55 protein-coding genes (2 of these 55 only partly in view) are annotated in these 57671 nt (G+C 41.4%); 54 read left to right on the plus strand and 1 reads right to left on the minus strand.

The window, feature by feature from the left end:
* The 3 genes from NSQ17_RS07490 to gerR all read left to right on the plus strand — a co-directional run.
* Positions 1–362: the 3' portion of a DUF177 domain-containing protein gene (locus NSQ17_RS07490; RefSeq protein ID WP_008345010.1), read on the plus strand. Its footprint begins 157 nt before the window's first position; 362 of the gene's 519 nt are visible here — the last part of the coding sequence; the start codon falls outside the window, past its left edge; it ends in the stop codon at positions 360–362.
* A 21-nt stretch (positions 363–383) separates the two neighbouring features.
* Positions 384–557, plus strand: a complete 174-nt coding sequence (gene rpmF, locus NSQ17_RS07495) for a 50S ribosomal protein L32 (RefSeq protein ID WP_008354700.1) — start codon at positions 384–386, stop codon at positions 555–557.
* A 138-nt stretch (positions 558–695) separates the two neighbouring features.
* On the plus strand, positions 696–1235 hold the full coding sequence (gene gerR / locus NSQ17_RS07500) for a sporulation-specific transcriptional regulator GerR (protein WP_017359370.1): 540 nt from the start codon (positions 696–698) through the stop codon (positions 1233–1235).
* Positions 1236–1288: 53 nt separating this feature from the next.
* On the opposite strand, the gene NSQ17_RS07505 is transcribed toward gerR, so the two are convergent.
* Entirely contained in the window at positions 1289–1768 is a 480-nt protein-coding gene (locus NSQ17_RS07505) for an N-acetyltransferase (RefSeq protein WP_007499784.1), read from the minus strand.
* A 209-nt stretch (positions 1769–1977) separates the two neighbouring features.
* On the opposite strand from NSQ17_RS07505, the gene NSQ17_RS07510 reads away from it, so the two are divergent.
* The 51 genes from NSQ17_RS07510 to pyrE all read left to right on the plus strand — a co-directional run.
* Complete coding sequence (locus NSQ17_RS07510; RefSeq protein ID WP_159159609.1) at positions 1978–2871, plus strand: 2-dehydropantoate 2-reductase; 894 nt, start codon at positions 1978–1980, stop codon at positions 2869–2871.
* Positions 2872–2936: 65 nt separating this feature from the next.
* On the plus strand, positions 2937–4556 hold the full coding sequence (gene bshC, locus NSQ17_RS07515) for a bacillithiol biosynthesis cysteine-adding enzyme BshC (RefSeq protein WP_342467991.1): 1620 nt from the start codon (positions 2937–2939) through the stop codon (positions 4554–4556).
* 128 nt (positions 4557–4684) lie between these two features.
* A complete protein-coding gene (gene mraZ / locus NSQ17_RS07520; protein WP_003211163.1) occupies positions 4685–5116 on the plus strand; it encodes a division/cell wall cluster transcriptional repressor MraZ in 432 nt (143 codons plus the stop codon).
* Positions 5117–5182: 66 nt separating this feature from the next.
* Positions 5183–6115, plus strand: a complete 933-nt coding sequence (gene rsmH / locus NSQ17_RS07525) for a 16S rRNA (cytosine(1402)-N(4))-methyltransferase RsmH (RefSeq protein ID WP_007499781.1) — start codon at positions 5183–5185, stop codon at positions 6113–6115.
* Positions 6116–6151: 36 nt separating this feature from the next.
* On the plus strand, positions 6152–6499 hold the full coding sequence (gene ftsL, locus NSQ17_RS07530; RefSeq protein ID WP_025207292.1) for a cell division protein FtsL: 348 nt from the start codon (positions 6152–6154) through the stop codon (positions 6497–6499).
* Positions 6500–6506: 7 nt separating this feature from the next.
* Positions 6507–8657 carry a penicillin-binding protein gene (locus tag NSQ17_RS07535; protein ID WP_024720306.1) on the plus strand — a complete coding sequence of 717 codons (2151 nt, stop codon included), beginning with the start codon at positions 6507–6509 and terminating at the stop codon, positions 8655–8657.
* 125 nt (positions 8658–8782) lie between these two features.
* Positions 8783–10702: a stage V sporulation protein D gene (locus NSQ17_RS07540; protein ID WP_019743279.1), complete on the plus strand. Its 1920-nt coding sequence runs from the start codon at positions 8783–8785 to the stop codon at positions 10700–10702.
* 211 nt (positions 10703–10913) lie between these two features.
* Positions 10914–12389, plus strand: coding sequence for a UDP-N-acetylmuramoyl-L-alanyl-D-glutamate--2,6-diaminopimelate ligase (locus tag NSQ17_RS07545; protein ID WP_039166804.1), 1476 nt, complete (start codon positions 10914–10916; stop codon positions 12387–12389).
* A gap of 136 nt (positions 12390–12525) precedes the next feature.
* A complete protein-coding gene (gene mraY / locus NSQ17_RS07550) occupies positions 12526–13500 on the plus strand; it encodes a phospho-N-acetylmuramoyl-pentapeptide-transferase (RefSeq protein ID WP_007499771.1) in 975 nt (324 codons plus the stop codon).
* Positions 13501–14856: a UDP-N-acetylmuramoyl-L-alanine--D-glutamate ligase gene (murD, locus tag NSQ17_RS07555; RefSeq protein WP_058337373.1), complete on the plus strand. Its 1356-nt coding sequence runs from the start codon at positions 13501–13503 to the stop codon at positions 14854–14856. It begins immediately after the preceding gene.
* 59 nt (positions 14857–14915) lie between these two features.
* Positions 14916–16016, plus strand: a complete 1101-nt coding sequence (gene spoVE, locus NSQ17_RS07560) for a stage V sporulation protein E (protein WP_039166797.1) — start codon at positions 14916–14918, stop codon at positions 16014–16016.
* A gap of 198 nt (positions 16017–16214) precedes the next feature.
* Positions 16215–17309, plus strand: a complete 1095-nt coding sequence (murG, locus tag NSQ17_RS07565) for an undecaprenyldiphospho-muramoylpentapeptide beta-N-acetylglucosaminyltransferase (protein WP_217967243.1) — start codon at positions 16215–16217, stop codon at positions 17307–17309.
* 30 nt (positions 17310–17339) lie between these two features.
* On the plus strand, positions 17340–18251 hold the full coding sequence (murB, locus tag NSQ17_RS07570) for a UDP-N-acetylmuramate dehydrogenase (protein ID WP_058337372.1): 912 nt from the start codon (positions 17340–17342) through the stop codon (positions 18249–18251).
* Between the two features lie 136 nt (positions 18252–18387).
* The gene (locus tag NSQ17_RS07575; RefSeq protein ID WP_058337371.1) at positions 18388–19167 is read left to right on the plus strand and encodes a cell division protein FtsQ/DivIB; all 780 of its coding nucleotides are present in this window, start codon (positions 18388–18390) and stop codon (positions 19165–19167) included.
* Positions 19164–19853, plus strand: a complete 690-nt coding sequence (locus NSQ17_RS07580) for a DUF881 domain-containing protein (protein ID WP_024720312.1) — start codon at positions 19164–19166, stop codon at positions 19851–19853. The genes NSQ17_RS07575 and NSQ17_RS07580 overlap by 4 nt, the downstream gene beginning before the upstream one ends.
* Positions 19854–19873: 20 nt before the next feature.
* The gene (locus tag NSQ17_RS07585; RefSeq protein ID WP_007499758.1) at positions 19874–20599 is read left to right on the plus strand and encodes a DUF881 domain-containing protein; all 726 of its coding nucleotides are present in this window, start codon (positions 19874–19876) and stop codon (positions 20597–20599) included.
* A complete protein-coding gene (locus tag NSQ17_RS07590; RefSeq protein ID WP_003210988.1) occupies positions 20599–20967 on the plus strand; it encodes a small basic family protein in 369 nt (122 codons plus the stop codon). The genes NSQ17_RS07585 and NSQ17_RS07590 overlap by 1 nt, the downstream gene beginning before the upstream one ends.
* 159 nt (positions 20968–21126) lie before the next feature.
* Complete coding sequence (gene ftsA, locus NSQ17_RS07595; RefSeq protein ID WP_007499754.1) at positions 21127–22449, plus strand: cell division protein FtsA; 1323 nt, start codon at positions 21127–21129, stop codon at positions 22447–22449.
* A 33-nt stretch (positions 22450–22482) separates the two neighbouring features.
* On the plus strand, positions 22483–23628 hold the full coding sequence (ftsZ, locus tag NSQ17_RS07600) for a cell division protein FtsZ (protein ID WP_007499752.1): 1146 nt from the start codon (positions 22483–22485) through the stop codon (positions 23626–23628).
* A gap of 306 nt (positions 23629–23934) precedes the next feature.
* Positions 23935–28248 carry a S8 family serine peptidase gene (locus tag NSQ17_RS07605; RefSeq protein WP_342468090.1) on the plus strand — a complete coding sequence of 1438 codons (4314 nt, stop codon included), beginning with the start codon at positions 23935–23937 and terminating at the stop codon, positions 28246–28248.
* A 249-nt stretch (positions 28249–28497) separates the two neighbouring features.
* Positions 28498–29427: a sigma-E processing peptidase SpoIIGA gene (gene spoIIGA / locus NSQ17_RS07610; RefSeq protein WP_017367198.1), complete on the plus strand. Its 930-nt coding sequence runs from the start codon at positions 28498–28500 to the stop codon at positions 29425–29427.
* 59 nt (positions 29428–29486) lie between these two features.
* Entirely contained in the window at positions 29487–30206 is a 720-nt protein-coding gene (gene sigE, locus NSQ17_RS07615; RefSeq protein ID WP_007499746.1) for an RNA polymerase sporulation sigma factor SigE, read from the plus strand.
* Between the two features lie 142 nt (positions 30207–30348).
* A complete protein-coding gene (gene sigG, locus NSQ17_RS07620; RefSeq protein ID WP_003211879.1) occupies positions 30349–31128 on the plus strand; it encodes an RNA polymerase sporulation sigma factor SigG in 780 nt (259 codons plus the stop codon).
* A gap of 150 nt (positions 31129–31278) precedes the next feature.
* A complete protein-coding gene (locus tag NSQ17_RS07625; protein ID WP_024720314.1) occupies positions 31279–32217 on the plus strand; it encodes a sugar-binding transcriptional regulator in 939 nt (312 codons plus the stop codon).
* A 243-nt stretch (positions 32218–32460) separates the two neighbouring features.
* Positions 32461–33705 carry an SAF domain-containing protein gene (locus NSQ17_RS07630; protein ID WP_342467992.1) on the plus strand — a complete coding sequence of 415 codons (1245 nt, stop codon included), beginning with the start codon at positions 32461–32463 and terminating at the stop codon, positions 33703–33705.
* 12 nt (positions 33706–33717) lie between these two features.
* Positions 33718–34149: a transcriptional regulator GutM gene (locus tag NSQ17_RS07635; RefSeq protein WP_008354650.1), complete on the plus strand. Its 432-nt coding sequence runs from the start codon at positions 33718–33720 to the stop codon at positions 34147–34149.
* A 17-nt stretch (positions 34150–34166) separates the two neighbouring features.
* The gene (locus tag NSQ17_RS07640) at positions 34167–34697 is read left to right on the plus strand and encodes a PTS glucitol/sorbitol transporter subunit IIC (RefSeq protein WP_003210918.1); all 531 of its coding nucleotides are present in this window, start codon (positions 34167–34169) and stop codon (positions 34695–34697) included.
* Between the two features lie 13 nt (positions 34698–34710).
* The gene (locus NSQ17_RS07645) at positions 34711–35721 is read left to right on the plus strand and encodes a PTS glucitol/sorbitol transporter subunit IIB (RefSeq protein ID WP_024720315.1); all 1011 of its coding nucleotides are present in this window, start codon (positions 34711–34713) and stop codon (positions 35719–35721) included.
* Between the two features lie 26 nt (positions 35722–35747).
* Entirely contained in the window at positions 35748–36104 is a 357-nt protein-coding gene (locus tag NSQ17_RS07650) for a PTS glucitol/sorbitol transporter subunit IIA (protein WP_007499733.1), read from the plus strand.
* Positions 36105–36232: 128 nt separating this feature from the next.
* Positions 36233–37009 carry an ABC transporter ATP-binding protein gene (locus NSQ17_RS07655; RefSeq protein ID WP_327878347.1) on the plus strand — a complete coding sequence of 259 codons (777 nt, stop codon included), beginning with the start codon at positions 36233–36235 and terminating at the stop codon, positions 37007–37009.
* Between the two features lie 79 nt (positions 37010–37088).
* On the plus strand, positions 37089–37325 hold the full coding sequence (locus NSQ17_RS07660; RefSeq protein WP_008344958.1) for a YlmC/YmxH family sporulation protein: 237 nt from the start codon (positions 37089–37091) through the stop codon (positions 37323–37325).
* 212 nt (positions 37326–37537) lie between these two features.
* Complete coding sequence (pgeF, locus tag NSQ17_RS07665) at positions 37538–38401, plus strand: peptidoglycan editing factor PgeF (protein WP_035700679.1); 864 nt, start codon at positions 37538–37540, stop codon at positions 38399–38401.
* A 6-nt stretch (positions 38402–38407) separates the two neighbouring features.
* On the plus strand, positions 38408–39097 hold the full coding sequence (locus tag NSQ17_RS07670) for a YggS family pyridoxal phosphate-dependent enzyme (protein ID WP_026050091.1): 690 nt from the start codon (positions 38408–38410) through the stop codon (positions 39095–39097).
* A 1-nt stretch (position 39098) separates the two neighbouring features.
* The gene (gene sepF / locus NSQ17_RS07675) at positions 39099–39557 is read left to right on the plus strand and encodes a cell division protein SepF (RefSeq protein WP_017359354.1); all 459 of its coding nucleotides are present in this window, start codon (positions 39099–39101) and stop codon (positions 39555–39557) included.
* 3 nt (positions 39558–39560) lie between these two features.
* Complete coding sequence (locus NSQ17_RS07680; RefSeq protein ID WP_255290858.1) at positions 39561–39845, plus strand: YggT family protein; 285 nt, start codon at positions 39561–39563, stop codon at positions 39843–39845.
* A 54-nt stretch (positions 39846–39899) separates the two neighbouring features.
* A complete protein-coding gene (locus NSQ17_RS07685) occupies positions 39900–40676 on the plus strand; it encodes an RNA-binding protein (RefSeq protein ID WP_017367204.1) in 777 nt (258 codons plus the stop codon).
* A 26-nt stretch (positions 40677–40702) separates the two neighbouring features.
* Positions 40703–41197: a DivIVA domain-containing protein gene (locus tag NSQ17_RS07690; RefSeq protein WP_008344947.1), complete on the plus strand. Its 495-nt coding sequence runs from the start codon at positions 40703–40705 to the stop codon at positions 41195–41197.
* Between the two features lie 356 nt (positions 41198–41553).
* Entirely contained in the window at positions 41554–44319 is a 2766-nt protein-coding gene (ileS, locus tag NSQ17_RS07695; protein WP_008344945.1) for an isoleucine--tRNA ligase, read from the plus strand.
* 160 nt (positions 44320–44479) lie between these two features.
* Entirely contained in the window at positions 44480–44854 is a 375-nt protein-coding gene (locus tag NSQ17_RS07700) for a hypothetical protein (protein ID WP_008344944.1), read from the plus strand.
* A gap of 94 nt (positions 44855–44948) precedes the next feature.
* Positions 44949–45416, plus strand: coding sequence for a signal peptidase II (lspA, locus tag NSQ17_RS07705; RefSeq protein WP_008344942.1), 468 nt, complete (start codon positions 44949–44951; stop codon positions 45414–45416).
* On the plus strand, positions 45413–46327 hold the full coding sequence (locus NSQ17_RS07710) for an RluA family pseudouridine synthase (protein WP_007499719.1): 915 nt from the start codon (positions 45413–45415) through the stop codon (positions 46325–46327). Before lspA ends, NSQ17_RS07710 begins: the two co-directional genes overlap by 4 nt.
* Positions 46328–46499: 172 nt before the next feature.
* Positions 46500–47042: a bifunctional pyr operon transcriptional regulator/uracil phosphoribosyltransferase PyrR gene (gene pyrR, locus NSQ17_RS07715; protein WP_007499718.1), complete on the plus strand. Its 543-nt coding sequence runs from the start codon at positions 46500–46502 to the stop codon at positions 47040–47042.
* 155 nt (positions 47043–47197) lie between these two features.
* The gene (locus NSQ17_RS07720) at positions 47198–48526 is read left to right on the plus strand and encodes a solute carrier family 23 protein (protein ID WP_024720322.1); all 1329 of its coding nucleotides are present in this window, start codon (positions 47198–47200) and stop codon (positions 48524–48526) included.
* 130 nt (positions 48527–48656) lie between these two features.
* Positions 48657–49580, plus strand: a complete 924-nt coding sequence (locus NSQ17_RS07725; protein ID WP_041507330.1) for an aspartate carbamoyltransferase catalytic subunit — start codon at positions 48657–48659, stop codon at positions 49578–49580.
* Positions 49564–50850, plus strand: coding sequence for a dihydroorotase (locus NSQ17_RS07730; RefSeq protein WP_342467993.1), 1287 nt, complete (start codon positions 49564–49566; stop codon positions 50848–50850). The genes NSQ17_RS07725 and NSQ17_RS07730 overlap by 17 nt, the downstream gene beginning before the upstream one ends.
* Complete coding sequence (locus tag NSQ17_RS07735) at positions 50847–51941, plus strand: carbamoyl phosphate synthase small subunit (RefSeq protein WP_019743288.1); 1095 nt, start codon at positions 50847–50849, stop codon at positions 51939–51941. The genes NSQ17_RS07730 and NSQ17_RS07735 overlap by 4 nt, the downstream gene beginning before the upstream one ends.
* Positions 51926–55141: a carbamoyl-phosphate synthase (glutamine-hydrolyzing) large subunit gene (gene carB / locus NSQ17_RS07740; protein WP_039166760.1), complete on the plus strand. Its 3216-nt coding sequence runs from the start codon at positions 51926–51928 to the stop codon at positions 55139–55141. The genes NSQ17_RS07735 and carB overlap by 16 nt, the downstream gene beginning before the upstream one ends.
* Positions 55138–55914, plus strand: coding sequence for a dihydroorotate dehydrogenase electron transfer subunit (locus NSQ17_RS07745; RefSeq protein ID WP_274660260.1), 777 nt, complete (start codon positions 55138–55140; stop codon positions 55912–55914). Before carB ends, NSQ17_RS07745 begins: the two co-directional genes overlap by 4 nt.
* The gene (locus NSQ17_RS07750; protein WP_017359348.1) at positions 55908–56840 is read left to right on the plus strand and encodes a dihydroorotate dehydrogenase; all 933 of its coding nucleotides are present in this window, start codon (positions 55908–55910) and stop codon (positions 56838–56840) included. Before NSQ17_RS07745 ends, NSQ17_RS07750 begins: the two co-directional genes overlap by 7 nt.
* Positions 56812–57516: an orotidine-5'-phosphate decarboxylase gene (pyrF, locus tag NSQ17_RS07755; protein ID WP_342467994.1), complete on the plus strand. Its 705-nt coding sequence runs from the start codon at positions 56812–56814 to the stop codon at positions 57514–57516. Before NSQ17_RS07750 ends, pyrF begins: the two co-directional genes overlap by 29 nt.
* Positions 57517–57523: 7 nt before the next feature.
* Positions 57524–57671 carry the 5' end (the start) of an orotate phosphoribosyltransferase gene (gene pyrE, locus NSQ17_RS07760; RefSeq protein WP_017359346.1) on the plus strand. 491 nt of this gene lie beyond the right edge of the window, so only the first 148 of its 639 coding nucleotides appear in the window; its start codon is at positions 57524–57526; the stop codon falls past the right edge of the window.

The following is a 57671-nucleotide window of genomic DNA, read 5'->3' on the forward strand; positions in this document are numbered from 1 at the left end:
TCGCATTTGATTTAACCATCACAGGTGAAATGACATTGCCTTGTTCAAGAACGCTTGTTGATGTAAATTATCCATTTGCGATTTCAACAAAAGAACTATTTGTACTTCATAAGACAGACGATATAGAAGATGAAGACGTATCTGTTGTAGAAGACGATATCATCGACTTAACGCCTATAGTCAAGGAAGAAATTCTTCTTGAAGTGCCCATGCAAATCTTTTGCGACCAAGCTGACGTAAAAGGTGCTGCACCACAGGAAGGGAATGACTGGGCGGTCATTTCGGAAGATGCACATCAAAACCGAATTGATCCTCGTCTGGAAGGCTTGAAGAAGCTCTTAGAAGAAAATAATGAATCTTAACTCTTTAAGGAGGTGGGAATAATGGCTGTACCTTTTAGAAGAACTTCTAAAATGAAAAAAAGATTGCGTCGTACGCATTTCAAACTACAAGTACCTGGTATGGTAGCTTGCCCAGAATGCGGTGAAATGAAAATTTCTCATCGTGTCTGCAAATCTTGCGGAACATACAAAGGCAAAGACGTAAAAAGCAACTAATGCTTGATAAAAAAACGTGAGGGAATCTTCCCTTGCGTTTTTTTATTGATCTATTTTTTAGGTTTCTCTCCTGCAAATAGTCTATCTACTCTAGTAAGCGCATATGATGTGGTATTCAGATTCAGGGGGGATGATGAGTTGACGATTACACGGCAGGACGCATGGACACAAGATGAAGATTTACTTTTAGCAGAAGTTGTTTTAAGGCATATCCGAGATGGGGGTACCCAGCTTTCAGCATTTGAAGAGGTTGGAAAAGCATTGTCAAGAACAGCAGCAGCATGTGGATTCAGGTGGAATTCTTACGTCAGAAAGCAGTACCAGGCAGGCATTGAGCTTGCCAAAAAACAGCGAAAAGAACTGCGTAAAAAAATTGGTATCCATTCTTCGGGTTTACCGCAGCATGCGTTCACCATAGAAGAGAAGGCATCTTCTGATCAGACTGAACTGACGCTTCGAGAAGTAATTCGGTTTCTAGAGCAGCTTGAGAAAGAACCATCTGGTCCAGCTTATTTACGGGAGGAGCTTAAAGATGCACAGCATCAATTAAAATCACTCACCGAAGAAAATGAACAGCTGAAACGTCAATTAAAAATGACAGAAGAAGATTACCGGGCACTTATTGGTATTGTTGAAAGAGTCAAACAGAATATCAGCTTAAAAGATTACGCAAAATAAGAAAACGCCCCTCATAGATGGAAAGAGGGGCGTTTTCTTAATGATTAAAATGATTAAGCGGACTCACCTGTGTTCTTTTGAATATGTGCAGGCTCCCAAATGAGTGGGTTTTCTCCTTTATCGCGTTCCATATCATATTTCACCGCTTCAAAGCCCATTTTATCCCAAAAACCGGCGGATTTGACGCGTGGATTCGTTCGGATTGGAAGGCCAAAAGATTTTGCGAAATCAACAAGTGCTTCGCCGTATCCTTTACGTTGATATCCTGGCAACACTTCTAGCTTCCACAGCTCTAGATAATCATGATTATGGTCAAAATACGTCGTCGTCGAGCCATCTACTTGATAGAGGCTCATACGTGCCACAAGCTTATCTCCAAAGTAAATCCCATAAAATGGAGAGTTGCTGTCATTTTCAATCATATTACTTTCTAGGTCTTCAAGCATGGAAAGTTCTTGTATGCCATATTCCTTAAATTGTTTAAATTCCTCTAATGTTTTGTAGTTAATCAGAAGACGTTTTACTTGTGTCATGTGATCTTCCCCCTTACACACATAATGTCGACAGTGATGTCATTGAAGGCGTTTTCATCCCATCCGCCTAAAAAGTTTTTACACTTATTATTATAGTTTTTTAATTAAAAAAATTCAATCATAGCGCGTTATCTGCTTTTTGCATCGTAGCACTAAACTGGTAAAATGGTTGATAACATGAAGTAAACAGAAAAAAGGAAGTGCGGCAATTGAAAATTGGAATCATTGGCGGTGGTGCGATTGGTCTGCTTTGTGCCAGTTATTTATCAGAGCATCATGACATCACCGTCTTTACAAGAAGAAAACAGCAGGCAGAAGAAATTCGAGCATTAGGCATCGAACGAATGGTAAGAGGGGAAACCATTCAATCAGCTGTTGGGGCCGATACGGGGGTCAAAGGAATATTTGATTTGCTGATTGTGACAGTGAAGTATCATCATCTGCAAGATGTTCTAGGGGAATTATCGGGACTGCCTCGTCATCGGATCTTATTTTTGCAGAACGGAATGGCCCACCTCGTCGATTTAAAGAACTGGAAAACGGCACATCAGTTATATATTGGTGTAGTAGAGCATGGCGCAATGAAGGTGTCTGATCGCGCAGTAAACCATACAGGAATTGGTGTCATCAAGTGGGGAGCATTTCTGCATGAGGAAAAAGAACCTATGGGTAGTGAACTATCAACGGTCGATTTTCAAATGGTTTATACAGATGAATGGAAGAAAGTACTGGAGGAAAAACTGCTCGTCAATGTGTGTATTAATCCGTTGACGGCTTTATTACATGTGAATAATGGGGAATTGGTATCGAACCCGTCATATGAACATATGATGACATGTGCATTTGAAGAAGCGGTTTCCATTCTAGGGTTGCTTGAGAAAGATCGTCTATGGGCTCATGTGAAATCAATTTGTCATCAAACGGCTGCCAATCAATCGTCGATGCTGCAAGATATCGTCAAAGGCCGCCAAACTGAAAGAAAAGCAATCATTGGCTACCTTTTAAAAAAAGCTCAAGGTCAAGGGATGACGCCGCCATTCCTCACTTTCTTGAATAGAAGCTTGGAAGTATTGGAAAAAAAGCAAACAAAATCTTTTGAGTGAGCTCATTTACATGCTATACTTTTTTCGGGAAACTAACTATTTATTGAAGAAAGGAAGTTCTAAACATGCAATTGACTGAACTTTCCATCCGAAGTCAGAATTTATTCATACGTGATTATATAGAAGAAAAAAAAGAGATGACTGCTTTTTTTGATTATGATATACATTCTGAGCACACATGGAAAAAGAGATACGACGATCTCATGGAAAGGAGCTTCCCGCGCGAGGCTTTAGCGGATTATATGAGCGCATATCATGCAAAATTTGATTCGGCTGCGATGCGTGAGAATATTGAGAAGATCCGTGATGAACGGAGCGTCATGGTGGTTGGAGGACAGCAGGCAGGCCTACTGACAGGTCCGCTTTATACCATACATAAAATCATTTCCATTATTCAGTTTGCCAAAGAAAAAGAATCAGAGCTTGGCGTTCCTGTTATTCCGGTCTTTTGGGTAGCGGGTGAAGATCACGACGTAGACGAAATTAACTTTGTGTACACGTCTGGCGAAAAAGGCCCAGTCAAACAAAAGCTTCCATTACATCATGTGAAAAAAACAGCTGCGAAAAGAACACCTCTCCACCAAGAGAAAACAGAGAGATGGCTTCGTGATGTATTTTCAACCTATGAGGAATCTGCTTACACAAATGACTTGTTTGATCAGCTTCTTCGATGTTTACGCAAATCAGAAACGTTTACTGATTTCTTTGAGTGGATTGTTTGCGATCTATTTGAAGAAGATGGACTGCTGTTATTGAATTCAGGAGACTTCGGCGTGAAGCCACTTGAACGTACGTTATTCAAGCAAATTGTGGAGTCGAGTGATGCGATCGTGGCTCACTTAAATAACACGCAGGCTGCCATGGAACAAGCGGGGTATCAGCCGATTATTGAAGCTGGTGACCATCAAGCCAACTTGTTTTACGAATATGATGATGAGCGTTTCCTCATTGAACAAGAGAATGGCCAATTTTCTATATCTGAAGTGGGGCTTACTTGGACAAAAGATGAGCTTTTGCAGGAAGTCGAGGAGCACCCAGAGCGGTTTAGCAATAATGTGGTGACCCGTCCATTGATGCAGGAAACCCTTCTTCCAACGCTTGCTTTTATGGCTGGACACGGTGAAGTGAACTATTGGGGTGAGCTGAAAGGCATCTTCGAGTACTTCGATGTCAAAATGGCACCCGTTCTTCCAAGATTGCACGTCACCATTCTTGAAAGGCATATTGATAAGAAGCTGCCGATAAGAGAATTGTCGGTTGAAGAAGTGCTGACAAAAGGCGTGAAAGAAAAGAAGGATGCGCACTTTCAGCACAGTCTTCCAGACAGCTTCGTTCAATCGGTTCAACATGCTAAACGTGAATTAGCGAATGTTCACGAGGCCATGAGACAAGAAGCGCTAGAGATCGAACCAAGCTTTGAACAGCTATTAGATAAAAATTCCAAATTTATAGAAGACCAGCTTCAATTTGTTTATCAAAAGGTTGCAAAGCGTGTGGAAGAGAAGGAAGGATACATCCTTCGAGATTTTGAACGGATTGAAAATAGTTTAAAACCACTCGAAGCACCACAAGAAAGAATTTGGAATATCATGTACTTTTTAAACAAATATGGTCTAGAATTCTTCAAAACGTTCAAAAATCTGCCATTTTCATTTCAAAACAAGCAACAAATTGTCAAACTTTGAAATAAAGTTTTAATGAACCCTGACTAGTTCAGGGTTTTTTTTTATGTAGAAACAGTGTAAAATAAGTTTTGTGGAGAGAAGTGGTGGATAGTGGAGAGTATAGGTGAGAAAGTGGGGCTCTGATGATCATGTTCATGGGTGAATACCAACATACGATTGATACAAAAGGGCGCATGATCATCCCTGCTAAATTTAGAGACGGTCTCGGAGAACAGTTTGTGCTGACGAGAGGGCTTGATCAATGTTTATTTGGCTACCCTATGAGTGAGTGGAAACTAATTGAAGAGAAACTCAAAGCACTGCCGCTAACGAAAAAAGATGCACGTGCGTTTACCCGGTTCTTCTTCTCCGGCGCAGTTGAATGTGATCTGGACAAGCAGGGGCGCATTAACATCGCATCCAACCTACTCCAATATGCAAAACTCGAAAAAGAATGTGTGGTCATCGGCGTTTCAAATCGAATTGAGTTGTGGAGTAAGTCGATCTGGGAACAATATACAGAAGAGCAAGAAGATTCTTTTGCTGAAATTGCTGAAAACATGATTGGATTTGATATATAATAATCCCTTGTGCAGCAAGCTTTCTACACATTCATTTCTATTTGAAAAAGGTGGGACCATATCATCATGTTTCAACATGAGACAGTATTATTAAAAGAAACAGTTGACGGTTTAAACGTCAAAGAAGACGGTACATATGTGGACTGCACGCTAGGCGGCGCAGGTCATAGCTCATATTTACTATCTCAATTATCAGAAAAAGGTACATTAATTGGGTTTGACCAAGACGATGCTGCACTGGATCATGCACGAGAGAAGCTCGCACATGTTAAAGCGAACATTCTTTTCATAAAAAGCAACTTCCGATATTTAAAAGAACGTCTGAATGAACAAGGAATTACAAGCGTAGACGGTGTGATTTTTGACCTTGGGGTTTCATCACCTCAGCTTGACACACCAGAGAGAGGCTTTAGTTATCACCATGATGCACCTCTTGACATGCGAATGGATCAAACCGCTGCTTTGTCGGCAAAACAAGTGGTGAATGAATGGCCATTTGAAGATCTAGTTCGGATTTTCTACAAATATGGGGAAGAAAAGTTCAGCAAGCAAATCGCACGCAAAATTGAAGAAGCCAGAAAAAAAGCGCCAATTGAAACAACAGGAGAGCTTGTCGACATTATTAAAGAAGGAATTCCCGCACCTGCAAGACGAAAAGGCGGACATCCAGCGAAAAGAGTATTTCAAGCGATCCGAATTGCCGTAAATGATGAATTGAAAGTATTTGAAGAAGCACTAGAACAAGCAATAGAGTTACTCAATCCGAAGGGGAGAATTTCTGTCATTACATTCCATTCACTTGAAGATCGGATTTGTAAAAGTACATTTAAAGAAATGTCTTCTCTTCCAGAACTTCCGCACGGACTGCCAGTGATTCCAGAAGGACTTGAACCAAAACTGAAGCTGATCACGAGAAAACCAATCGTTGCATCAGAACAAGAGCTGGAATATAACAACCGTGCCCGTTCAGCGAAGCTCCGAATTGCAGAAAAAAAGTAAACGACACCATAGATGATGATAAAAAGGAGGTTTCTTATGAGTAATTTGGCTTACCAAAGAGAAGTAAAGCAACATCAAACCGAGCAACAAGGTCAATCGGTTGTGATTAGAAGAAGAGGTTCTATTACACTTGGTGAAAAAATCTTACTTGTCATGTTTGTCATGGCTCTCATGTGCAGCTCGATCCTCATCATTTCGAAAGCCTTTGCTGTTTATCACGCAAATATCGAAGTGCAGAAACTAGAACAGCAAGTGTCTTTAGAATCGAAAAAGATCACTGAACTGCAAAAGCAAAAAGATTTACTAAGTGAACCAGAGAGAATCATTGAAGCCGCTAAAAAAGCAGGCTTAAGCATGTCGAAAGATGTTAAGAAGGTCGATTAACATGGCGATGCCTAAAAAGAATAAAATGATGAACAGAGGCGCGGCAATTGCGAGTATTTGCTTCGCCCTGTTTTTCTTTATCATCCTTGCACGTTTTATTTATATTCAGATTACGGGAACCGTCGATGGACAAGTGTTAGCTGCAAAAGCCAATGAACAATATCAATCGAAAAAAACACTTGAAGCCAAAAGAGGGTCCATTTTAGACAGAAACGGAAATGTGATTGCAGAAGATACATCTGTGTATAAACTGATTGCGATCATGAGCAAGAAAATGACGGTCGATCCAAAGCATCCGATGCATGTCGTTGACAAAGAAAAGACAGCAAAAGAGCTGTCAAAAGTCATTGATATGAGTGAGAGTGAAATTTTAAAGCGTCTGAATACAAAAGATGCGTTCCAAGTCGAGTTTGGTAAAGCCGGAAAGGATATTAGTTTTTCAACTAAGGAAAAAATTGAAAAGCTAAAACTTCCTGGGATCGCCTTTGAAAAAGATACAAAGAGGTATTATCCAAACGGCATGTTCGCTTCGAACTTAATCGGTTATGCTAGATTAGATGAAGCCACCAAGGACATGTCAGGCGCAATGGGTCTAGAAAAGGCTCTGAATAAATATTTAAAAGAAAAAGATGGCTATGTAACGTATAACAGCGACAGAAGCGGATGGGCACTTCCGAATAGTAAAGAAGACATCGTTGCCCCGAAAGACGGGAAAAACGTCACACTGACCATCGACCAAAAAATTCAAGCATTTCTTGAAGAAAGTATGACGCAGGTCGCTAAAAAATATAAGCCGAAGAAAATCATTGCGACAGTCGTTGATCCGAAAACTGGAAGAGTTCTTGCAATGGGACAGCGGCCAAGCTTTAATTTAAATGAACTCGACATTACGAATTATAACAACGATGTCATTTCTTACGCATTTGAACCAGGTTCAACGATGAAAATTTTCACACTTGCTGCTGCTATCCAAGAAGGAGTGTACCAAGGCAGTGACAAGTATCAGTCTGGTACTTATAAAGTAGGCGGCGGTCTTGTAAGAGACCATAACAACGGAAATGGCTGGGGAAAAATTGATTTTCATGAAGGTGTTCTACGTTCTTCAAACGTAGCTTTTGCGAAATTGGCAAAAGAAAAATTAGGTTTCACACGCTATGAACAATACTTGCAAAAATTCCATTTCTATGACAAAACAGGCATAGACTTGCCGAACGAAGCGTCTAGTAAAATCAATTTCAGATACGAATATGACAAAGCATCGACTGCTTATGGTCAGGCGTCCGCGATTACCCCAATTCAGCAAATTGAAGCGGCGACAGCCATTGCAAACGGTGGAACGATGATGAAGCCATATGTAATCGATCATATTACAGACCCGAACACAAACAAAACAATTTTACAGCACGAACCAACAGTAGCAGGAAAACCAATTTCTTCTGATACAGCGAAGCAAGTCCGTGACATTTTAGGTGAGGTCGTTTCCTCAAAAATTGGCACTGGACAGCCATACCAAATCAAAGGTTTTGATGTCGCTGGGAAAACGGGTACAGGACAAATTGGCGGTGCTGGCGGCTACCTTCAAGGGAGAAACGATTACGTCTTTTCATTTATGGGAATGGCACCAAAAGATGATCCGAAGCTGCTCGTTTATGTGGCTGTCCAACAGCCTCAGCTATCTGAAACACAAACAGGCTCTGCCCCTGTTTCAGAAATCTTTAACCCTGTGATGAAAAATAGTTTGCTCTATTTAAATATCGCACCAACAAAAACAGACGATAAAAAATCTGGCAAACAGAAAATAAAACAAGAAACAATGCCGTCATTCCTAGATTTAGAAGTGAAACAGGCAGAAACAGAAGCAAAAAACAAAAAGTTATCACCTGTTGTTATTGGTGACGGTTTATCCATTAAACGCCAATGGCCAAATGCGGGCTCTGAATTCTCTGAAAGCCAGAAAGTCTTTTTGAAAACAGCAGGGAAAACCATTAAAATGCCTGATATGACAGGCTGGTCCAGAAGGGAAGTTCTTCAATATGCGTCTATTTCAGGTGTGCATATTGAAACAAATGGACAGGGATATGCTGTCAAACAAAGCGTGAAAAGTGGAGCAGAGATTTCAGATAAAGTCGTCACAGTGACCTTCAAAAGTCCAAATTAACTTAAAAACCTAGCAAATCATTTGCTAGGTTTTTTTCTTTTGCTTGAGCGATGGACGAGATCGTTCTATAAAAAGACGAGCCTGCATATGATGAAAACAAGCCATATGTAAGGAGTGAACCGGGCGTGCGAGTGTCAAGTGTAACAGTGAGAAAACGATTGCTTTTCGTGCTGCTGTTTGGGGTGATCATTTTTTTCATCATAGATACTAGATTAGGATATGTGCAGTTTATTATGGGCGAGAAGCTGACTAGTTTAGCGAAAGATTCATGGAGCCGTAACCTTCCATTTGAACCAGAACGAGGAGATATTTTGGACCGAAATGGGGTGGAGCTTGCGACGAACAAAAGTGCTCCCTCTATTTTAGTCGTGCCGCGGCAAGTGAAAGACCCAGCAGAAACAAGCAAAAAATTAGCTGCAGTACTGAATATGTCTGAGGAGAAAGCGTACAAGCATGTCACCAAGAAAACGTCTATAGAGCGGATTTCTCCAGAGGGGAGAAAAGTATCTCATGAAAAAGCAAAAGAAGTCAGAGAGCTCGATTTAGATGGAGTCTATGTAGCAGAAGACAGCATCAGACATTACCCGTTTGGAAGTTTCTTATCTCATGTATTAGGTTTTGCTGGAATTGATAATCAAGGCTTACTTGGACTAGAAGCGTACTATGATGATGACCTAAAAGGTGAAAAAGGCTCTGTGAAATTTTATTCTGATGCAAAAGGGCAGAAAATGCCAGATGAAGCAGATGATTATACACCGCCTAAAGATGGGCTTGATATGAAATTAACAGTTGATTCAAAAGTGCAAACCATCATCGAACGAGAACTAGACAATGCCCAGGCAAAATATAACCCAGATGGCATGATTGCCATTGCCATGAATCCGAAAAATGGTGAGGTGCTGGGAATGTCGAGCAGACCTGACTTTGATCCGGCTGACTATCAATCAGTTGATTCAAAAGTATTTAACCGAAACTTACCGGTGTGGAGCACATATGAGCCAGGATCGACGTTTAAAATCATTACACTGGCAGCTGCCCTAGAAGAAAATAAAGTAAATTTAAAACGTGATCAATTCTTTGACAGCGGATCTGTGACAGTGGATGGCGCAAGGCTCAGATGCTGGAAAAAGGGAGGACATGGATCACAGTCGTTTCTAGAAGTGGTACAAAACTCTTGTAACCCAGGATTCGTCGAGCTAGGCGACCGTCTTGGAAAAGATAAATTATTTTCTTATATTAAAAATTTCGGCTTTGGTCAAAAGACAGGCATCGACCTTCAAGGAGAAGGTAGAGGAATTTTGTTCCCGCTTGATCGTGTTGGTCCTGTAGAACAGGCAACAACAGCCTTTGGTCAAGGTGTATCTGTTACGCCGATTCAACAAGTAGCTGCAGTGGCAGCCGCAGTAAATGGAGGAACGCTGTACACGCCGTATATTGCAAAAGAATGGATCGATCCAATTACAAAAGAGGTGGTGAAAAAGCAATCACCAATTGCCAAGAAGAAAGTCATTTCAGCGGAGACGTCTAAAGAAATCAGGTATGCCCTTGAAAGTGTAGTCGCTCAAGGAACTGGCCGGAATGCATTCGTTGAAGGATATCGGGTGGGCGGAAAAACAGGAACAGCACAGAAAGTAAAAGACGGAAAGTACATGGAAAATAACCACATTGTGTCATTTATCGGGTTTGCACCTGCGGATGATCCAAGCATTGTTGTATATGTAGCAGTAGATAACCCAAAAGGCACGATTCAATTTGGTGGGACAGTAGCAGCACCTATTGTGGGCCATATTATGCGAGACAGTCTGCCTGAAATGGGCGTGAAAAAAAGAAAAGGACAAATTGAAAAGAAGTACCAATGGCTGGACACAAAAACCATTGAGGTACCGAATCTTGTAGGAGGATCTGTTTCTGACCTTGAATCACTCCTGATTAATTTAAAGATTGATGCTTCAGGAACTGGCAGTAAAGTGGTGAAGCAATCGCCTGCTGCCGGCACAAAGGTCAAAGAAGGTTCCACGATCCGATTATACTTAAATGATGAATAATAAAGAATGAACAGAGGGTAGCCGCACTCATTCGGCTGCCTCTTTTTGTTGAAAGTGAAGGGTCGCTTTAAAAAAAGAGCATAAAGTGTGTTTTTTCCAAGAGAAACTTAAGGAATACGCTGGATGTATCCTTTTTTTTACGATAAAATATAGACTGTGTGTTTTTTTCAAAAGACATGCACGTGAACGAATTTGAGAGGTTTGATATGAAATGAAATTACAAGAACTCCTTACATACTTTAAAAGTGAAAACAGTGAACTGATAAACGAAAATCCGGAGATTACTTCCATTGAAATGGATTCAAGAGAAGTGAAAAAAGGGAGTCTTTTTGTCTGTATAAAAGGCTATACAGTAGATGGACATGATTACGCTGAAAAAGCTGTGAAAAGCGGGGCTGCAGCGATTGTAGCAGAACACCCACTTCACATAACAGATGTACCAGTCATTATTGTAAAACACTCTCAAAGAGCACTTGCAAGAATGGCAGATGCTTTTTACGAACAGCCAACTCATAAACTCAATCTAATTGGTATTACAGGAACGAACGGGAAAACGTCCACAACACACATGATTGAGCAAATCATGAGAAAAGCCGATAAAAAAACAGGTTTAATCGGTACGATGTATATGAAGGTAAACGATGAAATTCTCGAAGTGAAAAACACAACACCTGAGAGTGTCACCCTTCAGAAGACCTTTAAGCAGATGCTTGATCAAGATGTAGATACGGCCATTATGGAAGTGTCATCACATGCTTTGCATCTTGGGCGTGTTCATGGATGTGATTATGATATTGCCGTCTTTACAAATCTTACCCAAGATCATCTGGACTACCACAACACAATGGAAGAATATAAACATGCAAAAAGCTTGCTCTTTTCCCAGCTCGGAAGTGCCTTTCAGCACGATAAGCCGAAGCATGCCATTTTAAATGCAGATGATGAAGCGTCTAGTTATTTTGAAAAAGTCACAGCTGCTGAAATTATGACGTATGGCTTAGAGCAAGAATCAGATGTAATGGCAAAGAACATTCAAATTAAACCAAAGGGAACACAATTTGATTTGATCACCCCAATCGGCACAAAAAATGTGACGGTTGCCCTTATTGGGAAATTCAATGTGTATAACATTCTAGCAGCTGTATCAGTAGGAATTGTATCAGGCTTAACGTTTGAAACGATCGTTAGTGCCATTGAAGAACTTGAGGGAGTCAAAGGAAGATTCGAACTTGTGAATTTTGATCAAGACTTCCCAGTCATCGTTGATTATGCGCACACACCTGACAGTTTAGAAAATGTACTGACTACGTGTAGAGAATTAACAGAAGGTAGAATTTTCTGTGTAGTTGGCTGCGGGGGCGACCGTGATAAAACCAAGCGCCCTCAGATGGCCCAAATCGCTGTGAAATATGCAGATGAGCCTGTTTTCACATCAGATAATCCAAGAAGTGAAGATCCATCAGCCATTTTGAAAGACATGGAAAATGGCGTGCCAAACGCCTATTATCACAGCTTTGTGAACCGGAAACAGGCCATCTTTTTTGCCATTGCTAATGCAAAAAAGGGCGATACAGTCTTAATAGCTGGAAAAGGCCATGAGACGTACCAAATCATTGGTGATCAAGTCTATGACTTTGATGATGCCAAGGTGGCAGCGGACGCTATTTTAGATCTAAACAAATCTTAAAAATGATGAAAAGAGTGTAATGAAATGAAGCATTTTGTACAAAAACAACATACGAAAGACACGAATGAATATCATAATAATGAATGCTATTTTCTAATGGAAAACGGCTTTGGAAATTCGGAAGGAGTAAAGAACAATGCTTGAACAGGTGATATTGTTTACAATCATAATGGGATTTTTAATCAGTGTTCTTTTATCCCCGATTTTTATTCCGTTTTTAAGAAGACTTAAATTTGGTCAAAGTATTAGAGAAGAAGGACCTCAGTCTCACCAAAAGAAATCTGGTACCCCAACAATGGGCGGAATTATGATTATCTTTTCTATTACAATTACAACGATCGTAATGATTAACAAATTCTCTGAGATTAGTCCAGAAATGTTTTTATTGTTATTTGTCACCCTTGGCTACGGATTATTAGGATTTTTAGATGATTATATTAAAGTAGCGATGAAGCGAAATCTTGGCTTAACATCGAAACAAAAACTGATCGGGCAAATTGTGATTGCTGTGATTTTCTATGCAGTCTTCCATTATTATGAGTTTGCAACGACTATTCGCATTCCAGGAACAGATGTCAGCTTTGACTTAGGATGGGCATACTTTATCCTCGTCGTTTTCATGCTTGTCGGTGGTTCTAATGCGGTAAACCTTACGGATGGACTTGATGGTTTATTATCTGGAACAGCTGCTATTGCATTCGGAGCTTTTGCTATATTGGCTTGGAATCAATCTCAGTATGATGTGGCGATCTTTTCGGTAGCAGTAGCAGGCGCTGTCCTTGGGTTCCTTGTCTTTAATGCGCATCCTGCAAAAGTATTTATGGGTGATACGGGATCGCTTGCTTTAGGCGGTGCCATAGTGGCCATTGCCATTTTAACGAAACTTGAGATTTTACTCGTCATTATTGGAGGAGTATTTGTTGTTGAAACGTTATCCGTTATCCTTCAAGTCATCTCCTTCAAAACAACTGGAAAAAGAATCTTTAAGATGAGCCCGCTTCACCATCACTATGAGTTAGTTGGCTGGTCTGAGTGGAGAGTAGTTGTCACCTTCTGGACAGCTGGTTTATTGCTTGCTGTTTTAGGAATTTACATCGAGGTGTGGTTATAATTGAATAGGATGCAAATGTTAAAAGACGAACATGTACTAGTACTAGGCCTTGCAAAAAGCGGATATGCGGCAGCCTCAATTCTTCACGAGCACGGAATAAACGTGACGGTCAATGACCAAAAAGCTTTTGAAGAAAACGAGCCTGCTCAGTTACTTTCTGAAAAGGGGATTGATGTCATTTGTGGCAGTCATCCTCTTCGTATGTTCGACGATAAAGAAATTACGATTTTAATTAAGAACCCTGGAATTCCTTATGAGAATGTGATGGTTCAAGAGGCGCTTCGCCGAAAAATTCCAGTTTGGACTGAAATAGAATTGGCGTATCATTTGACCTCATCCCCTTTTATTGGGATTACCGGATCAAATGGAAAAACGACCACGACCACTTTGATTTATGAAATGTTGAAAAAAGACAGCCAAAAAACATTGGTAGCAGGTAATATCGGAACGGTCGCAAGTGAAGTTGCCGCGCGTGCAGCGGGCGATGAATGGATCGTAACTGAGCTCTCTTCATTTCAGTTAATGGGAACCGTTGAATTCAGACCTAAAATCAGCTTAATTTTAAATATTTTTGACGCACATTTAGACTATCATCACACGCGTGAAGAATACGAAAAAGCAAAACAGAAAGTGTATGCACATCAACAAGAAGATGACATAGCTGTGGTTAACCTAGATGATCCATCTGTTGTCAAACTAGCAGAAGATTCGAAAGCGCAAAAAGTGTTTTTCTCAGTTAAAGAGCCGGTAGCACATGGAGCGTTTATTAAAGATGGTGCCATCTACTATATGAATGAACATGTCATTGACCTCAAGGATGTTGTTCTTCCTGGTGAGCATAACCAAGAAAATATTCTAGCAGCTATTTGTGTTGTAAAAAATGCAGGCTGCTCAAACGAAGCGATTGCGCAAGTTCTTACTACATTTAGTGGAGTGAAGCATCGTTTGCAATTTGTGGAGACGATTCAAAATAGAAAATTTTATAATGACAGTAAAGCGACCAATATACTGGCAACAAGTAAAGCTTTGTCTGCCTTCAAGCAGCCGACCATTTTACTAGCAGGTGGACTGGATCGTGGCAATGAATTTGATGAATTAAAACCTTTTATGAAGAATGTAAAAGGAATAATTACATTTGGTGAGACTGCGCCTAAGTTTGTGAAGCTTGGTGAAGAGCTGGGAATACATCACGTAAAACATGTCGATAATGTTGAACAAGCAGTACCTGCGGCGTTTAGCATATCTGAAGAAGAAGACGTGATTTTATTGTCTCCAGCTTGTGCAAGTTGGGATCAGCATAAAACATTTGAAGAGCGAGGAGACATGTTTGTAAACGCCGTGCATATGCTTAAATAAGGGCTTGTCTCTCATATGACTGACAGCCCAAATGAAATTATGCTTGGGGTGTCGGTCTCTTGACGAATAAGAAAACTTCTCCGGATTTTTTGCTTGTTGTCATTACGTTACTTTTATTGACGATTGGTTTAATTATGGTGTACAGCGCAAGTGCTGTGTGGGCATCGTATAAATTTGATGATTCGTTTTATTTTGCAAAAAGACAGCTTTTGTTTGCCGGAATCGGAGTTATCGCAATGTTTTTCATTATGCGGGTCGATTATTGGACGTGGCGGACTTGGTCAAAGATACTGATTGCAGTGTGTTTTCTCCTACTCGTGCTTGTCTTGATTCCTGGTATCGGTATGGAGAGAAATGGTTCAAGAAGCTGGATTGGTGTCGGTGCGTTTAGTATTCAGCCATCTGAATTTATGAAGCTTGCGATGATTGCGTTTCTTGCAAAATTCTTATCTGAAAAGCAAAAGAATATCACATCCTTTCGTAAAGGTTTCGCCCCAGCACTAGGCATTGTGTTTTCTGCATTTGCCATCATTATGCTGCAGCCGGACCTAGGTACAGGAACGGTTATGGTTGGAACCTGTATTATTATGATATTTGTTTCAGGTGCGAGAATCGCTCACTTTATCTTTCTCGGTCTTTTAGGGCTTAGCGGATTTGCCGCACTTGTCTTATCAGCACCCTATCGAATAAAACGAATTACATCTTATTTAAATCCTTGGGAGGATCCACTTGGCAGCGGGTTTCAAATTATTCAATCCTTATATGCTGTCGGTCCAGGCGGTCTGTTTGGAATGGGGCTAGGTCAGAGTAGACAAAAATTCTTCTATTTGCCTGAGCCTCAAACAGACTTTATCTTTGCTATTTTGTCTGAAGAACTTGGATTTATAGGTGGATCACTCATTTTGCTGCTCTTTAGTGTTCTATTGTGGAGAGGCATTAGAATAGCCCTCGGTGCACCAGATTTATATGGAAGTTTCTTGGCAGTGGGCATCATCTCAATGGTTGCCATTCAAGTAATGATTAATATCGCAGTTGTCACTGGTCTCATCCCTGTGACGGGCATCACACTCCCATTCATAAGTTATGGCGGTTCATCACTGACATTAATGCTGATGGCAATTGGCGTACTTTTGAATGTAAGCAGGTATGCTAGATATTAATGTGCCGATAGTTCATGAAACCATATAGACTTTTATTTTGCAAAAGTATGAAAAAATGATTTGAAGAGTGAAAATGGCAGTTTCTGTTTCGAAAACATGATGATTAACTCTTCTTTACAGGTTTTGACGGAGCCCTGTTGTTTAAAACAGGGTTTATACTTTGTTCAGAGCAGAAAAAAATTGAGGGGAAATGGTATAATGCGTATAGTTATTAGTGGAGGCGGAACAGGCGGGCATATTTATCCTGCTCTAGCTTTTATTAAAGAAGTGAAAAGACTGCATCCTGATGTGGAATTTTTATATATTGGCACTGAGAATGGGCTTGAAAAGAAAATTGTAGAAAGAGAAAATATCCCTTTTAAATCAATTGAAATTTCAGGTTTTAAAAGAAAGCTTTCCTTTGATAATGTAAAAACAGTGATGAGGTTTCTAAAGGGCGTCCAAAAAAGTAAATCTTATTTAAAAGAATTTAAGCCGGATGCTGTTATTGGAACAGGTGGTTATGTGTGTGGTCCTGTTGTTTATGCTGCGTCTAAGCTAAAAATCCCGACGATCATTCACGAACAAAATAGCCTGCCAGGCATCACAAATAAGTTTCTGGCACGGTATGTGAATAAAGTAGCCATCTGTTTTGAAGAAGCAAAGGAACACTTTCCTTCAGAAAAGGTTGTTTTTACGGGAAACCCAAGAGCCTCTGAAGTCGTCTCTATTAAAGAGGGAAAATCTCTTAAAGAGTTCGGGCTGGATGAGAAGAAAAAAACGGTTCTCATTTTTGGCGGGAGCAGAGGTGCATCTCCAATCAATCAAGCAGTGATTGACATGCAAGATGAATTAAAGGCAAAGAACTATCAGCTTTTATATATTACAGGTGAGGTTCATTATGAAAAAGTGCTGAACGAATTAAAAGAAAAAGGTGAAGCACCGAATATGATCACAAAGCCTTTCTTGCATCAAATGCCGGAGTATTTAAAATCAATTGATGTCATTGTTGCAAGAGCGGGAGCCACAACGATTGCTGAAGTGACGGCACTTGGAATTCCGACCATCTTCATTCCAAGTCCATACGTGACCGCAAATCATCAAGAAATTAACGCAAGATCACTTGAAAAACATGATGCTGCGATCGTTTTAAGAGAATCAGAGCTTTCTGGAGATCGCTTGCTTCATGCAATTGATGAAATTGCTGGTAATGACGAGAAACTACATCAAATGAGCCGTTTAACAAAAGAACTTGGAGTACCAGATGCGGCCACACGTTTATATAATGTGTTAAAAGAAATTACGACTTCATGATGAATGATATGAGGTAAGGCGGAGGGTAATATGGAGAACTTGAAGAATGAATTATTAGAAGCGCAAGTTGGTAAAGTACTTGAAAATGAACCGCTTGCAAATCATACGACAATGAAAATAGGCGGACCGGCCGATCTATTAGTCATCCCTAAAGATATCGATGCTGTCAAAACAATTATGGATCAGGTAAAAAAACATGATACTCAATGGACGGTCATTGGGAGAGGATCCAATTTACTTGTCCTTGATAAAGGAATTCGCGGGGTCGTTTTAAAGCTGGGCGCTGGGCTTGATCACTTAACTGTCAATGATGAAGAGATTACAGTTGGTGGAGGCTATTCAGTTGTAAGACTCGCGACGTCTCTTAGTAAGCAGGGGCTGTCAGGATTGGAATTCGCAGCTGGTATTCCAGGATCTATTGGTGGCGCTGTTTATATGAACGCAGGGGCACATGGATCTGACATTAGCAAGATTCTTGTGAAAGTGAGAGTCTTATTTGAAGATGGAACGATCGAGTGGTTAACTAATGAGCAAATGAATTTTAGCTATCGAACTTCTGTGCTTCAAAAGGAACGCCCTGGAATTGTTCTCGAAGCAGTGTTCAAGCTTAAACAGGACGAACGTGAGAAAATCACAAAGAAAATGCAGCAAAATAAAGATTATCGCAAGGAAACACAACCGTATAATAAACCATGCGCCGGCAGTATTTTCCGAAATCCATTACCTGAATATGCAGGACAGCTTGTAGAAAAGGCGAATTTAAAAGGATATCAGATTGGCGGCGCTAGAATTTCTGATATGCACGGAAACTTTATTGTCAATGCTGGTGGGGCGAAGGCTCAAGATGTGCTCGACTTAATTCAGTACATTCAAAAGAAAATCAAAGATGACTACAATGTAGAGATGCATACAGAAGTAGAAATTATTGGTGAAGCAAATTAAAGGCTACTACTTATGAATGATGGTATCACAGGAAAACAAACGGCATTTTTTCATGCCGTTTGTTTTCTAATCAATATGAGATAAAGAATGATCCAAAGGTGCGGACAAGCAGCTTTGAATGAGGTGAAGAGTATATATGCGGCCTGATCATGAAAATGAAAAGATCGTCAATATAGAAGAGCGAATCCCTAAAATTAAAGAACAAAGGAAGCAGAAAGCGAATCGGAGATTAATCTCTTTTATTCTGCTGTTTTTTATCATGGTTTTAATTATTGTCTATTTGCAAACACCAATCAGTAAAATTTCTTCTTTAACCATTACCGGTAATGAACATGTACCAACAAAACAGCTCGTTAAACTTTCGCAAATTAAAGAAGGCGAGACAGAGTTTTGGAATTTAAATAAAGATATGACAGCAGCCCATATAAAGCAAAATAAATTGATTAAAAGTGTCAGTATCAAAAAACATTTCCCTAATAAGGTCAGTATTGCTGTCAAAGAGTATGCAAATATTGCGTATCTGCAAAAGGGACATTTTTATTATGAACTTCTTGAAAACGGGACGGCTTTGCCAGATGAAGTAACGCCAAGTCACGCAGGACCTATTTTTGTCGATTGGGACAATAAAGAGAAATTGAAGCAAACAGTGAAAGCTCTGAATCAACTGCCGGCTTCTATTCAGGAACTAATCTCAGAAGTATATTACGTACCGACTAGCTCCAATCAGTGGCTCGTTAAATTTTATATGAATGATGGAAACACCGTTATTGCATCAATTAAAACATTCGCAGATAAAATGACGACGTACCCTGCCATTGTCAAAGAGCTTTCGTCCTCTGAGAAAGGTACGATTCATATGGAAGTAGCTACGTATTTTGAAGCTTTTAAATCTAAGAAAAAGGAAGATGAACGTTGAGAGGCAAAACCGTCATATTCTCAATTGTAATGCTTGTTCTTGGATTTCTGATTTCTTTTTCATACCAATATACGAAGCAGCATCGAGCAGATGTCAATCGAACAGAACAATGGAAAAAAGAATATTCTTTGAAAAGTCAGCTAACAAAGCAAGAAAAGGCGAATCAAAAACTTGAAAAAGAACTTTATCGTCTTCAATCAAAGGTCCAAGAAACAGAGTTTGGTTTGAAAAATGAAAAAGAGAAGTATTTTAATGTTTTGGAAGATGTTGAGAAATACAGAATGTTTACAGGAGAAATAGGTGTAAAAGGGAAAGGGGTAAAAGTATCTCTTGAAGATGCATCTTATATCCCGAGTGGACAAAATGTCAATAATTACATTGTGCATGAGAGCCACATTTTCCATGTGATAAACGAACTATTTATATCAGGGGCATCTGCTGTAGCTATAAACGGACAAAGAATCACACACCAATCATACATACATTGTAACGGTCCAGTCGTCACGGTTGATGGTGTTCAACATCCAGCACCATTTGTCATTTCTGCTATTGGAGATCCAGCTGTTTTAATTCCTGCATTAAACATTGCAGGCGGGGTGGTTGATCAGCTGACAAGTGATCATATTTCCATGACGATTGAAAAGAAGGATATTCGTATGAATCCTCTTCTAAGAAACAAAGATTAAATGTGAAAAGGTGAGTGGTGTTGAGGAAAAAGAAGCCATTACTTAGTTTGACAGTCCTGATGGTCATATTTGGCATCATGGTCTCCATCCAGTTTAACTCTCTACAAAAGCCTAAAGTTCGCGATACTCGAGACGTTTGGGAATTAAGAGAGGATTTATCTGCATCTAAAAGTAAAGAACTGGATTTATTGAAAGAAATTGATAAATATGATGAAATGCTAAAAAAGTATGGCAACCAAGAAGATCAATCAAAAGAAGCACAATTAACAAAAACGTTGAAGGATTTGAAAGAAAAGGCTGGTTTTACAGAGGTAACGGGTGAAGGAGTTGAAATAGAAATTACTCAGCTTTTTTCTAAGGAACTTACCGGAGAAGAAGTCAAAAATATACCACCTGATCTTCTAAAAAAATTAATCAACGAAGCCAATATGTTTGGGGCAAAACATATTTCCATTAATGAACACCGGGTGATTAACACCAGTGTTATTCGAGATATTAATGGTACGACGAAAATGGATGGTTACAGCATAGATGGTGATACAGTCACGATTAAGATGGTCAGCGAGCAGGCCGATAAATTATACAGCCGTTTAAATGTATCAGATATTGGTGATTTGTTTGCTCAGGAAAATTTCAGTTTGAGTATTAGACCGCCGAAGAAAAAAATTCATTTAAAAGCATTTGACGGTACAATTCAATTAAATGAATTGAAGCCTCTTGACGATGTAAAGGAGGGAAAATCTTAATGTGGCTTCCTGTACTTGGTTTAATCATAGGAGTTGCGATCGGTTTCTTAACGAATTTTACGATACCGAATGAGTATTCTAACTATCTTTCCCTCGCCGTACTTGCTGCGCTTGATACATTGATTGGTGGAATCAGAGCACATCTGCAAGGAGCATACGATGAACTAGTGTTTGTATCAGGTTTCTTCTTTAATATTATACTCGCAATAAGTTTAGCTTTTCTGGGCGTCCATCTTGGTGTAGACTTGTATTTAGTCGGAATGTTTGCATTCGGTGTTAGATTGTTTCAAAATATCGCCGTTATTCGAAGAATTCTACTAACAAAATGGACAATTTCTAGAGAAAAAAAGAAAAAAAGTGAGTCATAAAAAAGGATATACATATGATGTAACGAATATTTTCAGTAATCCTAATAAAAAATGTTGATTTTTTAAGTTTTGTTACACACTTGTAAAAACACATTCATTGTATTGTTGTTCAGCAAATAATAGAATAGAAAGTATTGATATGTGAGGAGGTGCCATAGAATGAACAACAATGAAATTTACGTCAGCCTTGACATCGGTACATCCAATATAAAAGTCATCGTCGGAGAAATGGCGGATGATTCGCTTAACATTATAGGTGTTGGAAATGTCCCTTCAGAGGGGTTAAAAAAAGGATCGATTGTTGATATAGATGAAACAGTTCATTCTATTAGACAAGCATTTGAACAGGCTGAGAGAATGGTAGGTTTTCCTTTACAAAAAGCGATAGTCGGAATTAACGGAAACCACATTCATATTCAGAATACGAGCGGCGTTGTCGCAGTGTCTAGTGAAAATAAAGAAATACATGCTGAAGATGTGAGACGTGTCTTGGATGCTGCACAGGTAGTATCTATTCCGCAAGAACATCTCGTAGTAGACGTAATTCCGAGACAATTTATCGTCGACGGAAGAGATGAGATCACAGATCCGAAAAAAATGCTAGGTGTACGGCTAGAAGTGGATGGATCGTTAATCACTGGTTCTAAAACGATTCTACATAACTGGCTCCGATGTGTAGAGCGGGCTGGTATTGAAATTATGGATATTTGCTTGCAGCCACTCGCATCGGGTTCAGCGGCGTTATCGAAAGATGAAAAAAATCTAGGGGTAGCTCTTGTCGATATTGGCGGCGGCTCTACTACGATATCCGTATTTGAAAACGGGCATCTCTATTCTACTCACAGTATCCCATTGGGCGGAGAGAACATTACAAAAGATTTGTCTATAGGACTTAGAACTTCCACTGAAGAAGCTGAACGAATCAAAAAGCAATTTGGGCATGCATTCTATGATGAGGCATCGTCTGAGGAGACATTTGAAGTTTCCGTCATCGGTACGGACCAAAAACAGACGTATACACAACTTGAAGCAGCCAATATCATCGAAGCGCGATTGGAAGAGATTCTGCTTTTTGTGGCAGAGGAATTACGCAATATGGGTGTCCATGATTTGCCTGGCGGATTCGTTCTAACAGGTGGACAGGCAGCTATACCAGGTATCCTTTCTCTGGCACAAACGGTCCTACAAAACAATGTAAGAATCGCAAGTCCTAATTATATTGGGGTCAGGGAACCTCAATATATGACAGGAGTGGGCTTGATCCATTTTGCTTATCGCAATGCAAAGATTCAGGGCAGACAGGTTGGATTCCAAATGCCGGATGAAGCATTTCATGAAGTAGGCGCGTCCATGGAGCCGGTTTCTTCTACACCACAAGTAAAAGAAGCTCAGCCAAGACCGAAAGTGAAACAAAAAGCGCAACAAGAGACAAATAAAAAACCGGGCAAAATGAAAAAACTATTTAATATGTTCTGGGAATAGAACTAGATTTTCGACGGATTAGGAGGATTCAGCATGTTGGAGTTTGAAACAAATATAGACGGCCTAGCATCAATTAAAGTAATCGGTGTAGGTGGCGGCGGAAATAACGCTGTCAACCGAATGATTGAAAATGACGTACAGGGTGTCGATTTTATTGCAGTGAATACAGATGCACAGGCGTTAAACTTATCAAAAGCAGAAACAAAAATGCAAATCGGTGCTAAGCTGACAAGAGGGCTTGGAGCAGGTGCGAATCCTGAAGTCGGTAAAAAAGCTGCTGAAGAAAGCAAAGAACAAATTGAAGAAGTCCTAAAAGGCGCTGACATGGTCTTTGTGACAGCCGGTATGGGCGGTGGAACTGGTACGGGTGCTGCACCTGTCATTGCGAAAATCGCAAAAGATTCTGGAGCCTTGACAGTTGGAGTTGTGACTCGTCCTTTCACATTTGAAGGAAGAAAGCGTCAGCTTCAAGCAGTTGAAGGGATTGCTTCTATGAAAGAAGCAGTTGATACGTTAATCGTGATTCCAAACGATCGCCTGCTTGAAATTGTCGATAAAAACACGCCAATGCTTGAAGCATTCCGTGCAGCAGATAACGTGTTAAGACAAGGTGTTCAAGGGATCTCAGATCTCATTGCAACACCAGGTTTAATTAACCTTGACTTTGCTGACGTGAAAACGATCATGTCTAACAAAGGCTCAGCTCTTATGGGAATTGGTGTCGCAACAGGCGAAAACCGTGCTGCTGAAGCAGCGAAAAAAGCCATTTCTTCACCACTTCTTGAAACAGCGATTGATGGAGCACAAGGTGTTATCATGAATATTACTGGTGGTACGAACCTTAGTCTTTATGAGGTACAAGAAGCAGCGGATATTGTTGCATCAGCCTCTGATGAAGATGTCAACATGATCTTTGGATCTGTCATTAATGATAACTTGAAGGATGAAATTGTGGTCACAGTCATCGCAACCGGTTTTATTGAGCAAGAGCCGGAAGTGACAAAACCTCAAAGAAATCCATTAGGACAAGGATTAAAGCAAAATCAATCCATTCCACAAAAGCGTGAAGTGAAACGTGAGGAACATCAGCAAACATCATCACAACCAAGACAAAATACACAGTCAAGTGATGATACATTGGATATCCCAACGTTCTTACGTAACCGCAACAAACGATAAGCAGGCACGATTCATCCCCTTCCTTTGGAAGGGGTTTTTTTATGTCTGCACGGTGAGAAGATCCTGCGTCTGATTGATATAAAAGTCTTGTTTCTGCGTGTTATTTGGATCTATCGTATGTGTTTTAGCTTGAGTCTTTTAAGTCAAAAGAATCATTTTTAATTCCCTTTACAAAAAACGACAAAATGTTGAACTTTATTTGACTACATTAATGAGAACACCATGAAACTTGTCATGATCAAAAAGAAGGGGGAGGGGCAGGATACACACTGTTTGACCATTTGAGGAGGAGGGATTTTATTGAAAGTGAAGTTTCGCAAAACCGCCGTCTATCGTTTCATGAGTCTTTTGGTGATTGGTACTTTAACGATGACAAGCTTTGGGATGGTTCAAGCAAAATCGACTTCTACCTCATATCAGGAGGAAGCCGTTTCCTCTAAGACAACAAAAGCCAAGATTTCTTCGAGATTAAAGAAGCAGTTTCAAAAGGAAGATAAGGTGACCTTCTTAGTCAAAATGAAGGAACAAACGAATGTACAAAAAGTAGCAAAAGAAGCTGTATCAAAAGCAAAAAAACAAAAATTAACTGCGGCTAAAACGCAGTACACAAAAAGATCAGCCGTTGTATCTGAGCTGAGAGCAACATCTGATGAAACGCAGCAAGCGCTCCTAGCGTATTTACAAAAGGAAAAAAAGAATAAGCAAGTGAAAGATATTCATTCCTACTATATTGTGAATGGTCTAGCTGTGACGGCAACAAAAGAAGTGATGGAAAAGGTTGCTTCTTTTCCAGAAGTAGCTCAAGTGCTGCCGAATGAAACACGTCAACTTCATCGTCCTGTTGATTTGAAGCATGCTAAGCCAAACAAACAAATCAAAGCAGTAGATGGAGTTGAATGGAATATTGCTCAGGTGCATGCACCAGAAGCGTGGGATTTAGGCTATGACGGGACTGGAACCGTTGTGGCAAGTATTGATACAGGTGTCGAATGGGATCATCCTGCGCTAAAAGAAAAATACCGCGGGTTTGACCCTGCTCGTCCGAACGAACCATCTCATGAACTGAATTGGTATGATGCCACGACAGGCTCTGAAGTCCCTTATGATGACTTGGAGCATGGGACCCATGTGACAGGCACAATGGTTGGTTCTGAGCCAGATGGAAAAAATCAAATTGGGGTCGCACCGGGAGCAGAATGGATTGCAGTGAAAGCTTTTTCAGAAGATGGCGGTACAGATGCTGATCTGTTAGATGCCGGTGAATGGATTTTAGCACCGAAAGATCAAAACGGAAATCCTCACCCAGAAAAGGCACCTGATGTTGTGAATAATTCGTGGGGCGGTGGGCCAGGTCTTGATGATTGGTATAAAGATGTAGTGAATGCTTGGAGAGCAGCAGACATCTTTCCAGAATTTTCAGCCGGTAATACCGATTTATTCAATCCAGGCGGCGCGGGTTCGATTGCAAATCCCGCTAACTATCAAGAAGCCTTTGCTACAGGCGCAACAGACCAGGACAACAAGTTAGGGTCTTTCTCCCTTCAGGGTCCTTCTCCATATGGCGTAATGAAACCAGATATTGCTGCTCCGGGAGTAAACATTCGTTCTTCGATCCCGGGAAAAGGATATGAGGATGGGTGGAATGGTACATCGATGGCAGGTCCGCATGTCTCAGCTGTTGTTCTTCTTCTTCGCCAAGTGCAATCAGACCTTTCTGTTGATGAAATTCAGCAAATTCTCATTGAGACAGCGAAACCACTGACAGATCAGCAATTTCCTGAATCCCCTAACAACGGCTATGGGGCAGGGTTAGTTGATGCAAGAGAGGCGATTACGGCTTTAACCAATGGAATCGGTACGATTGAAGGTCAGGTGACAAAAGAGGGAGAAGATACAGAACCACCTGTTTTTTCACATAAAGGTCCGAATGAAATTTTTGCTGCAACGCCAACCCCATTGACCATCACTGCAGAAGATGGGATAGCAGTGGCAAATGTTTCTTTGACTTACCGAGTAGATCAAGGTGAATGGGAGACGTTGCAAGCCGACCGCACGGATGGAAATCATTTAAAAGGAACCTATACGGTGCAGCTCCCTGAACTTGAGGGGGAAAACGTGACGTACAGATGGATTGTGAAAGATTTTGGAGAAAATGAAGCGGCATCAGATTCTTATACACTTCCAATTAAAACATCCATCACCACTGGCTACTCACAAGATTTTGAAGCATGGCCAAGTGGATGGTTCAGTGGTGGAACAAAAGATCCGTGGCAGTGGGGAAAACCGTCCACAGGTCCAAAACAAGCATTTAGCGGGGAACATGTCTATGCCACCAATTTAGACAGTCCTTATGAAAATAAAACGGACGCCAATTTGTCTATGCCGCTCATTGCTGTACCAGATTCAGGTTCTTCCTACCTGCAATATCAATACTGGCATGATCTCGAAGCCAATTATGATTATGTGCATGTCTATGTACAGCCAGAGGGTGAAGACGCCGTTCAAGTGACAGCTTATACGGGGAAAACAAATGCGTGGACAGCAGGCGAAGTTGATTTATCTGCTTATAAAGGTCAAAAAGTGAGAGTTCTGTTTCAGATAAGAACAGATGGCAGTGTCACAAAAGATGGCTTTTATTTAGATGATGTGAAAATCACAGATGAGGCTTTGTCTCAACAAGCTAAGAACCAGCTAGGTGTGATCAAAAAAGAAAAATCCACAAGCCAGAATAAGAAATCAGTTGATCCAAAAAAGGCAAAGCCTGCTAAAGTAAAAAATAAACATGTACACATTCAAAAGCAAAACAGTCATGATGCTCCATCTATTCAAGCTCTTCCAATGAAAGCGCAAATCAGTGTTCTAGAAAGCGGAAAATCAACTTCCACCGATGAAGCGACAGGGAAATATCAGCTGTCTCAAGGAGCAGGAGAATGGACAGTGAAAGCGGAAGCTTACGGCTTTGAATCACGGTCCCAAAAAGTCAAAGTGGCATCAAAAGAAACAGCAGAAGCGAATTTCTCCTTACAGCCGCTAGAGAAACGAACGATCTCCGGCACGGTCGTCAATGAAACAACTGGTGAAAAGGTGAAGAATGCAACTGTTTATCTTGTGGAGGACGCAAAAATTGAGCCGGTGAAAACAGATGAATCCGGTGAATTTTCTCTAGAGGCATTAAGCGGTGTCTATACAGTCAAAATTTTTGCAAAGGGGTTTAAAGGCTATACGTTTACAGCGGATGTGACGGCAAAGCCACTTGAAAAGTCAGTGAAACTTGAGCCTTTTATCGGTTTTCCGGGGGAGATTGGCTACGATGATGGAACGGCTGAAAATGCACGGGCTTTCTACGATCCTGGCAATGGCTGGGCTGTGAAGTTTTCATTAGAAAAAGGAAAGAAACAAGCACAAGTCACAGGTGGTCTTTTCCGGTTTTGGACATCAGAATGGCCAGCTCCTGGAGGCGATGAATTTGCTGTTGAAGTATATGATGCTTCTGGGAAGGGTGGCGCACCAGGTGAGAAAATCGCAGGACCTTTAAAAGCAAATGCACTGCGTAATGGTGAATGGACAAAAGTAGATTTAGAAGATCAAGCCATTACAGTGGATGGAGATTTCTATCTTGTTTATATTCAAACGAAAAAGAATACCGAATCGCCGGGACTTGCCACAGATGAAGATGGCCCTAATGCTGAAAGAAGCTGGCAGCTGACGAGCGGTGCTTTTTCTCCTTCTCCGAAAGAAGAGGGGAATTATATGATTCGTGCGCTCGTAAACTATGAAGCAGATGTACCAGAAATCACTTCTCCAAAGGAAGGAACCATTACAAATCAAGGTGAATTGACGATTGAAGGCACAGCCTCTCCGGGTCTCGATGTGGCCATTTATCAGAATGATGAAGAGGTGGCCAACGTCAAATCAGATGAGTCGGGTACTTTCAAAGAAAATGTATCTGTTCCAAGTGGAGAGCATGTCTTCACGGCGGCGACTGTAACGGATAAAGGCTCAACAAAACATTCCAAGCCAGTCAAGGTGATCATCGATCAAACAGCACCGACGTTGACCATTGATACACCGAAAAAAGGCGACAAGTTTAATAGAGAATCACTCACGGTGGAAGGGAAAGTAGCGGATGATTATCTAGATCAAGTCACAGTCAATGGAAAAAAAGCGACCGTAAAGGATGGGGCATATTCTGCAAGGGTGCTGCTTGAGAACGGGAAAAATACAATCAAAGTGACAGCAAAAGATGCAGCTGGAAACAAAACGACTAAAAAGGTCGACATCGATGTTCAATATGATGCACCTGTCATTTCTGAATTAACGCCAAAAGATAATATGAATCTATCATCAGGTGAATCGGTTAAGGTTTCATTTAAAAGCAGGGAAAAGCTAGATGCCACCTTTGTTCTTCATATGCCGCTAACAAATGCTAGATCAAAACTTCAAAACACAACCGAACTGCCGATTCGTGAAGTAGCACCGGGAACGTATGAAGGCTACTGGACGGCGACATCTATTGCAAAAGCAAAAGGTGCAGTGATTGAAGTCATTGTCAAAGATGATTATGGAAATGTCACAAGACAGAAGGCAGAAGGAACACTCACCATCAATGAGAAAGAATGACAGCGAAAAAGACACGACTCTTCGGAGCGTGTTTTTTTTTGTGCAATGGATAGAGGAGACACTTGTCCAACAAATCATTCGGATGTTCTTTCTGTCTCATACGTCGACAAAAACGATAACAATCCACCAAAAGTTCTCTATCATCCCCTACAAGAATTGACAGACTTCCATCCGATGACTGTTTTATACTGGTACAAACAAGTGCAAGTACTGCTTTTGATTCTTTGTTTCAGATGAAAGGAGCAGAAGGTGGTCATTTATTTAGATGTCATTTGGCTGTTAAACTTTTGTTTTGATCTATTGCTGCTCTTACTCACGGCATTTATTCTCAAACGACAAGTGAAAAAAAGGCGATATATGTTAGGAGCTCTCATTGGATCGAGCATTGTTCTCTTGCTCTTTACGCCATTTGCAATGATTGTGTCGCACCCTTTAGGCAAACTGCTTTTTTCTGTCTTGATCGTGCTTGGAACCTTTGGCTTTCAAAGATTTCGTTCCTTTTTTCAAAACCTGTTTGCTTTTTACTTTGTCACATTTTTGATGGGAGGGGGCATGATCGGGGTTCATTCGTTTTTGCAGACAAATACAGTCATTCAAGATGGACTGCTTATTTCACAAAATGATGGATTTGGTGATCCCATTAGCTGGCTTTTTGTTCTCACTGGCTTTCCGGCCATTTGGCTGTTTTCAAAGAAACGATTAGGAGAGGTTGGTGCGAAAAAAAGACAATATGACGAACAAGTACTTGTGGAGATACACATTCAAGGAGAAACAATCCGCTTAAATGGGCTGGTCGATTCTGGAAATCAGCTGTATGATCCATTGACGAAAACACCTGTCATGATCGTCCAGCTCGATCAGCTCACATCTATTTTTGGAGAGCCATTTATAGAAAAAATGAAACAGTTTCATCCTGTTGAAGTGATGCAAAAGCTCGATGACCATTTTCCGCTGCTTGATCGTTTAAGACTCGTTCCGTATCGCGCAGTCGGTCATGATCACGGGTTTCTACTATGCTTTAAACCAGATACGGTCGTCCTTTATACAAAAACGCATATGATCCAGCCAGCGAAGTGTTTTGTTGGGATGAGTCTAAGCGGATTATCAGCAGATCAGGAATTTCAATCCATCATTCATCCAGAGATGTTAGACGGAAAAATGATACAAGGGGTGTCGTAGTTTTTTTGTGATGTCTTTTATCTTACGAAGTCAACTGGACATTTAGAAGGGAGAAGAAGATGAAAAAATTAAAATTTAAACTCACTTACTACTGGTATAAACTCCTCATGAAGCTAGGGCTAAAGAGTGATGAGATTTATTATATTGGTGGAAGTGAGGCACTGCCTCCGCCATTATCAAAGGATGAAGAACAAGAATTGCTCGTTAAATTACCTAAAGGGGATCAAACAGCAAGAGCCATTTTGATCGAAAGAAACTTGCGATTGGTCGTTTATATCGCAAGAAAATTTGAAAACACAGGCATTAATATTGAGGATTTGATTAGTATCGGAACGATAGGCCTCATAAAGGCAGTAAATACGTTTAATCCAGAAAAAAAGATCAAACTGGCCACATATGCGTCTAGATGTATTGAAAATGAAATTTTGATGTATTTGCGCCGAAATAATAAAATTCGTTCAGAAGTATCCTTTGATGAACCGCTTAACATCGATTGGGACGGCAATGAATTGCTTTTATCAGATGTACTTGGGACAGATGATGACATTATCACCCGCGATATTGAAGCAAATGTCGATAAAAAATTACTGAAAAAAGCGTTAGAACAATTAAACGATCGTGAAAAACAGATCATGGAACTGAGATTCGGTTTAGTTGGCGGTGAAGAAAAGACCCAAAAAGATGTTGCCGACATGCTTGGTATTTCTCAGTCCTATATTTCAAGGCTCGAAAAAAGAATTATTAAACGATTGCAAAAAGAATTTAATAAGATGGTCTAAAAAAAATTTTTGAAAGCTTTATCCCTGTACTGTCAAAGGGATCACCATTTTTTCACATATTTCTCGTCATAGACCGTGCATATTTTTCCATCCCACGGAGATACTGAACTTTGTACAACAGCTCCTGTAGGGAGGGAAAAAAGTGTCCAGAAATAAAGTGGAAATCTGCGGAGTCGACACCTCCAAACTGCCTGTTCTGAAAAACGACGAGATGAGAAAATTATTCAGACAGCTGCAAGATGAAGGTGACGATACAGCAAGAGAAAAGCTAGTCAATGGCAATTTGCGGTTGGTTTTAAGTGTGATTCAGCGTTTTAACAACAGAGGCGAGTATGTTGATGATCTCTTCCAAGTAGGCTGTATCGGATTAATGAAATCAATTGATAATTTTGATTTAAGCCACAATGTCAGATTTTCAACTTATGCGGTCCCTATGATCATAGGAGAAATCCGTCGATACTTGCGCGATAACAACCCCATCCGGGTGTCTCGTTCACTAAGAGATATTGCCTATAAGGCGCTTCAAGTCCGTGAGAGACTGATTAGTGAGACAAGCAAGGAACCAACGGCAGAAGACATTGCCAAAGTGTTAGAAGTCCCTCATGAGGAAATTGTTTTTGCCCTAGATGCCATTCAAGATCCTGTTTCTTTGTTTGAACCGATTTATAATGACGGAGGAGATCCGATTTATGTGATGGATCAAATTAGTGATGAACGGAACAAAGATACACAATGGGTAGAAGAATTGGCCTTAAAAGAGGGAATGCGCAGATTGAATGATCGAGAAAAAATGATTCTTCGTAAACGCTTCTTCCAAGGCAAAACACAAATGGAAGTGGCAGAAGAAATCGGCATTTCTCAAGCACAAGTATCAAGGCTTGAAAAAGCAGCAATCAAACAAATGAATAAAAATATTTTTTAAAGCCGCCGCTAATGTGCGGCTTTTTTCATTCTTTTTAGAGAACCCATCTGTAGTATTGACTCTGTTATTTTTTTCATTTAATCTGTTTTTAACAAATGTTATTTAAAATATCATTTGTGAGGGAATAGAGAAGCGGAAAGAAGGGTTATTATGACATTCCATGATGAAAGAAGGCTGCTCATTAAGGTTGCGCATATGTACTATGAAGAAGGCGCCACTCAATCTAAAATTGCAGAAGCTGTTGGGGTTAGCCGTTCGCTCATATCGAAATATTTGGCAAAAGCACGTGAAGCAGGAATCGTGGAAATCATTATTCATGATGAAGTAAATCAACAATATGGTTCGTTAGAAAGAAAAATAGAGCGGAAATACGGGCTGCGAGAAGTCGTGTGTGTGGAATCTCTCAGTCAAGAAACAACAAAAAGTCGAATAGGAGCTGCGGCTGCGGGCTTTTTATTAAAAGTCATGAAGGATGGACAAGTCATCGGTTTTTCATCAGGGACAACCTTGCATGAAATGGCGAAAGCGCTTACGTCTGTTCAGCATTTTCCATCTGTGACATTTGTTCCGCTTGTCGGAGGCGTCGGAAATGAAGATGTTGATATTCATGCCAACTATATTATTGGAAGATGCTCAGAAGCACTCAAATCCAAATGTGAGTTTTTACATGTGCCTGTCATGCTTGATACGAAAGAAGCGAAAGATGTACTCATTAGACAGCCGTCGATCAAAAAAGTCATTGAATTAGGAGAATCATCAAATATCGCGGTCGTAGGAATAGGCGGGGTTCCGCAACATTCAACGATGGTGAAATCCTATATGACAAGTGGTGAGGAAGATATCCTGCAAGCGAAAGATGTTGCGGGCGACATTTGTTATAACTTTATTGATCATAAAGGTGAAGTGTATCCGCATCCGTGGAACGACCGGGTGATGGGGATCAGTCCTCTAAAACTGAAAGAGATCCCTCTTGTGATTGGTGTCGCTGGAGGAGAAGAAAAAATTGAAGCGATCAGGGCAGCGTTAGAAGGTGGATTAATTCATGTGTTAATTACAGATGAACAAACCGGAGATGCCCTATTAAAGTAACTACCTAAGCCGATTAGGTAGTTTTTTTGAGTCTTTAGACTCAAAAAGATTGAGAATTTTATCGATTTTATCTTGACACAAAGTTGACACATCATATAAACTAAGTTCATAACAAATGATAAATAAAATAACAAATGTTACAGTAAACAGATTTTTGTTAATTTTTATAACATTTGTTAAAAGTTTCAGATTATTTTTCTAGCAATCTATTGTGAAGCAAGAAAACCTGAAAGGATGATTTAGATGTCAATTTATCAACAATTGTTAGCACGAGAACGCAGCGGAGATCCAATCAAAGTTGGGATTATCGGGGCAGGCCAAATGGGGTTTGGACTCATTTCACAAATTTCTAAAATTCCAGGCATGATTGTTGCAGGTGTTTGTGATATTCATCTTAGTGCAGCTGAGAAAGCAGCGAATTTTTACAAGCAACATGCGAAACCACATCAAATGGTCGTCACAAATGATTACAGAGAAGTGATTCAATCAGATTCTGTGGAAGTCGTTGTGGATGCAACAGGTGTTCCAGAGGTCGGAGCAAACATTTCTTTGGAAGCGCTTAATTCAAAAAAACATCTCGTTCTTTTAAATGTAGAAGTCGATATTACGATCGGCTTGGTCATGCATAAATTATTCACGAATGCAGGACTTGTTTACTCTGGATCAGCTGGAGATGAACCAGCAGCAACGCTAGAACTATACGAATTTGCAAAAACAATGGGGCTTGAAGTATTGGTTGCTGGGAAAGGTAAGAACAACCCATTCTTCCCAGAAGCAAACCCATATACGTGTAAAGCTGAAGCAGATAGTAAACATATGAGTGCCCACATGCTAGCAGCATTCCAAGACGGAACAAAAACGATGGCAGAAATGAACCTATTAAGTAATGCAACAGGACTTTTGCCTGATAAAGTCGGCATGCATGGAGTAGAAGCGAATTTAGAAAATGTAGCAGATAAATTAAATCAAAAACAGCAAGGCGGCGTACTGGATAACTTCGGAGTCGTTGAATATGTAAACGGACTGGCACCAGGTGTCTTTGTCATCGTCAAGAGTGATCTTGAGCCAGTAGATGAAGAACTTCGCTACTTAAAAGTTGGAAAAGGTCCTCACTACACACTGTATCGTCCTTTCCACTTAGCAAGTCTTGAAACACCAGTGACGATCGCAAAAGCAGTCTTACAACACGATTCTTCAATCCATCCAATTGGTGTACCAGTATCAGAAACTGTCGCTGTGGCGAAAAGAGATATTAAAGCAGGAGAAACACTTGATGGTATTGGCGGATACTCCGTAAGAGGTGTACTTGAAACACATCAAGACATGAAAGCGAACGGCCACATCCCAATTGGCTTAATCAGCGGAAAAGTGGTAGCGAAAAAAGATATCAAATTGGGGCAATTCCTATCTCATGATGATGTAGAACTTGATGCAAGCACAACGGTCTGGAAGCTGCGTTCATTACAAGATCACTTATTTCAATCATAAGGACGTGAGGCTATGGAAAAATTAGCAATCGTACTTTGTATCATTTTGATTGTGCAGTATGGTTTATCGTTTATTCAAATCAAGTACTACCGCAAGAGCATGGATTCACTGATTGACGACTATAAAGGGAAACAAGGCTATCACTTGTTTTCAGGAATGGAGCGGCGCAAATTTGGTCCTGGAGCCATTGCGCTCATCATTGTCGATGAATCATACATCATTCAAAAGTGTCATGTGCTGGGTGGCGTCTCGATTTTGTCTAAATTTAAGGAACTGCCTTCCTATGAAGGAAAACATGTGGGGGCTGTGCTTGATGAGCATCACATGATGAAACAAACATTGAAAAAGCGCAAAAGGGGACCAGCTGTCATGCAAGCACTCTCCATGGCAGCGGAGCAGGCGCTTGTCTCGATTTCTAAAAAAAATATAACAAATGTGAACTAAGAAAGGGGAGATGAAACATGGAATGGATTCAATGGTTTGGAGAGCACTTTATCGGGATGTTTGAAGCCGGCGGAAAGCAGTTCATGGGTCTTGTGACAGGTATCGTTCCAACTCTTGTTGTGTTACTTACTTTCACTTATGCTGTCATGAAGTTTATTGGAGAAGAGCGAGTGAATAGAGCGATTCAGTTTGCAGCGAAATATACCATTTTGCGCTATACGTTAATGCCGATCTTATCCGTTCTTATTTTGACAAACCCAATGGCTTATACGTTTGGCCGCTTCTTACCTGAAAAACAAAAACCAGCATTCTATGATTCAGCTGTTTCATTTGTTCATCCGGTGACATCGCTGTTCCCGTATGCCAACGCAGGAGAACTGTTTGTCTACTTAGGAATTGCGAACGGGATTAAAGAAGCTGGATACTCTATGTCAGAGCTGGCTGTTCGTTACTTCTTAGTCGGGATCGTTGTCATTTTACTTCGCGGAATCATTACGGAATGGATCACAAAGTACTTAGCAGGAAAAATGAAAGCGAATTCACAATAGGGGAGGGTTAGACATGACAAACCACAAAGTATTTGTTGCAAAAGGTGCTGGCGGATGGGGAAAAGGATTAGAGCTCGAACCAACCGGTAAAAGAAGAAAGGTCGTTTCCATTACAGGAGGAGGCATTCACCCAGTTGCACGTAAAATTGCAGAAATGACAGGGACAGAAGCATGTGATGGCTTTAAAAATTCTATACCAGAAGATGAAATGATGTGTGTTGTCATTGACTGCGGAGGAACAGCGCGAATTGGGCTTTATCCAATGAAACGCATTCCTACTGTCGATGTGCTGGCATCCTCTCCTTCTGGACCGCTTGCAAAACACATTACAGAGGATATCTTCGTATCAGGTGTCACAGAAAAAGATATTTCCTTTGCTGAAGCATCTGATAGTGAAGGGAATGTAGAAGGTCAAGAAAGCAGCGGCCCAATTGACAAAGAGAATTTCAAAGAAACCTATTCAAAACTGAAAGAGGAAAATATCGAGCGTCAAGAAAAAGGGAATTTCCTCATGAGATTCTCAAGAGGAATCGGAAAAGTAACCGGCACATTCTATCAAGCTGGTCGTGATTCTGTTGATATGCTCCTTAAAAACATTATTCCATTCATGGCCTTTGTCAGTATGTTAATTGGAATTATCAATTATACAAAAATCGGTGATCTGATTGCCCATTTCCTTTCACCTTTGGCAGGATCTTTATGGGGGCTCTTACTGCTCGTTGTTGTCTGTACCTTACCGTTCCTATCGCCTGTCTTAGGACCTGGGGCAGTCATCGCACAAGTCATCGGTGTACTGATTGGTAGTCAAATTGCACTAGGAAACATTCCGCCTCAATTTGCTCTTCCAGCACTGTTTGCAATCAACGGTCAAGTAGGGTGTGACTTTATCCCGGTTGGGCTATCACTTGGTGAAGCGAAGCCGGAAACGGTACAATATGGGGTACCAGCTGTTTTGTATAGCCGTCTCATTACAGGCGTTCTATCTGTTGTGATCGCATACGTTGCTAGCTTCGGTATGTATTAAACGTATTAAAGGAGGAATCGAGATACATGGTAACACAATCTGTCGTAAAAGAAATTGGGATATTAGTCCCGCAGTTTAAAGAAGATAAGCTGATTGTTTTATTTGGACCAGCAGCGCCGCAGGAATTAAGAGATATGTCTGTCATTCATGAGTTTGAACACTTAGAAGAAGAGCCGCTGAAATTAGGCGGAACGATTCAAGTGGGCGACCAAACTTATACCATTACTGCTTTAGGCAATAAAGCAAATGACAACTTTAAGGAACTCGGCCATATTTCGATCTACTTCCAAGAGCCGTTTGATGATGTATTACCGGGAGCTGTCTTTGCATCCCCACATACGTTTCCTGATATTAAAGAAGGCGTACGAATTGAAATTTCGTAACCATGGAAAAAAGCTGTTCCTTATAGGGAGCAGCTTTTTTGCGTTAGGTTTACTGATTGAAACATTTGCGATATGCTGTAGACGTTATTATTTGTATATTCAGAATTTTTATTCAGGGGGAAAAGATCGTGTCGCTTGACTTGAAGGATGTTTCTTTAAAACGAAATGGAAAATGGCTGCTTCGTTCTATTGACTGGCAGGTGAAAAACCAGGAACACTGGGTGCTTTATGGTTTAAATGGTGCTGGGAAAACGGCTTTATTAAATATGCTTTGCTCATATTATTTTCCAACGTCAGGTGAGATGACGGTGTTAGGCCATGTGTTTGGCAAGGAAGCGCTTGGTGAAAAACTAAGGAAGAAAATTGGTCTCATCTCTGCTGGTCTTGAAAAGAAGCTGCACAGAGATGACAATGCATTTGAAATTGTTTTGAGCGGGGCATTTGCTTCCATCGGACTTTATGAAACACCGACAGATGAGATAAGAGAGAAGGCGATTGATTTATTAAAAACATTTGGCTCGTTTCAATATGCCAATCGCACGTATGAAACCCTGTCGCAAGGAGAGAAACAAAAAGTGCTCATCGCAAGAGCTTTAATGAATGATCCGAAGCTTCTGATCTTAGATGAACCTGTGACGGGTCTTGATTTTTTAGCAAGAGAACAGGTGCTAGAGACGATCTCATTGATTGCATCAAAACCAGATGCGCCCACATTGCTCTATACGACCCACCATGCAGAAGAGATTCTCCCGATTTTTCAGCACACCTTATTATTAAAAGAAGGTACTGTTTTTCATAAAGGGGAGACAAATCAGATGATGACAAGTGACTTGCTTTCTTCCTTTTTTGAATGTCCAGTCGAAGTCATGTGGCAAAACGGCCGCCCTCACTTAAGTAAATTGTAGATAAGAGAAACTATTGGTCTGCTTCCCTGCTTTTCCATCATACATATTATAGTAGAAAACGAAAGGCGGGGAAGGACAGATGATCAGTATTTCTGAATTCCAAATCAAAGATGTCGTCGATGTGTCCAGCGGAAAAAAATTAGGTACTATTGGAGACATTGATATCAATGTCACGAGCGGTAAAATACAAGCGATTATCATTGGCGGTACAGGTAAAATGATGGGATTTTTCGGAAAAGAAGAGGAAATGATTGTCCCGTGGCGAAATATAGTAAAAATTGGCGAAGATGTGATACTTGTCCGTTTGTCTTCTTAATTTGTGTAAATTCCTCAACTAATAGATCAAATTTTCCTTAAAACAAGCTCTCCATTCTCAGCAATCAATGTCTTTTTCGGGTAAAAAGATTACGTTTTCATATCAATTTGAAAAAAAACCTGTAGAAAGGGCACATTTGAGTGTAATATTTAATGAATCCCACTAACTGTCTTAGCAGGTCTTGTGGTAAAATAGGAGCGATATAAAGAGAGATGAATGAAAGGTGGGAGGCAGCTTTGATAGACAAATATGACCCCTTTCAGCAGAAATCACCTTATGCAATGCTGATTCATGATTGGACGAACATGACATGTTCTGGAAAAGAGATATTGGCCGGTTTTACGACAAAAAATGGCGGCTTTAGTCTTTCTCCATATCAATCAATGAACACTGGACTCCATGTAGGAGATGATGCTTCTAGTGTCCAAATGAATCGTCAAGTCATTGCAGACGCTACTGCTGTGCCGCTCTCTAATTGGGTGTTTGCTGACCAAACACACGAGGATCGCATCATGAAAGTCACGAAGGAACAAAAGGGAAGAGGAAGTCTTCAGTATGATGAAGCACTCTCTAGAACAGATGGTTTATACACCTCTGAACCAAACATCATGCTCGCTCTTTGTTTCGCTGACTGTGTTCCGCTTTATTTTCTAGCTCCGCAATCTGGGCTGATTGGAACGGCTCATGCCGGCTGGAAAGGAACCGTCAAACAAATTGGCGCCAACATGGTTGATGCATGGGTTCGCCAAGAAGGCGCTGATGCCGATCATATACAAGTCGTCATTGGACCATCCATTGGCAGCTGCTGCTACATAGTAGATGATGTTGTCATAGATCAAGTGAAACAGCTTCCTTTTTCAACAGAGGATGTGTATTCCGAGATGTCACAAGGACAATACAAAATTGACTTAAAAACACTAAACAAAAACGTATTACTTCATGCAGGATTAAAAGAAGAAAACATACATGTCAGTTCGATGTGCACAAGTTGCAATGAGCAGCATTTCTTCTCACACCGGCGTGATCAAGGGAAAACAGGACGTATGATGTCTTTTGTCGGGTTTAAGGAGGCATAAGTGCAATTGAATGTACGAGAGAATCTCAGACAAATAAATGAACAAATAAACGAAGCATGTAAAAGAGCAGGTAGACATCCAGACGATGTATCGGTTGTCGCTGTCACAAAGTATGTCTCGATTGAACGAGCATTAGAAGCCAAGGATGCCGGAATTTTGCACTTTGGTGAAAATCGTGACCAAGGGTTACTTGAAAAACAGGCAGCCATAACCGATGAAAACATTAGCTGGCACTTCATCGGCAGTTTACAGACGCGAAAAGTGAAATCTGTCATTCAGACCATTGACTACTTACATTCGCTAGACAGAATGTCTCTTGCGAATGAAATTGAAAAAAGAGCGGATCACACGGTTCGCTGTTTTGTACAGGTGAACACATCACTTGAGGAGTCAAAACACGGCTTACAAAGCGAAGACGTGATTCCATTTGTCAAACAGCTGGCTGATTTCAAACATATTGAAATTGCTGGACTCATGACGATGGCTCCATTTACAGATGATCACACGGTGATACGAAACTGTTTTAAAACATTAAAAAGCCTTCAACAAGAGGTAAAACAACTGAACCAAGTAAATGCACCTTGTCAGCATTTATCGATGGGCATGTCAAACGATTTTGAAATCGCAATTGAAGAAGGTGCGACATTTGTTCGGATTGGCTCTTCACTTGTTGGAAATGAAACAGGAGGTGCGTGACATGAGCATAAAAAATAAGTTTAAAAGCTTCTTCACACTCGATGATGAAGAGTATGAGTACGAATATATTGATGAAGAAAGAGAACCAGCACAAGAAGAAAAAAACACAAAAGATAAAGCGGCATTTCAAGAGCGTCCTCAGGCAGGAAAACAAAATGTCGTCAGCTTGCAAAGCGTGCAAAAATCCTCTAAAGTGGTGTTAAGTGAGCCGCGTGTTTATGCAGAGGCACAGGAGATTGCAGATCATATTAAAAATCGGCGTGCAGTCGTCGTCAATTTGCAGCGCATTCAGCACGATCAAGCAAAGCGAATCATCGACTTCTTAAGCGGAACGGTTTATGCAATCGGTGGAGACATTCAGCGTATTGGCTCGAATATATTCCTCTGCACACCTGATAATGTGGATGTATCTGGCACAATATCAGAACTATTGACAGAGGAAGAACCTCAGAGGTGGTAAATCATAGTTATTCTAAATTTCATTTTTAATATTTTGGGTACGGTATTAACGATTTACTCATTCGCGATCATTATTTACATCTTTATGTCATGGGTGCCATCTGCAAGAGAAACAGCGATTGGCCGCTTCTTGACAAACATTTGCGAACCGTATTTAGAACCATTCCGTAAAATTATTCCGCCAATTGGCATGATTGACATCTCGCCGATTGTGGCATTGCTTGTGATTCGTTTCGCATCATCGTATGGACTAACTGGTCTTTATAATATGATTGTACGATTCATGTAAACAGGCTGCCGGGCTTGGCATCTGCCAGGCTCTTTTACATAAAAGGGGAACAAAATGAGCGATATTTATCAACATTTTAGAAAAGACGAACAGCCATTTGTCGACCAAGTATTAGGCTGGAAAAACATCGCACTCGATCAATATCGAATGAAATTAACAGACTTTCTTGATCCGCGTGAGCAGTTCATTACCCAGTCCGTGATTCAGCATTCTGATGAGCTGGGTCTCATGTTTTTTGGCGGGTATGAGGAAGCAGAGCGGAAAAGGGCTTTGATCTATCCTGACTATTTAGCACCGACCATACAGGATTTTGAACTGACTTATTTTCAGGTGAACTATGCGAAAAAGTTTATTTCGATAGAACACCCCAACCTTCTCGGTTCGCTCATTGGGACAGGCCTGAAGCGTCAAAAATTCGGTGATTTGTTGTTTTCAGAGGACAACGTGCAATTTATTTGTACAAGCGATGTTGCCGATTTTGTTCGGGCTCAGCTGACGCATGTCGGCAGAGCATCTGTTTCATTAGAGGAAATCAGCAAGGCAGATCTTCAGCCAGTCATCAGCAAAACCGATATCAAAGAAGATACGATTTCTTCACTGCGGCTTGACGCTGTATGTGCTGCTGTCAGCCGTCAGTCTCGGCAAAAAGCACAGCTTTTGGTCAAAAATGGTCTTGTCAAAGTAAACTGGAAAGTCACTGAAGACCCTTCCTTTACAATTGGTGAAGGTGATCAGCTCTCTGTCAGGGGATTTGGCCGCTTTAGCTTAAAAACAATTGATGGGAAGACGAAAAAAGATAAATTCAAAGTAACATTTGAGCTTCTGACATAACGAATTTGAATCTGGAGGTGGCAAGATTGCCATTAACACCTAATGATATTCATAATAAAACGTTCACAAAAAGTTTTCGCGGCTATGACGAAGATGAAGTAAATGAGTTTTTAAGCCAAGTACGTAAAGATTACGAGATCGTACTTCGCAAAAAGAACGAGCTTGAAGACAAAGTCAACGAGCTTGATGAAAGACTAGGCCATTTTGCAACAATTGAAGAAACATTAAACAAATCCATTCTTGTGGCGCAAGAAGCAGCAGAAGACGTGAAGCGTCATTCTGATAAAGAAGCGAAATTGATCATTCGTGAAGCTGAGAAAAATGCAGACCGTATTATCAACGAAGCGTTATCAAAATCAAGAAAGATTGCAATGGAAATCGAAGAGCTCAAGAAACAGTCGAAAGTCTTTAGAACTCGTTTCCAAATGCTCATCGAAGCTCAGCTTGATCTTCTGAAAAATGATGATTGGGATCATTTGCTGGAATATGAAGTTGACGCTGTCTTTGACGAAAAAGAATAAGCGCATCACCTTGACATGACGTGCTCATGTTGCATATAATACCATCATAAATTAACAAGAGATAAACGTTTGAAAGGGACACTCGCAGCGGTTACATGCGTAATAAAGCGAATCAGGGACGGTGGAAGCCTGACATTACGAAACGCTGCAATGAGATCACCCCTTTAGTTCCTTTTCTGAAATGAATGAGTAAGAAAAGGCGTCAGATCACGTTACGATTTTAGAGTGGATAAGCGGCAATTTCAAAGCGCTTGTCTAAAAGGGTGGTACCGCGAGACAAGCCTTCTCGTCCCTTATGGGATGAGAGGGCTTTTTTTATTGTTTTTTAATACGAATTTGCATGTGGAGGAATAGGTATGAACTACAAAGACACCTTATTAATGCCAAAAACAGAATTCCCGATGAGAGGGAACTTGCCGAACAAAGAGCCTGAAATCCAAGAGGAGTGGGCAGAAAAAGACATCTATCAAATGGTTTTAGAGCGGACAAAAGGACGCCCGACCTTTATTTTGCATGATGGACCTCCATATGCGAATGGTGACATTCATATGGGGCACGCACTCAATAAAATCCTCAAAGATTTTATTGTCCGTTTTAAATCAATGAATGGATTCCATGCACCGTACGTACCGGGCTGGGATACACATGGCTTACCGATTGAAACAGCCCTTACGAAAAATAAAAAAGTCAAACGCAAAGAAATGTCGACAGCAGAATTCCGTAAACTATGTGAGGAGTATGCTTGGAAACAAATCGAAGGTCAGCGCAATCAGTTTAAACGTTTGGGCGTAAGAGCAGACTGGGATAATCCATATGTGACATTGAAGCCTGAATACGAAGCGCAGCAAATTCTTGTCTTTGGTGAAATGGCGAAAAGAGGCTATATTTACAAAGGTCTTAAGCCTGTTAACTGGTCTCCTTCAAGTGAATCAGCACTTGCTGAAGCAGAAATTGAATACAAGGACAAACGTTCACCATCGATTTACGTATCATTTAAAGTGAAAGATGGCAAAGGCGTACTTGAAAACGGCGAGCAGTTCATCATCTGGACAACTACACCTTGGACACTTCCTGCAAACCTTGGCATTTGTGTACATCCAAACCTAGAGTACAGTGTGCTTCAAGTGGGTGCTGAGCGATATGTCATCGCATCTGAGCTAGTTGAACAAGTGGCAAAAACACTTGGATTTGAAGAGTACGAAGTTGTGAAAACCTTAAAAGGTAAAGAATTAGATAAGGTCGTTGCAGCACATCCAATTTACGATAGAGATTCTCTTGTGATGCTTGGCGATCACGTCACAACAGATGCAGGAACAGGCTGTGTTCACACAGCGCCAGGTCACGGGGAAGATGACTTTATCGTAAGTATGAAGTACGGTCTTGATGTGTTATGTCCAGTAGATGAAAAAGGTGTGATGACAGAAGAAGCACCTGGTTTTGAAGGACTATTCTACGAGGATGCCAATAAAGCCATCACAGAACAGCTTGAAGCAAAAGGCGCATTGAAAAAGCTCGACTTTATCACGCACTCTTATCCGCATGACTGGAGAACGAAAAAACCAACAATTTATCGTGCAACTGCTCAGTGGTTTGCTTCCATTAAAGATTTTAGAGAAGCACTATTAGATAATATTAAAGAAACGAAATGGGTTCCGGCTTGGGGCGAAACGCGCCTGTTCAATATGGTGCGTGACAGAGGTGACTGGTGCATTTCAAGACAGCGTGTATGGGGCGTTCCAATTCCAGTCTTCTATGCTGAAAATGGTGAGCCAATCATCACAGATGAAACGATTCAGCACGTCTCTCAATTATTTAGAGAACATGGCTCGAATATTTGGTTTGAAAAAGAAGCAAAAGAATTGTTGCCTGAAGGCTTTACACATCCAGGCAGCCCGAACGGTGAATTTACAAAAGAGCAAGATATCATGGATGTATGGTTTGATTCTGGTTCTTCTCACCAAGCGGTATTAGAAGAACGAGATGACCTGGTTCGTCCGGCAGACCTTTACCTTGAAGGTTCTGATCAATATCGCGGCTGGTTTAACTCATCTTTATCTACAGCAGTTGCAGTCACTGGAAAAGCGCCATATAAAGGTGTTCTCAGCCATGGCTTTACGCTTGATAAAGAAGGACGCAAGATGAGTAAATCATTAGGCAATACGATTGATCCGACGAAAGTAGCGAAGCAGCTTGGTGCGGAGATTCTTAGACTTTGGGTATCTTCTGTCAACTATCAAGCCGATCATCCAGTGTCTGACGACATTTTAAAACAAGTCGCAGAAGTTTATCGTAAAATCCGTAACACGTTCCGCTTCTTGCATGGTAACCTGTTTGACTTTGATCCAGCAGTCAATGCAGTACCAGTCGAAGAGCTTCGCGAAGTGGATCAATATATCTTAATCAAATTAAACAAATTGATTGATAAAGTGAAAAAAGCTTATGATGATTACGAATTTGCGGTTGTCTATCATGCCATCCACAACTTCTGTACGATTGAGCTTAGCTCTTTCTATCTCGATTTTGCAAAAGATGTGGTATACATTGAGCATGCGGATCATCCAGACCGCCGCAGCATGCAAACGGTTTTCTATGAAACATTAATGGCGTTAGTGAAGTTGACAGCACCAATTCTTCCGCATACAGCAGATGAACTATGGAGCCACTTAAGCTTTGTTGAAGAGCCAAGTGTTCAGTTAACAGATATGCCAGAAGGTGTAGCTGTTCCTCAAGCAGAAGCGACAGAAGTGAAGTTTGACCGCTTTATGGAAGTACGTGACGATGTGCTAAAAGCGCTGGAAATTGCGCGTAATGAGAAAGTCATCGGACGTTCACTTGAAGCAAGTGTGACCCTTTATGCAACAGAGGAAGTGAAAAACCTTCTTGCATCCATTAAAGAAGATGTGAAGCAGCTCTTTATCATTTCTGAGTTAACAGTAGAAGATGAGAAGCATGCAGACGCATCAGCGCCTGAATACACATCAGGACGTATTGTTGTTCAAAAAGCAGAAGGCGAACTGTGCGAACGCTCCCGCATTATTTCAAAAGATGTTGGCGCAAATCCAAAATACCCAACATTGTCGCTCAAAAATGCTGAAATCGTGGAGAAATATTACCAGAATTAACAGCGTGATATCACCAACTAGCGCCCCGCATATAGCGGGGCGTTTTTGATATAGAGAAAATGACAGCGTTTAGAACGAAAGGAAAAATCTTATGGCTTTAAAGTGAACAGGCGGGGCAACAATATGATTATCACGACAGGGCAGGAGTTGAAACAGCGACATGAATGGCGATCTAGAGACGATTTACATGGAACTCCTTCAAATGAGAGAAGAACTGCAATCGAAACTGTTTGAATATGCATCATTGCGTTCACCCGCTGAACATGTCACGTTCGATCAAGCTAAAACGACCACGCTTCTTTATCACATCAAAGAAGAACTGCAAGATGTTTCGCTCGCGATTGCAAAAATTGAACAAGGAACTTATGGCATATGTGAGGCGACAGGGCATACAATGCCCATTGAACAAATGAGTATTCTTCCGACAGCTCGTACGACTGACGACTTTTTATATCATAAGCAATACGAGAAAAAAGCATTCACCCCTTATCCTTATGAATCAAACGATTCTCATTTTGAAGCCTTCCACATGTAGGGAGGTTTTTGTCTGTCAACTAAAGTTTCTTTACTCCATCCTGTTTTCTTGATAAAATGCATAAAGACCAAAGTATGAAGATGGAGGAACGTGTGTGTTCTATTACATAATCGCATTCGTGATAATTTGTTTAGATCAATTAACAAAATGGCTCATTGTCAAACACATGATGCTCGGTGATTCTATTCCTGTGATTGATGGCTTCTTTTACATCACATCCCACCGAAATTCAGGAGCCGCATGGGGGATTCTCCAAGGACAAATGTGGTTTTTCTATGTGATCACACTCGTTGTTATTGCAGGAATTGTTTATTATTTGCAAAAACATGGACAAAAGGACAAGCTACTTGGCGTAGCGCTTGCCTTAATGCTTGGCGGAGCGATTGGAAACTTTATTGACCGTATTTTCCGTCAAGAAGTGGTTGATTTTGCTCATTTCGTATTTGGGGATTATCATTATCCAATCTTTAATATCGCAGATTCCTCTCTATGTGTGGGGGTCATTCTGCTCTTTATTCAAATGCTGTTAGATGGAAAGAAAAATAAGGAGTCAACTACATGAATCAAGTAAACATTGCCGTTTCAGAAGAACAAACGAGTGAACGGCTTGATAAATTTTTAAGCACAACTGAACCAGAATGGTCAAGAACCCAAGTCCAGCAGTGGGTGAAAGATGGGCTCATCGAAGTAAATGGAAAACAAGTGAAGGCCAATTATAAAGTACAAGCTGGAGATCAAATCAAAGTAGAGATTCCAGATCCAGAAGCACTAGATGTAGAAGCGGAATCAATGGATCTTGATATTTATTATGAGGATGAAGATGTACTAGTGGTCAATAAACCAAGAGGAATGGTCGTTCATCCAGCACCAGGACATGTGACAGGTACTCTTGTCAATGGCCTCATGGCTCATTGCAATGATTTGTCAGGCATTAATGGTGTGATGAGACCAGGAATTGTCCACCGGATTGATAAAGATACGTCAGGGCTTTTAATGGTCGCAAAAAATGATATGGCGCATGAATCACTCGTCAATCAGCTGGTGGCAAAAACGGTCACTAGAAAATACACAGCCGTTGTTCATGGCATCATTCAGCATGATACTGGAACGATTGATGCACCAATTGGTCGAGACAAAAAAGATCGCCAAAGCATGACGGTCACAAAAGAAAATGCAAAGCAGGCGGTCACTCATTTTGATGTGATGGAGCGCTTTAAAGACTTTACCGTTGTAGAATGCCGCCTTGAAACAGGAAGAACCCACCAAATTCGTGTTCATATGAAATACATTGGCTATCCGCTTGCAGGAGATCCAAAATATGGCCCGAGAAAAACCGTTGATTTCAATGGACAACTGCTGCATGCAGGCGTGTTAGGATTTGATCACCCTAGAACAGGAGAATATATGGAGTTTACAGCTCCAATTCCAGCTGATATGCGGGGCTTTATCGATTCATTAAGAAATAACGATTGACAGGCCGTTCTTTTTTTGAAATAATAAACGAAGAAATTGAGATTCTTTAAAACAGTCCAGAGAGGCTGAGAAGGATAACGGATCAATTTGTGCACGAGTATGCACAAATGAGCGCGCCCCTCTCTGCCCTTTGCAGAAGGGGCTTTTTATTTGTCAAAAAGAGGTGTAAAAGATGGAACAAAAAGCAGTTATTCTTGATGAACAAGCGATAAGACGAGCGCTTACCCGTATTGCACATGAAATGATTGAGCGCAACAAAGGGATGAAGGATGTCATCCTGGCCGGGATCAAGACAAGAGGTATTCATCTTGCAAAGCGCCTTGCAGAGCGCATCGAGCAAATAGAAGGAAACCCCGTGACTGTGGGTGAACTGGATATTACGCTATACCGTGATGACCTGACAAAAAAGACAGAGAATCAAGACCCGCTTGTCAAGGGTGCAGACATTCCAGCTGACATTAATGACAAAACACTCATTGTCGTGGATGATGTTCTGTTCACAGGCAGAACGGTGAGAGCAGCTATGGATGCGCTTGTGGATGTAGGAAGACCATCTTCCATTCAGCTGGCTGTTCTAGTCGACCGGGGACACCGGGAGCTGCCGATTCGAGCGGATTATATCGGAAAAAACATCCCGACATCAAAAGCAGAGACAGTCATGGTTCAGCTCAATGAAGTAGATCAAAACGACCTTGTCGCTATATATGAAAAATAACCTTTTTAAATGCATTCCAGAGAGTTTGCAAAGAGGGCAATAACAGAGACACCGAGCACACGACTAAAGTGACGTGTACGGTTTTTCTAGGCCTCTTTGCGCATACTCGCAAAGAGGCTTTTTTAATGAAAAAGGACACATCTAGGAGGAAAATCATGAGTCAGCAAAAAGCCAATTTAGGCATTCGAGATATCCCAAAACCGTTCACATGGCTGTCACTCAGCCTGCAGCACTTGTTTGCCATGTTTGGTGCAACCATTCTTGTACCAAAGATCATTGATATGAGCCCAGCCGTTGCGCTCATCTCAAGCGGGGTTGGAACCATTGTGTACTTAATCATCACAAGAGGACAGATTCCGGCGTATCTTGGATCGTCCTTTGCCTTTATCGCCCCTATCTTGAATGTAAAAGCCACCGGCGGCCCTGGAGCCGCAATGGTAGGTGCCTTTATGGCGGGTGTGGCATATGCACTCATCGCATTATTTATCAAATGGCTCGGCACAGGCTGGCTAATGAAGCTTCTGCCGCCTGTCGTTGTGGGACCCGTCATTATGGTCATCGGACTCGGACTCGCTGGAACAGCTGTTAACATGGCGATGTACGTGGATCCAAATGCAAAGGAGCTTGTTTACAGCCTGAAGCATTTAATGGTTGCAGGCTTCACGCTCGCTGTCACCATTATTAGTATGATCTTCCTAAGAGGATTCCTTAGCTTGATTCCAGTCTTAATCGGCATTATCAGCGGCTACCTTTTTGCTTTAACACAAGGCATTGTGAACTTCCAGCCGGTCATTGACGCAAAATGGTTTGCTGTACCAGACTTTGTTGTGCCATTTGTCGACTATACACCTGCTGTGACCTTAAGCATTCTCACAGTGATGGTGCCGGTTGCCTTTGTGACCATGTCTGAGCACATCGGCCATCAAGTCGTGTTAAGCAAAGTTGTTGGACAAGATTTTATTAAAAAGCCAGGTCTTCATCGCTCCATTTTAGGAGACAGTGCGGCGACAATCTTCGCTTCACTCATCGGCGGACCTCCAACAACGACTTATGGAGAGAACATTGGCGTCCTTGCGATCACAAGAGTGTTCAGTATCTTCGTCATCGGCGGAGCAGCGGTGTTTGCGATCTGCTTCGGCTTTGTTGGGAAAATTTCAGCATTAATCAGTACAGTACCGTCCGCGGTTATGGGGGGCGTTTCGTTCCTGCTCTTTGGAATCATAGCCTCAAGCGGACTGCGAATCCTGATTGATCATAAAGTGAATTTTGAAGAAAAGCGCAATCTCATTATCGCATCAGTCATCTTAGTCATTGGAATTGGCGGGGCATTCATTGAGGTGAAACAAATCAATCTGACGCTGTCAGGAATGGCACTCGCTGCCATTACTGGCGTCCTGTTAAACATGATTCTGCCGCATCAGAAGGCAGAAGATGATGAGTCAAATGAATCGAATACCGAAAACCTTTTAAAAGAAGTCCAGTGAGGCTGACAAGGGTTCTAAACGGAGCAGAACGTGCGAAAGCACCCCTGCTTCTTTTGGAGAACCCTAAGCTGCCGAGGCTTAGGGTTTTTTTGAACCTGAAAGTGATGAAAAACTAGAGGGGGCAGAAAAAATGAATGATTTATCGACAATGAGCAGCTTGTCAAAGGAAGAAATTTTACAGCTGATTGAAGAAGCATGTGCGTTGAAAAAAGGGAAAAAGGAACATGGTTTAGCAGGTGAATTTGTAGCGAACCTCTTCTTTGAACCAAGTACAAGAACGCGTTTTAGCTTTGAGGTGGCAGAGAAGAAACTTGGAATGAATGTGCTGAACCTAGACGCAGCAAGTACCTCTGTTCAAAAGGGAGAGACCCTTTACGATACAGTGAAAACACTTGAATCCATCGGAGTCAAGGCATGTGTCATCAGAGACAGTACAGACGAATATTACAAAGAGCTGATTGGGAAGGTCGGGATTCCAATCATTAATGCGGGAGATGGCTGCGGTCAGCATCCTACCCAATCATTGCTGGATTTGATGACGATTTATGAAGAGTTTGGCGGTTTTGAAGGATTAACGATCTCGATTCATGGTGATATCAAACATAGCAGGGTGGCAAGGTCCAATGCTGAAGTCCTCGCAAGACTAGGAGCGACAGTGCTCTTTTCAGGACCAGCATCCTTCCAAGATGAACAAAACCCTCATGGAACGTATGTCGAAGTGAACGAAGCCATGAAGCGGTCTGACGTGGTGATGCTGCTGAGAATTCAGCATGAAAGACACTCAGAAAAGATGGGCAACGAGGGTTACTTATCGACTTATGGATTAACAGTAGACAGGGCAAGCAAAATGAAAGAAAGAGCGATTATTATGCATCCAGCACCAGTAAATAGAGGTGTTGAAATAGATGATTCATTAGTAGAGTCAAAACAGTCAAGGATTTTCAAACAAATGGAAAATGGTGTGTATATCCGAATGGCTGTGTTAAAAAGAGCTTTTCAAAATAGCAGACTACATCAAAAAGGGAGAGATTCTGTCTATGTCATATCTCATTAAAAACGGTTTTATCTTAACAAGCACAGGGGAAAGAGTGCAGCAGGATATTAGGGTAGAAGGAAAAGTGATTCAAGCAATGGGTCACTTAGAAAGAGAAGACGGAGAAGAAGTCATTGATGCAGCAGGGCTATTTGTATCACCAGGTTTGATTGATCTGCATGTGCATTTAAGAGAGCCAGGCGGCGAGAAAAAAGAAACCATTGAAACAGGTTCTAAGGCAGCAGCAAGAGGCGGGTATACGACCATTGCAGCGATGCCGAATACAAGACCAGTTCCAGATACAAAAGAACAAATGGAATGGCTGATGAATCGAATCAAAGAGACCTCCTCTGTAAGAGTACTGCCATACGCTTCCATCACGACGAGACAATTTGGCGAAGAGATGACAGACTTTGCAGCGTTAAAAGAAGCGGGCGCATTTGCCTTTACGGATGACGGTGTTGGTATTCAAACCGCAGGCATGATGTACGAAGCAATGAAAAAGGCAGCAAGCCTTGATCAAGCCATAGTGGCGCACTGTGAAGATAACTCACTCATTTATGGAGGATGCGTTCATGAAGGAGACTTTTCAAAAGCAAATGGGTTAAACGGAATACCGTCCATTTGTGAATCGGTGCATATTGCAAGAGATGTCCTCTTAGCAGAAGCAGCGAATTGTCATTATCATGTATGTCATATCAGTACAAAGGAATCCGTCCGAGTGGTACGCGATGCAAAAAAAGCAGGCATTCGTGTGACGGCTGAAGTATCGCCACATCACCTTCTCTTGTGTGATGAAGACATTCCAGGTCTTGACACAAACTATAAAATGAATCCGCCGCTCAGAGGAGCAGAAGATCGCGAGGCACTGATCGAGGGACTTTTAGATGGCACGATTGATTTTATTGCCACAGACCATGCACCGCATACAGAAGAAGAAAAGAACGAAACGATGCAGAGGGCACCATTTGGGATTGTCGGACTTGAAACAGCGTTCCCGCTTCTGTACACACGTTTTGTGAAAACAGGGGAATGGACATTAAAAGAACTTGTTGATTATATGACCATCAAACCAGCAGAAGCCTTTGCTCTTCCATACGGAAAGCTGGAAGAAGGTCAAATCGCTGATATCACACTGATTGATTTAAACAAAGAAATGGCAATTGACAAAAAAAGCTTCTTATCTAAAGGACAAAATACACCGTTTGACAAATTGACTGTATCAGGATGGCCGGTCATGACACTTGCATCTGGGAAAGTCGTTTATGAAGAGGGGAGACTAGTAAAATGAAGAGACGCTTAGTGCTAGAAAACGGAACAGTATTCGAAGGAACAGGTTTTGGCAGCTTAGAACCGTCAGTCGGAGAAGTCGTCTTTAACACAGGGATGACAGGCTATCAAGAAATTTTGTCTGACCCGTCGTACTGCGGACAAATTGTCACACTCACTTACCCGCTGATCGGCAACTACGGCATTAACCGTGATGATTTTGAATCGATCACACCGTTTGTGAAAGGGTTGATCGTGAAAGAGCTTTGTGAAAAGCCTTCAAACTGGCGCTCTTCATACTCACTTGATGAGTATTTAAAAATGAAAAATATCCCGGGTCTTAGCGGCATTGATACACGCAAGCTCACGCGTATGATTCGAAGTGCAGGTACATTAAGAGGAGCTTTTGCAGGACCGGATGAACAAGTAGAAGACGTTGTGAGCCGCCTTCAAACAATGCAGTTACCAACAGATCAAGTAAGCCAAGTATCTGTGAAAAATGCGTATCCAAGCCCAGGAAGAGGCAAAAGAATTGTGCTTGTCGATTTCGGCATGAAGCATGGCATTTTGCGCGAACTCAATAAGCGAGATTGTGATGTCATTGTGGTGCCATACAATATCACAGCAGATGAAGTATTACAGTTAAAACCAGATGGCATCATGCTTTCAAACGGACCTGGGGATCCAGTCGATGTGCCAGAAGCGGTTGAAATGATTCAGCAGCTGATTGGAAAGGTTCCACTCTTTGGTATCTGCCTAGGACACCAGTTATTCGCGCTTGCGTGCGGCGCAAGTACAGAAAAAATGAAATTTGGGCATAGAGGATCCAATCATCCAGTCAAAGAACTAGCAACTGGCAAGGTAACCTTGACGTCTCAAAACCATGGCTACACGGTTAGCGCCATTAATGAAGACGTGCTTGAAGTCACACATATTGCGCTAAATGATAATACGATTGAAGGATTAAAACATAAAGAAGCACCAGCATTCACTGTCCAGTATCACCCAGAAGCATCACCGGGTCCAGAAGATGCGAACTACTTATTTGACGAGTTCATGGACATGATTCATACAACTGAGAAAGAAGGGGAAGAAGTATGCCAAAACGCGTAGATATCAAAAAGATTTTAGTGATCGGTTCAGGTCCAATCATCATCGGTCAGGCAGCGGAGTTTGACTATGCAGGCACACAGGCTTGCTTAGCGCTAAAAGAAGAGGGCTATGAAGTCGTTCTTGTGAACTCTAACCCTGCGACGATCATGACGGATACAGAAATGGCTGATAAGGTATACATCGAACCACTGACACCAGAATTTTTAACACGAATCATTCGAAAAGAACGTCCTGATGCGATTTTGCCGACACTTGGCGGACAAACTGGATTGAACCTTGCTGTTGAATTATCAGATCTTGGTGTACTCGCTGAATGCGGTGTTGAAGTACTAGGCACCAAGCTGTCAGCTATTCAAAAAGCAGAGGACAGAGATTTATTCCGTAATCTAATGAATGAATTAAATGAACCTGTACCAGAAAGTGAAATCATCCATAACCTTGAAGAAGCGATGGCATTCACAGATCAAATCGGTTTCCCGGTCATTGTTAGACCAGCCTATACACTAGGCGGAACAGGCGGCGGAATTTGTACAAATGAGCAAGAATTAAAAGAAATCGTCGAGAATGGACTGAAGTTAAGTCCGGTGACACAATGTTTGCTTGAAAAAAGTATCGCAGGCTTTAAAGAAATTGAATATGAGGTCATGCGTGACAGCGGAGATCATGCCATTGTGGTTTGTAACATGGAAAACTTTGATCCTGTCGGCATTCACACAGGTGACAGTATCGTTGTGGCACCAAGTCAAACGCTAAGTGATCGTGAATATCAGCTGCTTCGTAATGTGTCACTCAAGTTGATTCGTGCACTTGGCATTGAAGGCGGATGTAACGTACAGCTGGCGATTGATCCAGACAGCTTCCAATACTATATTATCGAAGTAAACCCGCGCGTGAGCCGTTCTTCTGCTCTTGCGTCTAAAGCAACTGGATATCCAATTGCAAAACTTGCAGCGAAAATCGCAGTCGGCCTAACACTTGATGAAATGATGAACCCAGTCACAGGTAAAACATATGCAGCGTTCGAGCCAGCACTTGACTATATTGTTTCAAAAATCCCGCGCTGGCCGTTCGATAAATTTGAATCTGCCAACAGACGACTTGGAACACAAATGAAAGCAACTGGTGAAGTCATGGCGATTGGCCGCACATTAGAAGAGTCTCTTTTAAAGGCTGTGCGTTCACTTGAAGCGGATGTGCATCACATTGAATTAAAAGACGAAGCGGACATTACAAACGAAGTGCTTGAAAAGCGGATTATCAAAGCAGGAGATGAGCGTCTGTTTTATATCGCTGAGGCGCTAAGAAGAGGCTATACCGTCGAACAGATTCATGAATTCTCGAAAATTGATTATTTCTTCCTTCATAAACTGGAAGGCATCATCGCATTTGAAAAGACACTAAAAGAAAACAAAGGCAATGTAGACGTTTTAAAAGAAGCGAAAGAAAAAGGTTTCTCAGATATTTATATTAGCCGCGAATGGAATATGAATGAGGCAGATGTCTATAACCTAAGAACAGAAGCAGGCATCGTTCCTGTGTATAAGATGGTGGACACATGTGCGGCAGAATTTGAATCAGAAACACCGTATTTCTACAGCACATATGAAGATGAAAATGAATCCGAACGAACAGATAAGAAAAGTGTCATCGTGCTAGGCTCAGGTCCAATCAGAATCGGACAAGGGGTTGAATTTGATTATGCGACCGTGCATTCAGTGTGGGCAATCAAACAAGCAGGCTATGAAGCCATTATTATTAACAACAACCCTGAAACTGTCTCAACAGACTTTAGTATTTCAGATAAGCTCTACTTTGAACCACTCACTGTAGAAGATGTGATGCACATCATCGACCTTGAACAGCCAGAAGGTGTCGTCGTTCAGTTTGGCGGACAAACAGCGATTAACTTAGCAGATGAATTATCAAATAGAGGGGTTAAGATTCTTGGAACTTCGCTTGAAGACCTTGACCGTGCGGAAAACCGTGACAAGTTTGAACAAACATTAGAAACACTCGGCGTGCCGCAGCCAAATGGTAAGACAGCGACGTCTGTACCAGAGGCAGTAGCGATTGCGAATCAAATCGGTTACCCCGTGCTTGTCCGTCCTTCCTATGTATTAGGCGGCCGTGCAATGGAAATTGTGTATCAAGAAGCTGAGCTCCTTCACTACATGGAGAATGCGGTGAAAGTCAATCCGCAGCATCCAGTGCTCATTGACAAGTATTTGACAGGAAAAGAAATTGAAGTAGATGCTGTGTCTGACGGAGAAACGGTTGTCATACCAGGCATTATGGAACACATTGAAAGAGCCGGAGTTCACTCTGGAGACTCGATTGCGGTCTACCCGCCGCAAACTTTGTCTGAGGACATCAAAGCGAAAATCGCAGAATACACGATTAAACTCGCAAAAGGCCTTAACATCATTGGGCTTTTGAACATTCAATTTGTGCTATCAAAAGGTGAAGTGTATGTACTTGAAGTGAATCCGCGTTCAAGCCGGACTGTCCCATTCTTAAGTAAAATTACAGGCATTCCAATGGCGAACTTAGCTACAAAGGTTATTTTAGGAGAAAAACTGAAAAACTATGGCTACCAAGAAGGGCTTCATGTTGAGCAAGAAGGCGTATATGTTAAAGTTCCAGTCTTCTCTTTTGCAAAACTAAGAAGAGTAGATATTACACTAGGGCCTGAAATGAAATCAACAGGTGAAGTCATGGGGAAAGATGTCACAATCGAAAAAGCCCTCTACAAAGGGCTGATTGCATCAGGCATTCAAATTCCAAAAGACGGAACGGTTCTCCTGACAGTGGCTGATAAAGATAAAGAAGAAGGACTTGAGATTGCAAGAAGATTCCATTCCATCGGCTATCATATTTTAGCAACAGAAGGAACAGCGAATTACTTAAAACAAGCTTCCATTCCATCAAGTGTTGTCGGCAAAATAGGAGAAGAAGGAAAGAATCTGCTGGATGTCATTCGAAATGGTGAAGCCCAATTTGTCATCAACACCTTAACAAAAGGAAAACAGCCAGCAAGAGACGGCTTTAGAATTAGACGTGAATCTGTTGAAAATGGTGTCGCTTGCTTAACGTCACTAGATACAGCGGAAGCGATTTTAAGAGTGCTAGAGAGCATGACATTTAGAGCAGATGAAATGCCAGAAGTGAAAACGAATGCTGAGGTGACAGTAACGATATGAAAAAAGCATACTTGACGGTCGTCTCGAACCGAGAGATCGCTGATCATATTTACGAAATGACATTAAAGGGTGATCTTGTTGAATCCTTTCAAACAGCTGGACAGTTTCTTCATATAAAGGTCAGTGAATCCATGACACCGCTGCTGAGAAGACCGATCAGTATTGCCAACATTCATGCCGAAAAGCAAGAAGCAACCATCATTTACCGCGCAGAGGGAGAGGGCACAAAGCTCCTTTCCCAAAAGCGGGCGGGAGAGTCAGTCGATGTGTTAGGACCGCTTGGAAACGGCTATGACCCTTCAGTCGTTCAGGCCGGACAGACCGCATTATTAGTCGGTGGAGGAATCGGTGTGCCTCCGCTATATGAACTGTCTAAGCGGTTAACGAAAAAAGGTGTCATCGTAAAACATGTTCTCGGTTTTCAATCGAAAAAGGATGTATTTTATGAGGAGAAGTTTCAAGCACTCGGAGATACGTTTATCGCAACCGTAGATGGGACATATGGTTCGAAAGGTTTCGTGACAAATGTCATTGAAGAGAATGAGCTGGACTTTGATGTCTTGCTTTCCTGTGGACCGACACCTATGTTAAAAGCACTAAAAGACTTTTATCCCGATAAGCCTGTCTATATTTCAATGGAAGAACGAATGGGCTGCGGAATCGGTGCATGCTTTGCTTGTGTCTGTCATACCGATCAGCATGAGAAACCGTACGTTAAAGTTTGTCTGGATGGACCTGTTTTTAAAGCGGAGGAGGTGGCGCTATCATGCTAAACATCGAATTACCCGGCTTATCTTTAAAAAATCCAATCATTCCTGCATCAGGCTGTTTTGGATTTGGAAAAGAATTCGCATCATTATATGACCTTTCCTTGCTGGGCGGCATCATGATTAAAGCCACGACCCTTGAACCGAGATTTGGCAACCCGACACCGAGGGTAGCTGAGACAGGAGCCGGTATGTTGAATGCGATTGGTCTCCAAAATCCAGGTCTAAAAGGCGTGCTTGAACATGAATTACCTTGGCTTGAGCAGTTCGATACCCCTATTATTGCCAATGTTGCTGGATCACAAGTTGATGATTATGTTGAAGTAGCAAAGCAAATTAGTCAAGCAAGCAATGTTCACGCCCTTGAACTGAATATCTCGTGTCCGAATGTGAAAACAGGCGGAATTGCCTTTGGGACCGATCCAGAAATGGCGGCTACATTGACAAAAGCTGTTAAGGAAGTTTCCTCCGTTCCTGTTTATGTGAAACTGTCACCTAATGTAGCCAATATCGTTGAGATTGCTAAAGCGATTGAATCGGCTGGAGCGGATGGACTCACCATGATCAATACCTTGATTGGGATGCGTTTAGATTTAAAAACAGGCAAACCCATTCTTGCTAATAAAACAGGCGGATTATCAGGTCCTGCTGTAAAACCTGTAGCCATCCGAATGGTGCATGAGGTCAGTCAGGCCGTTTCTATTCCGATTATTGGGATGGGCGGGGTGCAAAGCGCTGAAGATGTACTTGAATTTTTACTAGCTGGCGCAAGTGCGGTAGCTGTTGGGACAGCCAATTTTGTGAACCCATTTATTTGCCCGGAAATCATTGATGAACTACCGAATGTGTTAGCGGCTTATGGGTATTCATCTGTAGAGGAATGCATCGGAAGGAGCTGGAAACATGAAGCACTTGCCCATCATCGCGCTTGATTTTCCATCAGGACAGGAGGCGCACGCCTTTATAGATCGTTTTGAAGGCACTCCATTATTCGTAAAGGTCGGCATGGAGCTGTTTTACCAAGAAGGTCCTGCCATTATTGATGCACTGAAAGAAAAAAATTGCCGTATTTTCCTTGATCTGAAGCTTCATGACATTCCAACAACTGTGCAAAAAGCGATGAACAGACTTGCTGCACTTGGTGTTGATTTGGTGAATGTGCATGCAGCCGGCGGGAAAAGAATGATGCAGGCGGCCATAGAGGGGCTTGAAAGCGGAACCCCTGCCGGGCAAAATCGCCCAAGCATTATTGCAGTGACCCAGCTGACAAGCACGTCAGAAGATATGATGAAAAAAGAATTACTAATTGACCGCCCATTGCAAGAGGCTGTGCTTCATTATGGACAATTGGCATATGAAAGTGGACTTGATGGTGTGGTGTGCTCTGTTCATGAATCAAAACAGCTTCATGAACAAATCTCTCCTTCCTTTCTCACTGTGACGCCAGGAATTCGCTTACCAAATGATCAAACGGATGACCAAAAGCGTGTGGCGACACCTGCCTTTGCCAAAGAACAGGGTGTTTCACAGATTGTTGTGGGAAGATCGATCACAAAAGCCACAAACCCAGTGGAAGCTTATCAACAAATTTTGAAAGAGTGGGAGTGACTGCCGGATGAAAACGAAAATCGCGAAGCATTTATTACAAATCAAAGCTGTCTCTTTAAAACCAGACGAACCATTTACATGGGCGAGCGGTATCAAATCACCGATTTACTGTGACAATCGCCTCACCTTGTCTTATCCTGAGGTCAGAGGGGACA

The sequence above is a fragment of the Bacillus sp. FSL W8-0629 genome, from assembly GCF_038593225.1.
Lineage (GTDB): Bacteria > Bacillota > Bacilli > Bacillales > Bacillaceae > Bacillus > Bacillus altitudinis.

Coding starts and splice junctions, on each gene's coding strand:
- rpmF (WP_008354700.1), top strand. CDS start 384: ATGGCTGTACCTTTTAGAAGAACTTCTAAAATGAAAAAAAGATTGCGT.
- NSQ17_RS07505 (WP_007499784.1), bottom strand. CDS start 1,768: ATGACACAAGTAAAACGTCTTCTGATTAACTACAAAACATTAGAGGAA.
- bshC (WP_342467991.1), top strand. CDS start 2,937: ATGCAATTGACTGAACTTTCCATCCGAAGTCAGAATTTATTCATACGT.
- mraZ (WP_003211163.1), top strand. CDS start 4,685: ATGTTCATGGGTGAATACCAACATACGATTGATACAAAAGGGCGCATG.
- rsmH (WP_007499781.1), top strand. CDS start 5,183: ATGTTTCAACATGAGACAGTATTATTAAAAGAAACAGTTGACGGTTTA.
- ftsL (WP_025207292.1), top strand. CDS start 6,152: ATGAGTAATTTGGCTTACCAAAGAGAAGTAAAGCAACATCAAACCGAG.
- NSQ17_RS07535 (WP_024720306.1), top strand. CDS start 6,507: ATGCCTAAAAAGAATAAAATGATGAACAGAGGCGCGGCAATTGCGAGT.
- NSQ17_RS07545 (WP_039166804.1), top strand. CDS start 10,914: ATGAAATTACAAGAACTCCTTACATACTTTAAAAGTGAAAACAGTGAA.
- mraY (WP_007499771.1), top strand. CDS start 12,526: ATGCTTGAACAGGTGATATTGTTTACAATCATAATGGGATTTTTAATC.
- murG (WP_217967243.1), top strand. CDS start 16,215: ATGCGTATAGTTATTAGTGGAGGCGGAACAGGCGGGCATATTTATCCT.
- murB (WP_058337372.1), top strand. CDS start 17,340: ATGGAGAACTTGAAGAATGAATTATTAGAAGCGCAAGTTGGTAAAGTA.
- NSQ17_RS07575 (WP_058337371.1), top strand. CDS start 18,388: ATGCGGCCTGATCATGAAAATGAAAAGATCGTCAATATAGAAGAGCGA.
- NSQ17_RS07590 (WP_003210988.1), top strand. CDS start 20,599: ATGTGGCTTCCTGTACTTGGTTTAATCATAGGAGTTGCGATCGGTTTC.
- ftsA (WP_007499754.1), top strand. CDS start 21,127: ATGAACAACAATGAAATTTACGTCAGCCTTGACATCGGTACATCCAAT.
- ftsZ (WP_007499752.1), top strand. CDS start 22,483: ATGTTGGAGTTTGAAACAAATATAGACGGCCTAGCATCAATTAAAGTA.
- sigE (WP_007499746.1), top strand. CDS start 29,487: ATGAAAAAATTAAAATTTAAACTCACTTACTACTGGTATAAACTCCTC.
- NSQ17_RS07625 (WP_024720314.1), top strand. CDS start 31,279: ATGACATTCCATGATGAAAGAAGGCTGCTCATTAAGGTTGCGCATATG.
- NSQ17_RS07630 (WP_342467992.1), top strand. CDS start 32,461: ATGTCAATTTATCAACAATTGTTAGCACGAGAACGCAGCGGAGATCCA.
- NSQ17_RS07635 (WP_008354650.1), top strand. CDS start 33,718: ATGGAAAAATTAGCAATCGTACTTTGTATCATTTTGATTGTGCAGTAT.
- NSQ17_RS07640 (WP_003210918.1), top strand. CDS start 34,167: ATGGAATGGATTCAATGGTTTGGAGAGCACTTTATCGGGATGTTTGAA.
- NSQ17_RS07645 (WP_024720315.1), top strand. CDS start 34,711: ATGACAAACCACAAAGTATTTGTTGCAAAAGGTGCTGGCGGATGGGGA.
- NSQ17_RS07650 (WP_007499733.1), top strand. CDS start 35,748: ATGGTAACACAATCTGTCGTAAAAGAAATTGGGATATTAGTCCCGCAG.
- NSQ17_RS07660 (WP_008344958.1), top strand. CDS start 37,089: ATGATCAGTATTTCTGAATTCCAAATCAAAGATGTCGTCGATGTGTCC.
- pgeF (WP_035700679.1), top strand. CDS start 37,538: ATGAATGAAAGGTGGGAGGCAGCTTTGATAGACAAATATGACCCCTTT.
- sepF (WP_017359354.1), top strand. CDS start 39,099: ATGAGCATAAAAAATAAGTTTAAAAGCTTCTTCACACTCGATGATGAA.
- NSQ17_RS07685 (WP_017367204.1), top strand. CDS start 39,900: ATGAGCGATATTTATCAACATTTTAGAAAAGACGAACAGCCATTTGTC.
- ileS (WP_008344945.1), top strand. CDS start 41,554: ATGAACTACAAAGACACCTTATTAATGCCAAAAACAGAATTCCCGATG.
- NSQ17_RS07700 (WP_008344944.1), top strand. CDS start 44,480: ATGAATGGCGATCTAGAGACGATTTACATGGAACTCCTTCAAATGAGA.
- NSQ17_RS07710 (WP_007499719.1), top strand. CDS start 45,413: ATGAATCAAGTAAACATTGCCGTTTCAGAAGAACAAACGAGTGAACGG.
- pyrR (WP_007499718.1), top strand. CDS start 46,500: ATGGAACAAAAAGCAGTTATTCTTGATGAACAAGCGATAAGACGAGCG.
- NSQ17_RS07720 (WP_024720322.1), top strand. CDS start 47,198: ATGAGTCAGCAAAAAGCCAATTTAGGCATTCGAGATATCCCAAAACCG.
- NSQ17_RS07725 (WP_041507330.1), top strand. CDS start 48,657: ATGAATGATTTATCGACAATGAGCAGCTTGTCAAAGGAAGAAATTTTA.
- NSQ17_RS07730 (WP_342467993.1), top strand. CDS start 49,564: ATGTCATATCTCATTAAAAACGGTTTTATCTTAACAAGCACAGGGGAA.
- NSQ17_RS07735 (WP_019743288.1), top strand. CDS start 50,847: ATGAAGAGACGCTTAGTGCTAGAAAACGGAACAGTATTCGAAGGAACA.
- carB (WP_039166760.1), top strand. CDS start 51,926: ATGCCAAAACGCGTAGATATCAAAAAGATTTTAGTGATCGGTTCAGGT.
- NSQ17_RS07745 (WP_274660260.1), top strand. CDS start 55,138: ATGAAAAAAGCATACTTGACGGTCGTCTCGAACCGAGAGATCGCTGAT.
- NSQ17_RS07750 (WP_017359348.1), top strand. CDS start 55,908: ATGCTAAACATCGAATTACCCGGCTTATCTTTAAAAAATCCAATCATT.
- pyrF (WP_342467994.1), top strand. CDS start 56,812: ATGAAGCACTTGCCCATCATCGCGCTTGATTTTCCATCAGGACAGGAG.